This window comes from Gemmiger formicilis (assembly GCF_016900095.1).
GTDB lineage: Bacteria > Bacillota > Clostridia > Oscillospirales > Ruminococcaceae > Gemmiger > Gemmiger formicilis_A.
In genome coordinates, this window is the sequence record NZ_JACJJP010000010.1 from 1 (window position 1) to 57,671 (window position 57,671).

A 57,671-nucleotide genomic window follows, 5' to 3' on the forward strand; every position below is an offset into this window, starting at 1 on the left:
GGCCGGGGTCCAGCTGGGCGATGGGTTCGTCCAGAATCAGGATGTCCGGGCCCAGGGCCACCGCCCCCGCCAGGGCCAGCAGATGGGTCTGCCCGCCGGAAAGCTGCCAGACGTATTCCTCCTCCCGCCCTTGCAGGCCGCACCGGGCCAGCGCCTGCCGGCCCTGGGCCTCGTAGTCGGTCATGCCATAGTTCAGGCAGGCGTAGGAGGCGTCGTCCAGCACCGTGGGGCGGACGATCTGGTTTTCAAAATCCTGGTAGACGTACCCCACCTTGCGGGCCAGACTGCCCACATCGCTTTGCCGGGTCTCCTGGCCGGCCACTTTGACCGAACCGGAAAAAGTTCCCGTGATGAAATGAGGGATCAGCCCGTTGAGCACCTTGCACAGGGTGGATTTGCCGCAGCCGTTGTTGCCCACGATGGCCAGAAAGTCTCCCTGTTCCACCGTCAGGTTCAGATGACGGAGGGTGGGCTGCGCCGCGCCGGGATAGGTATAACAAAGGTCTTTGATCTCGATGATGGACATACCGCTTTACTTCGCCTCAGCCTTTTTCTTCATGACAACCAGCACCGCCAGAACCATTATGGCGGCCACGATCATGCCCACCGCAAAGGCGGTGCCGCTTTCCGCCCAGGAAGCCTCCCAGTCGATGAGCTCCAGGCCGCTGGTGGCCAGCATTTCGGCCGCGATGGCACAGACAAAGGCTACAGCACAGCCCGCCAGCGTCTTGCCGCTGAGAGCAGGGGCGGCGGTTTCCGGCGTGCGGGGGCTCATGCCCAGCAGGGGCTCGATCTTGCCGTAGAGTTTGGGAACCAGGTAGAGGGTGGGCAGCAGGCAGAAGAAGATGCCCGAGAACAGCAGATCGTTGAGGAAGGCAAAGCCCTCGGTGGCAAAGACGCTTTCCGGCAGACCGGCCACGGCCTCAAAATCTTCCACCGCAAACTGCACCTTGCAGATGTCCACAATGGTGCCCATGAGCAGCTGGGCGCCGGTGCCCAGGAAGGCCGCAATCCCCACCATGCGGGTGTTGCGGGGGTCACGCACCAGCCGCCCCGCCAGGTAGACGCCGATGGTGACGGTGATGAACTTTTCCAGCTCCCCCAGACCACCAAACTGGCCCAGCATGATCTCGCTGAAGACCAGCTCGCCGGTGGCTGCGCCCAGCGCCGCCGACAAGGGATCAAACAACATGGCCAGCACCAGCGGGATGAACAGGAAATACTCCACGGAAAATTCCACCAGGCCCACCTGGAATTTCGGAATCAGTTCGGTGAACAGCGTGGCCAGGCCATACAGCGACATGGTCAGCACGAAGACCATCAGTTTCTGGGACTGATTCATCGTCTTGGTTTGCGTTGCATTCATAGCGGATTGCCTCCCCAATGTTTTCATTTGCTCCGTTTTGTCCCCTTTGCGGGGTACGGTTTCATTGTAGGCCGATTATGAAAGTTTCTCCACCACAAAGTAGTAAAATGAAAGTTAATTTTCAGTAAAGTAGGTTCCTGTCTGTCCGGGGCCCCTACCTCTGTGGCAGACCCCGCTTTTTACAACAGCCCGGCCGCCATACAATGGCGGCCGGGCTGTTAAGAAGAGACCATTTAAATATTGGCGATTTCCAGCGCCCCCTGGTAGTCAGGCTGCCGGTTCAGAATCTCCGCTGTAAGCTGCCGGGCTTCTTTGCGCCTGCCCAGACCGGTGCAGCCCAGTGCCCGCAGATAGTTGCAGTACTGGCGGTTGCGCAGGGCAATGTCGTCGGCAAAGACTTCAATTTCGGGCAAAGACACGGCAAAGAAGTCGTACCCCACCTGGTCGAAGAGGTGTTTTTCACCGTAGGCAATCAATTTGTGGAACGCCTTGCAGGCGGCGGCTTCATCGCCCAGGGCGCGATGGGCCAACCCCTGATAGAAGATGAAGTCGGAAGGCTGGTCATTGTAGTACAGGACACTTCCCGGCTCCTGGGCGCCTTGGGCAGCGCGCCGGAAAGCCGCCCGGGCGGCTTCCTCATTGCCGGCCCGGCGCAGGGCAACGCCCTGCCAATAATCCGCCTCATTGTCCGGAACATTGGGCAGTTTGCCTTCGCCCAGATTGTGGGGATACACTTTGCTCTGTTCCAGCAAGCGGACCGCCTCGGCACAATTGCCTTCAGACAGGGCGGCCTGTGCCAGATGGATCAGCGCAAACCGGTACTGGGCACTTACCTTGCCTTCTCCGCCCTCCCAGGGGTGGAACTTCCGGCTCATGATGGCATCATAGGCTTCCCGGTACCGCCCCACGCAGTTCAGCAGGGTGATGTAGCGCAGGTACAGGTCGTCCCGCTCCCGCACCACAGGCAGCGCAGCTTCCAGCATTTGCAGGCGCTCCCTGTTGGAGCGTCCCAGCCGGGCAGCCAGCTGGTCATATTCCAGCAGCAGACGAGGGTAGGTGGGGTCCAGTGCCCGGGCCTTTTCCATCTCTTTCATGGCAGCGTTGGCGTCGTTCCGCTTGTTGTAGTAGGCGATGGCCAGGTTCCGGTGCGCCATGGAAAGCGACGGATCCTGCCGGGCAGCCTGTTCCCAGTGAGAAACTGCCGCCTCATATTGCTTTTTGTCGTACAGCAGGCAGCCCAGATAGGCGTGGGCCTTGGGAGCACGCTCCAGCAAGTGAATGGCATTTTCCAGAATGGCGATTTCCTCCACACGGTTGGGGAAACAACCGCCGTCGGCCAGGCCTTCCCCCCGCAGGCAGCAGGCACGGGCGGTCTCCTCCTCACCGGACAGCATCTGCAGGTATCCTTCATAATAGGCGGGCATGGCGGTCTGCTCGGGGCAGGCATGCAGAATGGCGATGCCCTCCTGCAACAGCCCGGCTTTGGCATAGGTCAGTGCCAGTTCCAGATAGTTGTGGGCTTCGCCGCGCATGGTGCGGCGCCAGCCGTCCAGGCTTCCCTCTCCCAGGGCTTTCTCGTACAGGCAGCCCATGTGCAGCGGGTCGATGGCCACGCTCTCGGCCAGCAGGGCGGTGTTGTCCCGCCCCAGCCGGCGCAGCAGGGCAGCTTTCAGGCAGCGCCCGTTCATGTTGTGCCAGTTGCGCACCAGCGAGTGATCCACAAAGGTCAGTGCCTGCTCCCAGTTGCCTTTGCGGGCTTCCAGGCAGGCCAGCCAGTAAAAGCCGGCGCTCTGGGTTTCGGCACTCCAGGTAGATTTGAAGAAAGCATCGTAGGCTTTTTCATGCTGGCCGTCAGCTTCCAGGGCCAGGCCCAGGTTGAAGTAGCAGTCGCCGTTGTAAGGGTTGGGGTTCTTCCAGGTCTGCTTTTCCACTGCCCGTTGGAAATACGGGATGCTTTCCTTCACCCGGCCCCGGCGGAAAAGCAGCAGGCCGTAGCCGTTGTTCAGCCGGATGTCGCTGGGGTCCCGACGCAGCCCTTCCCGGTAGTAGTCGGCCGGCTCAAAGGTGGCATGCCGGTACTGTTCCAGATGGGTGGCCGCCAGGTGCAGCTCTTCGGTGGAACGCAGTTCTTCCGGCGCTTTCAGGGGCTCCGCCGGGGAAGGAACGGGCTGCAGTTCCGGCTCATAGAAGCGATAGCGTACCAGCGTTTTCCCCTTCGCTTCCACAATGGCTTCGCAACCGCGCAGATCGCCCCCGGTAGGGAAGGTGTCCCGGAAACAGGCTTTGGGGGAAAGATCGGTGCGCTTTTCGTACAGGCAGGCACCGTCCCGCAGCACCCGGATGGTGGCGCCGTCATAATCCCCCGAGGCATACACATGGACGGCGGCGGTGCCGTCGGGCAGATTTTCAAAGCTGACGGCCGCGTCCCGGGAGGCGTTGCCCACCCGGCCCACGCCCTTATAAGGCATGAAATACTGGACAAAGGTCTTTTCTTCCTGCGGTTTGAGCCAGGTGAAGTCGGGTTGGTTATCGGTAAAGACGCCGGTCATCAATTCGATGTAGGGACCGTCCTCATCGGTCAGGTTGCGGTCCCAGGCGCGGCCGAAGTCGCCGTTGCCCCAGGTCCACTGCTTTTTGCCCGGGGAGACGTGGTGGTCCGCCACATGGAGCAGCCCGGCCTGGCGGGATTCGTCGTAGTTGCCCACAAAATCGAAGTCGGAATGCGCCGCCATGTAGGAGGTGGGCACCGGCACGTTTTTATAGCGGGAGATGTCCACACCGGCGGAGTAGTCACATTTGTAATATTCCCCGGTGGCGATGGGAAAGGTGGAAACCGCACGCTTTCCGTGATCCATGACGGCATTCACGTCGGGCGGAAATACCGAGTAGGTATGGTCGTTTACCGGCACGGCGGGGTTGGCCCACCACAGAAAGGTCTGAGGCAGATCGGTGGGATTGTACAGCCGGCCTTGGATCTCGATGTAGGCTTTGCCGGGGTACAGGCTGATGGCGGCCATCCCCTTGGTGCCGTACATCTTGTCCGTTTCCCCCACATAGACAGTGACCGAGCCGTCCTGATGCTCTGCCAGGGAATAATCCACCGCAGAGAAGGTGGAGGGGCGATGGTGCTGCGGCCAGTTGAACTCAATGCCGCCGGAAATCCATGGCCCGGTCAGCCCTACCAGGGCAGGCTTGATGACATGGTTGTAGTAGACAAAATCGTATCCGTTGGTCTTGTCGTAAGCGCGCTGAATGCGCCCGCCCAGTTCGGGCAAAACCATGACCTTCAGGTATTCGTTTTCCAGCCACACAGCACGGTAAGGACGGTCCTCTTTCCGGTCATAGACCTTCTCCGTCACCGGCAACGGGTACACCTTTCCGGTGCTGCCCTGGTAGGCGCGTTTTTCGATAAAAAGGGGATTTTTTTCCGGTTCGGCCGCCGGATAGGTGGGCAGGAGGATGGTTTCCTCCCAGATTCTTGCAGAAGCATTCATGGTCAACGATCTCTTTCTTTTCGTTTTGTGTATCGGCCAACATTTCAGAAAGCCTGCCTTGTTGCAACACCATTGTAACGCACCGCGCGGATGGGAAAAATGGCTTATCCTCAAAAATAATGGACAATCTTCCGGCATCATGCTATAGTGTAATCATGGAAATTCAAATTGAAAGAAAAAAGGATGGCTTCGCGGGAGAAATTTACATCGTGCTGCCCACGGAAGCCTTTTCCGAATATGCAGAACACCCCCTGGTACGCCGTCTTTATCTGACAGATGCCGGCTTCTTCCCACATGCCGCGCACCATTATCGGGAACGCAGCGAAGGCCTTGAGGAATATATTTTCCTGTGCTGTACCAGCGGCCGGGGTATGGTGGAGATAGATGGACAAACTTATCCCCTGGCAGAAAACGAGGTTTTCTGTATTCCGCGTCTGTGCAAGCATCGCTATTGGGCAGACGAGGAGGACCCATGGAGTCTGCTCTGGGTTCATTTTAAGGGAGAGGACTGCCGCTATTACCCGCTGGACTCGCTGCGTGTATACCGTTTTGCTGCCGCCGAAACGGTACAGCGGATGGAATTTCTCTTTAATCTGCTCTTCCATACGCTGGAGCAGGACTACACCTTGGGCAACTTTATTTATCTTTCCCAACTGCTGGCCCTGATTTTGGGCGAGACCTATGCCCATCGGCAGGAAACCGGCACCACGGCCTTACAGAACCGGCAGGTCACCCGGGCAGTCCGGTTCATGTACCGGCATATCGGCCAGGATCTGACGCTGGCAGAGTTGTCCCAAGCTGTGGGGCTCTCCCAAAGCTCGCTCAGCGCTGTGTTCAAGCAATGTACCGGTCACGCACCCATGGATTTTTTCACCCGCCTTAAAATGAAAGAAGCCTGCAATCTGTTGCGCTCCGGCAGGGAATATATCTATGAGGTAGCCCAGCATCTGGGGTACAGGGATCCCTATTACTTTTCGCGTGCTTTCAAGAAAGTGGTCGGGGTCTCCCCCCGGGATTACCAGAAGGGTTCACAGGAGTTTCCCGATTCCCAGAAGCTGAACGTTGCTTCCTGGAATGGTACGTTCGTTCAAAACTGAACATGCACAAAAAGGCCGGCGGTTTTCGGGACTGCCCCGGTTAGAAAAGACAACACCCCAAAGGGGCCTCTGCACAGGAATATTCAACCTGAGCGGGAGTGGTGCGGCGTCAGCGGTGCCACTCCTGTTTTGCTTTTCAGGCGCCCGTGGCTGTCAAGGAGGAAGAACGGCTTTGTGCACGGTGGAATTTTGTCCATCTTTTTTCAATATTTGCCATTTGCAGGGATGGGCCGAAACAGTAGAATAAAGTTGAAAATCTTTCTGCTGCCGTTCAGCAGCTTCCGCTAAAAATATCCCCTTGGAAAGGGAAACGTCCCTTCCCCAGACGGAGAAATCACAATTGCCGAAAAGAGGATAACCAATGGGAATCACAATCGACCTAACTGGCTTGTGGAAAGTACAGGTACCCAATTTCCCCATAACGGAAGTTCATTTGCCCGGGACCCTCGATGAAAATCAGGTCGGGCTTCCGGATGCTCCCAACCTCGAGACCCGGCTGACACGCCGCTATACATGGACCGGAGCAGCGATTTTTACCAGAACGCTCACTCTGCCCGCCGTATCGGACAAGCGGCTCATCCTTGAAGCGGAGAGATCCCGCCATTTAGAGCTGCGCATCAATGGGGAACCTGTTCCGCCCCTTCAGCCGGCCACGCTGAGCACCCCCTGTTTCTTTGAACTGACCCGCTGGGCCGGGCAAGAGGTCCAGATAAGCCTTTGTGTCGACAATTCCTATGCCGGTTGGCCAAGGGAGGATATTTTGCACGCATCGGCAGCCACCGACGAGACGCAGACCAATTGGAACGGGATCCTGGGGCGTTTTTGCATCCACACCTGTCCCGCCTTCTGGGTCAAGGATGTTCGGGTCTATCCGCGCGGCGAACGGCTTGACATCGCACTGGATGTTGCGGTGGGCGCAGATGTTCTGAAAAAAGCCGCCGGCCAAGCGGCTGTGCTGCTGGCAGGACCTGCCCTGAAAGAGCCGCTGCGCTTGGAAAGCACAAGGTGGACATTGGAGCCTTTGACCGGCAGTGTCACCGCGGTATGGCTGCGGGACATTGCCCCGGACCCGCAGATTCCCCGGTGGGAAGAGGGGCAAGGCGCCTTGACCGAGCTTACCGCCACGCTCCTGATCAACGGCACAAAAGTTTCCGACGGGCGGGCGCGCTTCGGCGTACGTACCTTTTCGGTACGGCAGGGTCACCTGACCCTGAACGGTCACAGGTTTTTTCTTCGGGGCGAGGCAAACTGCTGCGTCTTTCCACGGACCGGGTATCCGCCCATGGAAAAATCGGCCTGGTTGGATATTCTGCAACGCTATCAGGCTTACGGTGTCAACTGTATGCGGTTTCATTCCTGGTGCCCGCCGGAAGCTGCTTTTTCGGCCGCGGATGAACTTGGAATGCTGATGCAGCCGGAACTGTCTGACTGGAACTTCAAAAATGCGTTGGAAACGCCTCACAGTTTGGAATACTATGAAGCAGAATTGCGCCAGATCCTGCTCTGTTATGCCAATCATCCGTCCTTTGTGATGCTGACCCTGGGCAACGAACTGTGTACCGGCGATCTGGGACACAGCCACATGGCGGATTTGGTAAACCTGGCCCGAAAACTGGATTCCACCAGACTGTATGCCGCTTCCTCCAATGGACAATACGGGGAGCAGGGCTATGACGGGGTAAGCGACTTTTATACATCCGCTGCCTACGGAAAGCAGATGCTTCGGGCCACCAGTTCCCCCATGATCGGTCACCTGAACCAATGCCGTCCGGGAACGCGCCAAAACTATCGCAAGGCCGCCGCAATGGCAGGCGACATACCGGTATTTGGTTTTGAAGTGGGACAGTATGAAAGCTGGCCCGATTTTGACCAGATTGAAAAATTTGACGGAATCACCATCCCGGAAAATCTTAGCGCCATCCAACGCCGGGCCAAAGAGACCGGAGCCTGTGCTTACTGGCAGCAGGGCGTGCAGGCCAGCGGTGAACTGGCCTTGCTGTGCTACCGCGAGGAAGTGGAAGCTGTTCTGAGAACACCCGAGATGAGCGGTCTTTCGCTGTTGGGGCTGCAGGATTTTCCCGGGCAGGGCACGGCATTGGTGGGAATGATGGATGCCCACCTGAACCGGAAGCCGCAGGACTTTGCGGATCCCAAACGCTTTCGCCGCTTTTTCTCCCCCGTGCTTCCTTTGGCTTGCTTCGATACCTATACCTATGAGGCCGGCCAGTGTTTTCGTGCCGATCTCCACCTGGCCAACTATGGCACCGAAACCATCCATGGACCGCTGTGCTGGCAGCTCAGGGAAGGCAACACCCTGCTTTCCTGCGGGGAATTTCACGCCGAAAACGGCTGGCCCGCGGGTGGGCTGTGTTCTGCGGGAACCATCTGTCAGAAGCTGCCCACGGATAACCGTGCCCATTCGTTGACATTGGCTTTGTCTGTGGAGCAATTTCGCAACGAATATCCCATTTGGAGCTATCCTGCCGCCGAGAAGAATCTTCCACCGCAGGTGCTAGTGCTGAACGCCGTGACGGCCAACGCCCTGCAACAAGTTCAGGACGGGGCCTGCGCCCTGATTGATTTACCCGCTGACCAAGAACATTATCCCACATCATTGGCGTGCCAGTTCAGCACCGATTTTTGGTCGGTGGGTACCTTTCCGGAGCAGGGCGGAACCATGGGATTGCTGATTGACTCCGGTCATCCGGCGCTGTCCCGTTATCCCACAAGCTTTTGCAGCAGCTGGCAATGGTGGGCGCAGTCCCATGGCCGGGCCATGGTGCTGCCCGCTTCCTTTCCCCCCATTGTACGCGTTCTGGACAGCGTAACCCGGCTCAACAACCTGGGCCTTTTATGGGAAGCCCGGCTGGGAAAAGGCCGAATCCTCATAAGCGGCATGGGCCTTTTATCGCATCGGGATTTTCCCGAGTGCCGGTATCTTCTGGAATGTCTTGTACACTATCTGAACGGCCCCCTGACCCACTCCGTTCCCGAAGTCACCCCTTCCGATCTGCAGCGGTGGGTGCTTTTCCAAGACTCCTGACAGGACCGGGAAAATCCATGCGGACGCGCCAAAAATGCAAGGAGAAGAAAGTGTTCTTGCTCCGGCCGCACACGGCGGCTGCCTTGCGATCTGAAATTTCTGCGGGAAAGAATCTGTTGCAGACCGGAGCGGAATCCCATTGCCATTGATTGTTCCGAATAAATCGCCAAGGAGGCTTCCTCATGCGCTATACATTTGAAAAATACCACCCCTCCCCCATCCGCCAGGGGCATCTGCATCTTGGCGGATGCAACCCCCAGGGAGAGCACATCGATGTCACCAGTCTGTACCTGACACGGGGCGGCAAGCCCTGGCTGCCCGTTATGGGGGAATTTCATTTTTCCCGTTGCGATCCGAAAGACTGGGAAACGGAACTGTGCAAGATGAAGGCCGGCGGTATCACGATCGTGTCCAGCTACCTGTTCTGGATTCACCACGAGGAGCGGGAGGGCCAGTGTACTTTTTCCGGTGCCTGCAACGTGCGGCGCTTTGTACTTTGCTGCCAGAAGGCAGGGCTGGACGTACTGCTGCGCATCGGACCCTGGGCCCACGGGGAATGCCGCAACGGAGGTTTTCCTGACTGGCTGGTCCGGAAGGGCATTCCGCTGCGCTGCAACAACGCCGCCTATCTGGCTGTGGTGCGCAAATGGTATCAAGCCATTTTTGACCAGATCCATGGTCTTCTGTACAAGGACGGCGGTCCTATCGTGGGAATCCAGCTGGAAAACGAACTGGTGGATGACAGTGAACATCTGGCCACTCTAAAAGAAATGGCCGTGGAGATCGGGTACGATGTTCCCCTCTACACGGTCACGGGATGGAACTCGGTCAGTGGCGCGCGCATCCCCGTGCAGGAGGTGTTGCCGGTTTTTGCAGCCTACCCGGATGCCCCGTGGACACAGCACTGCAATCCGCTGCCCCTTTCCCCTCATTATGTCTTCGACACCAACCGCAATGATGCGGCTGTGGGCGCCGATGTACTTCAGACGGTGGCACCGGACGGCTGGCAGCTGCCATACGACCAGTACCCCTACGCCACCTGCGAAATCGGGGCCGGCCAGCAGTCCACCTACCACCGCCGGGTGCGCATTTCCGGCATGGATGCCTATGCCCTTTCCTTGGTCAAACTGGGATGCGGCAACAATCTGGTAGGGTATTATATGTACCATGGGGGCACCAATCCGCTGGGACAGGAGTCCACCTTCCAGGAGTCCCGGGCCACCGGCTATCCCAACGACTATCCCATTCTGAATTATGACTTTGACACCGCGCTGACCCAATATGGTGAAACCCAGCCCCAGTACCGCTGGCTCAACCTGCTTCATCTTTTTATTGCCGATTTCGGTCCGGAGCTGGCCGGCATGGAAAACGTCTGCGCATGCAAAGGCAACCGGCCTGCACCCCAGGACCGAAAAGCCCTGCGTTATTGTATGCGTACAAATGGCAAGGCGGGTTTTGTGTTTGTCAATCATTACCAACGCCACGCCACACTGGACCCCGTTGAGAATGCAGTGCTGGACACCGGCACCATGACTTTTCCGCCCATCACGGTGGCGGGAGATACGGCTTTCTTCTTCCCCTTCGGACTTTCGCTGGGAACACAGACCCTCGCATGGGCCACAGCGCAGCCCCTGTGCCGGACAGGCAACACCTGTTTCTTTGCCTCTATCCCCGGTATTCCGGCACAGTATCAGGTAAAAGGCGGTCCCCTTCTGCGTGCGGGGGATGGTATTTCGGTACAGACAGCGGGCGATCTGCGGTTGGTGACCCTGCCCTTGGAAAAAGCGCTCTGGCTTCGCAAGCTGCATGGTCAGGTATTCCTGGGTGACGGATGCGACCTCTATTGGCAGGAAGATTCACTCCAGGCAGTTCAGCCCGGAGATTTTTCCTACGCCCTGTGGAAGGAAGACCACTTTGTTCCCCGGAGCGAAAGGCGCGCTTTTTCCCCCGCACAGATCACGGTAACGCCCTGTGCAGAACCCTTCACACCTGCCTATGCGGAAGAACTGGTGCTGGGCGGACCCGCACCGCGGAACTGGTACACCCTGACGGTGACTGGCCCGGAGGGCTTTGTCTCCCTTGAGATGCCCTGCGATGTGGCTCAGATTTATGCGGACGGCCACCTTGTGGCGGATACCTTCTATTGTGGTAAGCCGTGGCGGATCCCCGCTTCTCTGTTATACAACAAGCATTGCTATCTGGTAACCACTCCGCCTTCACAACAGATTTACATGGAACCCCAAGACGTGTGATTCCTAGATTTTCCTTCCTGAATCGCAGGGATCGCTGTGGGAAGGATCGGCCAGCCGTTTGGAAGGGGAATTTCCGGGCCGCGCAGGATGCGGTGGTCAGGATACGGTCCCGGCTGATTGCCTCCGCGCTCTGCTGCGAACGGAGCAAAAAACAAACGCCCACCGCCGTCTCGGGGACCGGCAATGAGCGGATGAACTGCCGGGTGTTTGGGCTGAAAAAGACGGTTGCAAAACATCTCCGGACATCGTGGGTATTTGGTTCTTGCCGTGATTTTTATTCTCAGATACGCATTGCAATCTGCCGCACTTCTATGGTATGCTTATAAAAGCGTCATGCCGGCGTATATCTCACTTTTGTGAAGCATCGAAGGAGCGCTTACCCATGAATGTAATGTTCAGTTCCATGGAATATGATTTTCACACCCTGGTCAAGGTAGCTGAGATGGCAGGCCTTGCCGGTGTCATTAGTTTTCACCAGGCAGGAGACGACTACCTCGTCACCTTTCCCGACTGCAAGGATGCCGCAAAGATGGTTGCGGATTTTCGCATGCGGCTGCGCGGGCTGGAAAACAACATCTGGAATTACTGAACGTTTGTTTGCCCGGGACCGCCGTTGCTTATTCCGGCAGCCCGGGAATTGCTGCAGCGTATCCCCTGCAATGAACCGGTGGAGCCGGCAAAGTGAGGATGGTCCCCCTTTCCCTGCCGGAGCCATCATAACCGCCCGATATTTTCCGCTGTGCCTGCCGCCATCGGCAGGCATTTTGTTTGTCACATTCCTTCTGGGTCACAGGATCCGCTGATTTCCCCGTCTGATGCCGGGTCATATGGAAACTTTTTTTGCCATGCAGGAAGCTTCCTCAGCACGCCATATTTCCCGTCAGGGCCAGGATCGGCCGCAGGCATCCCCTTGCAAACGGCGGATTTTTTTTGTAAGATGGAACCGGAAACCTGATCACAAAGAGAGGATGGGAAAAATGACAGAAGGAACAATGCAGGAAGCCCGCCGGGACTTCCTGGTGGATACGCTGCGGAAACTGCTCGGGCAGGACAGCCCCACCGGCTTTACCGAAAAGGTGGTAACGGTGGCGCAGAGCATTGCCCGGGAGCTGGGTTTTGCCACCCGGCGCACCAACAAGGGTAACCTGGTGATCACGGTGCCCGGCCGGGAAACCGGCCGCCAGGTGGGGCTGTGCGCCCATGTGGACACCCTGGGGCTGATGGTTCGCTCGGTCACCGCCGACGGTATGCTGATGGTCACCAAGGTGGGCGGTCCGCTGCTGCCCACCCTGGACGGTGAATATTGCCGCATCTACACCCGGGAAGGCAAGGTATACACCGGCACGGTGCTCAGTCTGTCGCCCTCGGTCCATGTGCAGGACGACGCGGCCACCCGTGCCCGGGACGAGAAAAACATGGCCGTGCGCATCGACGAGAAGGTGCACACCAAGGAGGACGTGCTGGCCCTGGGCATCGCCCCCGGCGACTATATCTGCTACGATCCCAAGACCACCGTCACCGACAGCGGTTTTGTCAAGTCCCGTTTTCTGGACGACAAGGCCAGCGCTGCCTGTCTGCTGACCCTGCTGTGGCAGATGCGCGAAACCGGTACCCGTCCCCGGTATGAGACCTACTTCACCCTCACCGTCCATGAGGAGGTGGGCCACGGCGGCGCCACCCTGCCCACGGTGGACGAACTGCTGGCGGTGGATATGGGCTGCATCGGTGAGGATCTGAGCTGCACCGAATACCAGGTCTCCATCTGCGCCAAGGACAACGGCGGCCCTTACGACTACGGCATGGTCAGCCGCCTGGTGGAGCTGGCCAAAGAGCACGGCGTGGACTACGCGGTAGACATTTACCCGCACTACGGTTCGGATGTGGGTGCTGCCTGGCGTTCCGGCATGGATTGCCGGGCCGCCCTCATCGGGCCGGGGGTCCATGCTTCCCACGGCATGGAGCGCACCCATCTGGACGCCCTGCATGCCACCATGCAGCTGGCGGCACTCTACCTGGAACTGGCCTGAGATTTTCACAAACAAGGAGCGGGAACGCTGGGCGTTGCCGCTCCTTCTTTCTGCGGCAACCGGATGGAGCTTTGGCAGTTTGCACTATGCCGGGTGCTTTATTTTGGGCACAAAGTGGTATATAGTGTAGGGGTATGTTGTCCATAAAGAGAGGGGTTTGTGCATGCTGTTCCTTGTCCTGGTGCTGCTGTCCAGTTCTGTACTGTCCATCGTTCTGAAATACCTGAACACCAGCAGCCCGTACAGTGTCTATTTTGTCAACTACATTACCTGTGCCCTGCTGGCCTTTGTTTCCATGGAGCCCAAAACGCTCTACCAAGGGGACTTTACCCCTTGCTGGCTGGGGGCCCTCACCGAGCTGCCTGCCTTCCTGGTTTATCCCTTCTACAGCGTGGGGGTGATCCTGATCATCAGCGTGGTCAGTTTCTTCCTGTTCCATGAACGGCTCAACCGCCGCCAGATGGGCGCCGCCGGGATGATTCTGGGGGCGTTGGTACTGCTCAACCTGTAAGAAAGACCCACTTTGGGGAAAACGACGGCCCCGACCATTTGGTCGGGGCCGTCGCTTTTCTTTATCGGGATTGCCGAAAAATCACTGCAGGAAGAATCGCAGCATCTTGTCCTTCTGGTTGGTGTAGGGCTGGTAGCGCACCGGCATGTCCAGCCAGGTCTTCTTGTCCACAATGCTGCGCAGATGGCTGAAGGCCTCGAATCCGGCTTTGCCGTGGTAGCCGCCCATGCCGCTCTCCCCCACGCCGCCAAAAGGCATTTCGCTGGTGGCCAGGTGGATGATGACATCGTTCAGGCAGCCGCCGCCGAAGTGGCAGCGATCCAGCACCTTGCGCTGCACGGCTTTGTCCTCGCTGAAGAGGTAGAGAGCCAGCGGATGGGGCTGGGCTTCGATGTCTGCCAGCGCGGCATCCAGATCGGTGTAGGTCAGCACCGGCAGGATGGGTCCGAAGATTTCTTCGCCCATGACGGCATCCTCCCGGGTCACATCCTTCATGACCGTGGGCGCAATGCGCTGGGCGGCCTCATCGCCGGTGCCGCCGCAAACCACCTTGGCGGGGTCGATCAGCCCCATCAGACGGCGGTAGTGCTTTTCATTGATGATCTTGCCGTAATCCTCGTTGGCCATGGGATCAGCACCGAACTGAGCGGTGATCTCCTTTTGAATGGCGGCGATGAGCTCATCCCGGATGGAGGCGTCGCAGAGGATATAGTCCGGCGCCACACAGGTCTGCCCGCAGTTCAGATACTTGCCAAAAACAATGCGCTTGGCGGCCAGACCGATCTTGGCGGATTTTTCTACAATGCAGGGGCTCTTGCCGCCCAGTTCCAGTACGGCGGGGGTCAGATATTCCGCGGCACAGCGCAGCACCTCCTTGCCCACAGCCTTGCTGCCGGTAAAGAAGATCATATCAAATTTCTGGTGCAGCAGCGCCTGGTTTTCGGCACGGCCGCCGGTGATCACGCAGACATGTTCCGGCGGGAAACATTCTGCCACAATCTGCTGCAGCACGGCGGCGGTGGCCGGGGCGTAGGCGCTGGGTTTGACGATGGCGGTGTTGCCGGCGGCAATGGCGTCGATCAGCGGGTCCAGGGTCAGCAGCACGGGATAGTTCCACGGACTCATGATGAGCACGTTTCCGTAGGGGCTGGGAGAGCGGAAGCTCCGCGCCGCAAACTGGGACAGCGGGGTGGGCACCCGCCGTTCCCGCATCAGGCGGCGGACATGGCGGATCATCCAGGTTGCTTCGGACAGGGTCAGCCCTGTCTCACACATATAGCTTTCGGTGGCGGACTTGCCAAGGTCGGTTTTCAGGGCATGGGCGAGATCCTGCTCATGGTTCTGCAGCGAGGCCTTGAGCTTTTTCAGGGCCGCGATGCGGGCTTCGGCGGGCAGGGTGTGGCCGGCAGCGAAATACTCACGCTGCCGTTTGAGAATGGATTGAATCTCCATTTCCGTCATGGGTGGAAACCTCCTGAACTTGTTTGTACATGTTTTCCAGCTGGTCGGGCCCCCACAGAACCGGTACCGGATACAGGGGGTTGGCCTCATGGTCGGCGTAGCGCGCCAGCTGGGGAATGTCCTCGGTAAGGATACCGGGGAGCGTCTCGGGAATGTCCATCGCGGCGTTCATGGCTTCGATGTAGGCGATGAACTCCTTGGCGGCAACCTCATCGCTGGCATCCTGGCAGACGCCGGATGCCCGGGCCAGTTCGGCCAGTTTTTTCCAGGCAGCACTGCCGTAGGCCTTGAGCACGATGGGCAGCAGAACGCTGTTGGCCAGGCCGTGGGCGATGCCGTAGCGCCCGCCCAGGCTGTGGGCCACGGCATGCACATAGCCCACGTAGCTCTTGGTAAAGGCGGTGCCGGCCAGGTAGGCAGCCCGCAGCATGTTGGCCCGGGCTTCCCGGTTGTGACCGTTGTAGTAGGCTTCCGGCAGATTGTTGAAGATCAGCTGCACAGCCTCGATGGCGGCGGCACGGGTGCCCTTGGTGGTGGAACGGCCGATATAGGCTTCCACCGCGTGGGTCAGCGCATCCATGCCGGTGGTGGCGGTCAGCTGCCGGGGCAGGTTGAGGGTCACATCGGGGTCCAGCACAGCGTAATGGGGAATCAGCGAGAAATCGTTGATGGGATACTTGTGATGGATTTTTTCGTCGGTGATGACGGCGGCCAGGGTCGTCTCACTGCCGGTGCCGGCGGTGGTGGGCACCGCGATGAGCAGCGGCAGGCGGTGCATCACATGCAGAAGGCCTTCCATCTTGTCCAGCGACTTTTTGGGCCGCACGATGCGGGCGCCCACCGCTTTGGCGCAGTCCATGGAAGAGCCGCCGCCGAAGGCGATCAGGCCCCGGCAGCCGTTTTCCAGATAGAGGGACCGGGCTTCCTCCACATTGGCCACCGTGGGATTGGCCACTGTGCGGTCATACACGACGCAGCGGATGTGGGCAGCCTTGAGATTTTCCTCCAGGCGGGCGGTCAGACCCAGACCGTGTACCCCGGCGTCGGTGACCAGCATGACGCAATCGATTCCGTGCTCACGCAGAACAGCGGGAACGCCGCCAACGCCTTCGATCAGCTTAGGCTCCCGGTAGGGCAAAAAAGGCAGGGCCATGCGCATACCTGTCTGAAAAACACGGCAATAAATCTTCTTGACAACGTTCATTTATCTCATCCTTTCCCACTATGGACGCTACGATAAAGGATAAGACAAAACGGCAGACACTGTCAAGTAAAACTTTAGATAAATATTTTTAGAAAACTGTCAAAAATGACGAGTCACCGCACAACCATGCCGGTACCGGGCTCACGCAGCGTCGGCAGCGTTCTTCTCGCATTGGCGGCAGATATTTTTCCAGCGGCGGGTGCGGTAGAACGGAAGCATGGCCACCATTCCGGCCACGAAGCTCAGGGAGATGCCGGCCATGGCGTAGCCGCCCAGCCCCACCGCCGCCAGCAGCCAGGCGGAAGGAATCCGGATGGCCCAGAGGATCAGCACATTGACGATGGTGGGATAGCGGATTTCGCCCACACCGTTCAGGTAGCTCATGATGCCGTTGAACACCGCATAGCACCAGGTAAAAGGCAGCACAACCAGCACATACCGCTGGGCCACCGCCAGTACGGCGGCATCCCGGGTGAACAAGGCGAGCACCGGTCGGCCGAACAGCGTCAGCAGCAGCCCGCAGGCCAGGGTAAAGCCGCCGCAGGCCAGCGGAATGCGCAGGGCGCCTTTGCGCAGGCGGTCGGTCAGGCCGGCGCCGTAATTCTGGCCGGAGAAGACCGACGCCGCGTTGGAAAAGGACGTAATGGCGATGTTGGCAAGGGCGCTGAGTTTGCCGGCCACCGAACACCCGGCCACAAAGATGGATCCCTGGGTGTTGTACAGGGTCTGCAGCAGAATGTGTCCCACCGAATACAGAGCGCTGTTCAATCCCAGCGGCACACCCACGCGCAGAATTTCCCGCAGGGTTTCAGGGTCGTGGCCGGCGGGCAGCAGCGGGAAGCGGATTTCCGGCATATGACGGCACAGATAGAAAAGGCTGAACCCCCAGGAGAGCATCATGGCGGCGGTGGTGGCCAGCGCCGCACCGCCGACCCCCATCCCGAAGCCCCCCACGAAGGCCAGGTCTCCCACGATGTTGACAATGCAGCTGACCACCAGCATCCACAGCGAAGCGCGGCTGTTGCCCAGCCCGCGCAGGATCCCGGCATTGAGATTATACCCCATATTGCCCAGGCATCCCAGCGTGGTGATGCGCAGATAGAGCACGGCGTTGTCCCAGGCATCGGCGGGCACCTGCATCAGGCGCAGAAGCAGCGGTCCCAGCACCAGTCCCGCCACAGTCAGAGGCAGGGCAGCGGCATAAAGCAGCCAAACGGCCGTGCGGGTCAGTTCCTGCTGGCGGTCGGCATCGCCCCGGCCCGCTGCCTGGGATACCAGGATGGAAACCCCCGACCCGATGCCCAGAAATACGCAGAGCAGGATTTCCAGGGGCTGGGAGCTGGTGGCCACCGCCGCCAGGGCCGAGGCATCACAGAAATTGCCGACAACCAGCGTGTCCACGGTGCTGTAGAGCTGCTGCAGCACATTGCCGGCACAGATCGGCAGGGCAAACCAGATGGCGGTGGGCAAAATGGCGCCCTGCGTCATATCGACACGGGTCGCGGTACCTGACATGGGGATACGCCTCCTTTGAGGAAGGAAAAATTTGCTTTAAGACTGATTTTTTCCATTATAGCACCATCGCCCATACCGGCCTATATGCAATTTCAGCCGGAAATTGCCCAGATTCGCCTGCCTATAAAAAACGGGCGGCCCGTATGGACAGGTCGCCCGCTGTAGTGTATAAAGAATAGATTTTACGCCTGGGGCAGAGGGAAGGTACTGCCGCCGTGGGGCATCAGGGTGGTTTCGACCCCGTCCAGGCTGCCGCCGTTGGCCCGGGCAGCCAGGGCCAACGCCTCCTCCAGCGTCCGGGCCACCTGAATCCTGGTGTGCACAAAACGCTCGGCGGGGATGTCGGTAACCAGAATCATGCGGTAGTTCTCCGCCGTTTCGGCAAAGAGGAAGCCCACGAACCCGCCGATGGAGAAGTTGGCGCGAAGCGCCTTTTCCCGCGCTTCCATGGTATCGTAACCGCAGATCTGGTTTTCGCAGTCCGGGTCGCCGAAGCCTTCCCGGCACTGGGACAGCAGAATCATGGTACCGCCGGGCGCCACCGCCGCCAATGCGTTGGAGAGGGTCTTGGATGTCTGATAGAGGTTGATGTCCTTGGGATAGCCCCCCGCGCTGGCAATCACCAGCGGTGTGCGGCGGGGAATGGGCACCCCGTCCAGCTGTTCCACCGCCTTGGCGGCCGCCGCATGGGCCTGGCGCCAGTCACCGGCAAAGGCCCCCACAATCTGGTAGTTGTCATCCACAATCACGTTGAGAAGATACGCGGGCCTGGCAAAGGCGGCGCACTCCATCAGGTCGCTGTGGAAGGGGTTGTCTGCCTGCATGTTGCCGTTGCACACTCGGGGATTGGAACCGCTGCCCAGGCCTTTGTTCAGGGCATTGTTGTGGTTGGTGTTGATGGTTTCCCGCCCCGCAATGCCCGGGACGATGGACTTGCGGCCGCCGCCGAAACCGGCCAGGAAATGGTAGACCACACCGCCGGTGAGGATGATCTTGTCGCAGGCCATGGCGTAACTGTTCAGCCAGACCGGCGTGCCCCGGCTGGTGGTTCCCACATAGGTGAGATGTTCCTTGTCGTCGCACTGATGGTCCAGGAAGCGGATCCGGCGGTAAAGGTCCTCCCCCACCAGCGAGATGTGCTCTTCCTCCGTCTGCTTGCGGTGGGTTCCGGTGGCACAGAGGATGAGAATGTCCTGATCGGGAATACCGGCTTTGTTGAGCCGTTCCACCAGAACCGGCAGGTAGGCGCTGGGCTGCTGCCAGCGGCGGGTGGTATCGGAAATAATGATGCACACCTTGTCCCCCGGGGTGACGGCCTCCTCAATGGGCCCGGCGCCGATGGGATGGTCCAGGGCGTACTCGATGTGTTCCCGCACCGTCCGTTTGGGGAAATCCACCGCGTTGGCATGGACTTCCGCCACAATCTGCTTCGGGTCCAGGGGCACGGCAAAGGTGGTATCGCTGTATTTCATGCTTTCCATATCGTTTCGCCTTCTGTATTCTGTATGGTCTGGGTATGTGTCGAAGGGTTCTGTTCTGTTTTTGATGGTAGCACTTTGCCGGGTAAAAATCAAGGAAAGGCCCCGGCAGACAAACAGGGTATGCCTGCGTTCCCGGGCATCGCACAACAAAAAGCCCCGCCGGTTGCGGCGGGGCGGGGCTGTTATCGGTCGGCAGAAGGCATATCGCCCCCGGCTTCCAGATCCTCAATCATGGAAGCCAAAGTGATCGTTTTCATGGTGGCGGCCACGGCTTCCTCGATCTGCCGGTAGGGGCGCTGCAGCACCCGGCGAATGTTCCGTGCCACGGGACAGGCCCGGCCGTCACAGGAATGGATGCCGATGAGGGAGGTGATCCCCTTAGGTTCCAGGGCGGTATAGATTTCGTACAAGGTGATCTGTTCCGGTTCCCGGCAGAGCTCCGCCCCGCCCTGTCCTCTGGCCACCGTGATCAGCCCGGCCTTTTTCAGGGCGCTGAGGATGTTGCGGATGACCACCGGGTTGCAGCCGGTGCTCTGGGCCAGCAACGTGCTGGTAACCCGGACCTTGTTCCGGGCTTCCCAGATAAAAAGCAGGCAATGCACCGCCACCGAACATTTCATACTGATCTGCATGATGAAATCCTTTCCCAATGCGTGAGCCGGAGAGCTGTAATCATTGACTTTACATCGCCCTCATGGTATACTGGCGAAAGATGTAAAGATTATTTTTACACCATTATTGTATCTGTTCCCTGCGCAAATTGCAAGGGCACCGCCCCGACAAGATACCGCAGGCATCCAGTATGGGAGGCATGGTTACCATGAAACTGTATGAAATCTGTTTCAGCCCCACCGGCGGAACCAAAAAAGCGGCGGACATTCTGTGCGACGCCTTGGACAAGGAGAGTCGCTTTGTGGATCTGACCGACAGCGGGCAGGATTTTTCCGCGCTGGTTCCGGAAGAGGACGCCCTGGCGGTGATCGCGGTTCCGTCCTACGGCGGCCGGGTGCCCGCCGTGGCGGTGCAGCGGTTGTCCCGCATCCGGGCGAAGGGCGCCAAGGGGATTCTGATGTGCGTGTACGGCAACCGCGCCTATGAGGATACTCTGGTGGAGTTGCAGGACGCGGCGGAGCAGGCCGGGTTCCGGGTTGTGGGGGCAGTTGCCGCCGTGGCGGAGCATTCCATCGCCCGCCAGTTTGCTGCCGGACGGCCGGACGAGCAGGACCGGGAGCAGCTCTGCCGCTTTGCCGAAGAAATCCGGGCCAAGCTGGACCGGGGGGATATGTCGGTGCCGCAGATTCCGGGCAACCGCCCTTACAAAAAGAGCGGCAGCGCCGGCATGGTGCCCAAACCCACCAAGGACTGTGTGGACTGCGGCGTGTGTGCCGAGAAATGCCCGGTGCAGGCCATTGATGCCCGGGACCCCAAAAAGGTGGACGCCAAGGCCTGCATTTCCTGCATGCGCTGCGTGCAGGTATGCCCCCACGACGCACGGAAGGTCAATCCGGTGATGATGGCCGCCGTCAATGCCATGCTGAAAAAGGTCTGTTCCCAGCGCAAAAAGTGTGAGCTTTATCTGTGACCGGGTAGTCCCGGGATTATCAGCCCCAAGGGTCATGGTGCGGAGAAGAAATTTCTGCTATACTGTAAGAATCAGTATTTTCCTGTGCGGAAAGCGAGGTGCCCGCCATGTCTGTCCTGCTGGGCCGGGATCTGCGGGAGCAGATTTCCCATGAATCGAATGTTTTTCCCATCACCTACTTTGAAGGGGAGCTGGCGGACCTGCCCGGCCGGGCGGGTCCGCTGCACTGGCATCCGGATTTCGAGATTGCCCGGGCGGACAGCGGCACCCTGGATTACCAGGTGGGGCAGAAACACCTTTTTCTGTACCCGGGGGACATCCTCTTTGTCAACGGCAACTTGCTGCACGGGGTGCGGCAGGTGGCCGGCACCGAGGCCGACCCTTTGCCCATCATTGTCTTTTCGGGCACACTGATTGCCCCGGAAACCGGCGCCATCTACCACAAATATATCGCCCCCATTGCTGATTGCCCCTCCCTGCCCTTTGTGGTGTTCCGCAGGCAGGATGACCGGTACGAGGAGGTGCGGCGTCTGGTGGACGAAATATTTGCCTGCCTGAAAGGGCAGACCGGCTGTTATGAAATGGTGGTGCAGCGCAATCTGAACCGCCTGTTCGAATTTCTGTTCTGCCACCTGGACACCCTGCCCCGGTTTCCTGCCACCAGGGTCCAGCTGCGTACCCAGGTGCGGGTTCAGAAGATGCTGGACTACATCTACCGCCACTACGCCGACCCCATCACCCTGGATGAAATTGCCGGTGCCGCCAGCATCAGCCGCAGCGAGGCTTCCCGCTGCTTTCAGGAATATCTGGGCTGTTCCCCCACCGGCGCGCTGATCCGGTACCGGCTTCAGACCGCCCACCGGCTTCTTCGCACTTCTTCCCTGACCGTGCAGGAAATCGGGTTTGCCTGCGGATTCCGGTCCGCCAATTATTTCACCCGCCAGTTCCGCAAAACTTACGGATACGCTCCCGGCCACGTCCGCACTTTGGGAAAATAGTGCTATCTTTTGGCGGCTTTATCCCTTTTTTATCCCTAAAAATGTTGTTATAATGCCATACGTCGTTACGGCACAACAAGTCATTTTCTCCGATGGATACAACACAGAAAGGGATTGCCATGACCATACAACCGAACTATCAGAAAACCTTGCATGCCTGTTATCTGGGCTATGTGACACAGGCCATCTGCGCCAACTATGCACCGCTGCTTTTTCTGACCTTTCAAAAGACCTATGCGATCTCACTGGAACAGATTGCCCTGATCCCCACCGTCTTTTACCTGACCCAGCTTTTCATCGATCTGGCCGCAGCCAACTTTGTGGACCGGGTGGGATACCGGCGCTGTGCGGTGCTGGCCCACATCCTGTCCGCCGTCGGGCTGGTCATGCTGGCCTTTCTGCCGGATCTGATGCCTTCTCCCTTTGCGGGAATCCTGGTGGCGGTGGTGGTCTATGCGGTCAGCAGCGGCCTGATTGAAGTGCTCATCAGCCCCATTGTGGAGGCCTGTCCTTTCGAAAACAAGGAAGGGCGGATGAGCCTGCTCCATTCCTTTTACTGCTGGGGTGCTGCCGCGGTCATCCTGGGGTCCACCCTGTTCTTTGCTCTGTTCGGGGTGGACAACTGGCGGATTCTGACCATGCTGTGGGCCCTTGTCCCCTTTGTGAACTTCTTCGGCTTTCTCACCTGTCCCCTGGGGCAGCTGGTGGCGGACGGACAGAGCATGAAGATCCGCAGCCTGCTGCGTCTGCCGGTGTTCTGGCTGCTGGTCATTCTGATGATGTGCTCCGGGGCGGCGGAAGCCTCCATGGCCCAGTGGGCCTCTGCCTTCACCGAATCGGCCATGGGGGTGTCCAAGACCGTGGGCGACCTGGCGGGCCCGTGCCTGTTTGCCGTGTTCATGGGTCTTGCCCGGCTGCTGTACGCCCGCATGGGCCGCAGCGGCGAACTGCACAAGATCATGCTGGGATGCGGCGCCCTGTGTGTCGCCTGCTATTTGCTGGCCGCCCTGTCCACTTCTCCCGTTCTGGGGCTGGCGGGCTGCGCTCTGTGCGGGTTTTCGGTGGGCATCCTCTGGCCCGGCACCCTCAGCCTTTCTTCCCGCGCCTGCCCCACGGGCGGCACCGCCATGTTTGCTTTTCTGGCCCTGGCCGGCGACTTGGGCGGCACTGCCGGTCCCCTGTCGGTGGGGGTGTTTTCCGGCATGGCGGGGGGAAGCCTGAAAAACGGCCTGCTGGCCGCCGTCGTCTTTCCCATTGCCCTGACCCTCGGCTTGTGGGTACTGAAAACCGGGAAAAAAACGGCGCCTGCCTCCCACCTCTGATTGTTGCCTGTTGAAACCCGTTTTCGGGTTTGCCCGGTCCTTGGCCGGGTTTTTCTTTTTTTCCGGTGGCGATTGCCCCCGTCCGCCGGGTGTGGTACACTGATGGTATGGTGTATTTCCGCCCGGTTGTGCGGGGCGGCCGAAGTCAGGAACAAGAAAGGGATTCGAAATGAAGATCGGGTTTGACAACAACAAATATCTTTCCATGCAGTCCGAACACATCCGGGAACGAATCGCCCAGTTTGACAACAAGCTCTATCTGGAGTTCGGCGGCAAGCTGTTCGACGACTACCACGCTTCCCGGGTATTGCCGGGCTTTCAGCCGGACTCCAAGCTGCAGATGCTGCTGCAGCTGAAAGACCAGGCCGAGATCGTTGTTGTCATCAGCGCCGAAGACATCATCAGCAACAAGATGCGCGGGGATTACGGCATCACCTACGACATGGACGTGCTGCGTCTGATCGACGCCTTCCAGGGCGTGGGGCTGTTTGTGGGCAGCGTCTGCGTGACCATGTACACCGCCAACCCCGAGGTGGAAGCCTTTGAGCGCCGTCTGAACGGTCTGGGCATCCGCACCTTCCGCCATTACAAGATTGCCGGCTACCCCAACGAGGTGGCCCGCATCGTCAGCGATGAAGGGTACGGCAAGAACGAGTACATCGAGACCGAGCGCCCCCTGGTGGTGATCACCGCCCCCGGACCGGGCAGCGGCAAGATGGCGGTGTGCCTGTCCCAGCTGTACCATGAATACAAGCGCGGAATCAAGGCCGGCTATGCCAAGTTCGAGACCTTCCCGGTCTGGAACCTGCCGCTGAAACACCCCGTGAACCTGGCCTACGAGGCCGCCACCGCCGATCTGAACGATGTGAACATGATCGACCCCTTCCACCTGGAAGCCTACGGCGAAACGGCGGTGAACTACAACCGGGATATCGAGATCTTTCCGGTGGTACACGCCATCTTTGAGCTCATTGCCGGCAAGAGCCCCTACCAGTCCCCCACCGATATGGGGGTGAACATGGCGGGCAACTGCATTGTGGATGACGAGGTCTGCCGCCAGGCTTCCCTCAAGGAGATCCAGCGCCGGTACCTCAAGTGCCTGTGCCAGCAGAAAACCGGGGCCAACGTCAAGGAGGATGAGCGGTTCAAGCTGGAACTGCTGCTGAACCAGGCGGGCATCACCCCGGGTACCCGGGCGGTGGAACAGGCAGCCCGGGCCCGGTCCGAAAGCACCGGCGGTCTGCCCGCCGCCGCCATCGAACTGACGGACGGCACCATCGTCACCGGCAAGACCGGCCCGCTGCTGGGGGCGGCGTCCTCGGCCCTGATCAACGCCCTGAAACATCTGGCGGGCATCGGCCAGGAGATCGACCTGGTGTCTGCCCGGGCCATCGAACCCATCCAGATGCTCAAGACCACCTACCTGGGCAACAAGAATCCCCGCCTGCACACCGACGAAATCCTCATTGCCCTGTCCAGCTCCATCGCGGAGAATGCGTATGCGGCGGCGGCTCTCAGACAGCTGCCCCAGCTCAAAGGCTGTGACATGCATTCCACCGTCATCTTGTCCAGCGTGGACTCGGACACTCTGAACAAGCTGGGCATGTACCTGACCTGCGCCCCGCTGTACGAGGAGGAAGACCGGAAATACCACAAAAAGTAAGGCAGACTGTGACATACAAAAGCAGCCGATCCTGTCGGATCGGCTGCTTTTTCTTTTTATTATGTACAGGGGCAGAGTGCCTTTGCGGTCACAGGTCGGCGTCGGGTGCCTGGCCGTCGTGGGCTTTCCACTGACATTCGGTCAGATCCATCCGGGTGAAGGTAGCGGTGAAGGAGGAATCCTCCGGGCTGCAGGCATACACGCCAAAACGGATGGTCCCGCCGCCTTCCAGCAGATGGCAGATGCGCATCTGGCGGAAGGTCACCCCATCTTCGGAGCATTCCAGGCAGAAATCATCCTCCCGCCGGCTGAGCCGGTACCACATGGAGCGGATGCCGGCATCGATCTCGGTGGTGGCCCAGTCCGACCAGCCGTGGTTGGTCACCACGCTGCCCAGATGCTGGAACCGTTCGTTCTCGTACTCGATGGAAGCTTTCAGCCAGTTTTCGCTGTCCAGATACACCACCACGCCGCACTGGTCAAACCGATGGTGGCTGTCAAAGTCGGTCTTCACCACAAAGGAAAAGAATTTTTCCTCCGTTTCCATCTGCAGCACCGGGGCGGTGTCGTTGCGGAAATGGTAGTAGGTGCGCTGCCACAGATCGGTGTGGGGCTGGGTGGTGATGGTGATTTTCTGCGGGTCGATGGTGCAGCGGGCCGGTTCCCGGGTCCAGCGGAGCAGGGATGGTTCAAACATAGGGCAAATACCTCCTGGGCTTTTTTGTGATGGGCGGATATCCGTTTCAGTATTCCAGCGTTGTATCCCGGATGGCAGCGAACTGTTCCGGGCAATGGCCGTACCAGATTTCGCCGGGGAATTCCTCGGCCAGGTCCCGCAGCAGGTCGATGCCCCGCAGGTAGCCCGCCGGGTCGGTGACCAGGGTGGGCGGACGCTTGGTCATGGCATCGGGGGTGTAGGCCAGGTCGGAGGCAAGAATCAGGTTTCCCGGTTTGCCGCTGATCACCACCGCCAGAAATCCGTAGGCATGGCCCCGGGGGAACCGCACCAGGGTGATGCCGGGCAGCAGCTGGGTCCGGGGCGCTTCCACCGGGCGGAAATGCAGGCTGTCGTCCCAGCGGGTCAGATGCTGCAAAGGCGCGCCGGGGCGCTGCCCTGCCAGATAGGCCGCCTTGTCCTGCAAGGCCCCCGCATATTCGGCGGCATCGATGTAGATACCGGCCTTTTTGAACAGGAAGGTGTTGCCCGCATGATCCACATGGGAATGGGTCAGGACCAGATGGGTCACATCCTCCGGCGTATGGCCGAAGCGGGCCAGCTGGGCTGTGAGCAGCTCCTCCGGCCGGAAGGAATAGATGTGTTCCGCCGCCGGGTCCACCTGGGGCTGCTGCTGACAGCCGCAGTCCACCAGCACCAGGGCGTTTTCCGTCTCGATGAGCACCGCCCAAGTGGGGGCGTCGATCACCTTGTCCGGTGAACCGCCCTGTCCGTAGAGCATTTCTTCGGTCATGTGCAGGGTACCCAGCGCAAGGGGATGGATTTTCATGGAAAAGCCTCCTTTGTTCCTTGCTTTCTATGATATACCCCCACCCGCGAAAACGCAACGGCCTGCGGCGCCCTTACCGCCTACTGACAAAGCGTTGTGCGCATACGCCTTTCCCCCAAAAATTGCGGGAGGAGGCGTCTTCCGCCGGAGTCGGAATCGGGAGGATTGGCTGCCCTGGTGGCGGGCCCGTCTTTCCTCTTCCGGCGAGCAGAAAGGTGGCGCACAAAAAGGGACGGTATGGCTTTCGTCATACCGCCCTTTTTGATTGGTTTAATGCGCTCCCTGACCCGCCTTGTGCAGATGCAGGCCGGTAGCAAAGGTGAAGTGCTTGTCCATCCAGCTGCCGATGATGCCGATGGTCTTGCCCATGGTCAGGGCCGCCAGCACGGTGCCGATGCCCAGGCCCATCACGTGGCCCAGGAAGAAGAAGGTCATGCCCGCGGTGACCACCAGGCAGATGGCATCGAAGGAAATCTTGATCTTGGGATAGCCGATGCCGGTGATCTGGGACAGTTCCCGGGGGAAGAGGTCGGTGGGGATGATGGGCAGACCGCAGCGGTTGGACAGGGCGATGCCGATGCAGATGAGCAGATAGCTCACCACAAAGTAGAGTACCTGGCAGGGCAGGTTCTCGGGCAGAACGTCGATCCACAGTTCATGTACATCCAGCAGCTCGCCGAAGAAGAACCCCACCACAAAGCTGAACAGGTAGGACACCACAAACTTGCGGCGCAGCACCATCAGGCTGAAGACCAGCGCCGCCTGGAACAGGTAGGTCCAGGTGCCCAGGCTCAGGAAGGGCAGCACCTCCGAGAAGGCGTAGGGTACGCTGGAAATGGCGGAAATGCCTGCCCCGGAATAGAGCATGAGCACCACGCCGAAGGAATTGATGATGACCGCAATGCCCAATGCCAGTTCGCCGCGGATCAGCGGCAGATGGTTTGAATAACTGTTGTTATCCACAAAACAAGCCCCCAAATTTTGTTGATGATGTCCATCTATTTGCAGATGGAACCGTTTTTTATTGTTACACCCTTTTTTATGGGAAGTCAATGGGGAAGTCAATGCCCCGGCCCTTGGTCTGCCCGGCAGCGGCTTGGGTTTTCTCCGCATAATCCGTATAAAGATACAGGTGCCACCGGGCGTCTGCCGGCCGGAAAGCAAAAGCATTGTCCTTATACGAAATACATATTTTTGAAAAGGTCAGATTTTTTCGGCTTTTATGTATTTACATGGAATACACATTTTGATCAATCTGTGGAAAAACTGGCGAATTTCGACCGTGTATTTTTAACCATTTTTGTACAATCCACAGAAAAAAGGCAAAAGAGGCCCCAAATGCGGTAAAAGGTCTTTTCTTTTGGCGGCGAGGGGGCTATAATAACTGGCGTAGTACAAAGGTGTACGGGATATTTCCTGTACACCTTTGTACTTTTTTAATTTATTCTCATTTTTGCCGCGCCTGGGTTGGCCGACGGGATGGGAATGTGAGAGGAATGGTAAGACAGATGAAAAACGCAAAATCCGTGCTGGCTTTTGCCATGGCGGCCGCGATGGCGGTCACCGCCACCGGCTGCGGCGCTTCCGGCAGCAGCAGTGCGGCCGGCTCCACCGGCACCGCTGAGGCCGCTTCCACCGAGGCAAGCACAACCGCTTCGTCCTCGGCTCTGAACGTCATGCTGGAGACCCCCGTGCAGTCTCTGGACCCGCAGGTTGCCACCGACGGCACCTCCTTTGAGGTCATTGCCGATTTCACCGACGGCCTGATGCAGATGGATGCCGACGGCGCCGCCGTGCCCGCCTGCGCCGAGAGCTATGAGGTCAGCGAGGACGGCAAGACCTACACCTTCCATATCCGGGACGATGCCACCTGGTCCAACGGCGACCCCGTCACCGCCAACGACTTTGTCTTTGGCTGGCAGCGCGCCGTTGACCCGGCCACCGCTTCCGAATACTCCTACATGCTCAGCGACATCGGCCAGGTGGTCAACGCCGCCGACATCATCGCCGGTACCAAGGACGTTTCCGAACTGGGCGTCACCGCCGTGGACGACAAGACCCTGCAGGTCCAGCTGAACGTGCCTGTCAGCTACTTCCTGAGCCTGATGTACTTCCCCACCTTCTATCCGGTGAACCAGGAATTCTATGAGAGCTGCGCCGACACCTTCGGCACCAGCCCCGAGACCGTCCTGTCCAACGGCGCCTTCACCCTGACCAGCTATGAACCCGCCGCCACCGCTTTTACCCTGGAAAAGAACGAAAGCTACTATGACGCCGACAAGGTCCAGCTGTCCGGCCTGAACTACCAGGTCATCCAGGACAGCCAGCAGGCCCTGATGAGCTACCAGACCGGCGCGCTGGACATCACCTTGGTCAACGGCGAACAGGTCGACCAGGTCAAGGATGACCCCTCCTTCGACAGCCGCGGCGCCGGTTACCTGTGGTACATCAGCCCCAACATGGGCAGCGTGCCCGAACTGGCCAACGAAAACCTGCGTCTGGCCATGACCTTCGCTCTGGATCGTGAATCCATCTGCAGCGACGTTCTGAAGGACGGCAGCACCGCCACCTTCACCGCCGTGCCGCCCCAGTTTGCCACCGGCCCGGACGGCAGCGACTTCAGCGCCGACCAGACCAAGTATTCCGACGTCTGCGCCTATGACCCCGACAAGGCCCTGAGCTACTACGAGGCCGCCAAGCAGGAACTGGGCGTGGATACCTTTGAGTTCGACATGGTGGTTGACTCCGACGATGCGCCCCAGAAGGTTGCCCAGGTCGTGAAGGAACAGCTGGAAACCACCCTGCCCGGCATGACCATCAATCTGGTGATCGAACCCAAGAAGCAGCGCGTGGAAGACATGCAGAACGGCAACTTTGAGCTGGGTCTGACCCGCTGGGGCCCCGACTACGCCGATCCCATGACCTACCTGAGCATGTGGACCACCGGTAACTCCAACAACTACGGTCTGTGGTCCAACGCCGACTACGACGCCATCATCGAATCCTGCAGCACCGGTGATCTGTGCACCGATCCCGAAGGCCGCTGGAGCGCCATGTACGACGCCGAAAAGATCGTTCTGGATGAGGCCGTCATCTTCCCGCTGTACACACAGTGCAACGCCGAGATGATCAACCCCAACGTCACCGGCATTGAGTTCCACCCCGTGGCCCTCAACCGTGTGTACAAGAACGCCGTGAAAGCCGGCTGATAACCCGCAAACTGACCGCGCAGTGGCCTTGCCGCACGCTGCGCGGCTTTTTTGATTGACAGGGAACCGCGCTGTTGTGCGCAGCGCCCCTCTTCCCTGGTTGCAGAAGGAGGAATCTCCCGCCGTGAAGAAATACATCCTCAAGCGCATCCTGACTTCGCTGTTTACCCTGCTGGCCATCCTGCTGGTGCTCTTCATCCTGATGAAACTGATGCCCGGCTCGCCCTTCAACGACGAAAAACTCACCGACGACATGCGCGCCGCCCTGTATGCCAAGTACGGGCTGGACCAGCCGGTCATCGTGCAGTTCTTCAAGTATGTGGGCGGTATGCTGCGGGGTGACCTGGGTGTGAGCTACAACATCTCCAAGAATACCCCCATCAGCCAGCTGATCCAGACCCGCCTGCCCATCTCCATCCAGATCGGCGGCATGGCTGTGCTGCTGGGCGCCGTGGTGGGCCTGGTCCTGGGCATCATCGCCGCCCTCAAGCGGGATACCATCTGGGATACCCTGGCCACCATCATTTCGGTCATCGGTGTTTCGGTGCCGTCCTACGTCTTTGCCCTGGGGCTGTCCTACGCCTTCGGGTTCCGGCTGCAGTGGTTTCCCATGCTGTTCACGGTGAACGACATCACCGGGTCCAGCGTGCTGCCCAGCATCTCCCTTTCCATGTTCACCATGGCATCCATCGCCCGGTTCACCCGCAGCGAGATGCTGGAAGTGCTGGACAGCGATTACATGCTGCTGGCCGAAAGCAAGGGCATTTCCGGCCCGGCACTGATCTTTCGCCACGCTTTGCGCAACGCCCTGATCCCCATCATCACCGTGCTGGCCCCCCTGATCGTGGACCTGATGACCGGTTCCCTGGTGGTGGAAAAGATCTTTGCCATTCCCGGCGTAGGCAGCCTGCTGGTCAACGCCATCCAGTCCAATGACTACAACGTGGTCATCAGCCTGAGCTTTATCTACAGCGCCATGTATATCGGCATCATGCTGGTCGTGGACATCCTGTACGGTGTCATCGATCCGCGCATTCGTCTTTCGAAGGAGGGGAACTGATATGGCACAAGCAGCCGCCGCCCGTGTGAAAATCGACACACTCCACGACGTCGCCGCCGTGAACGCCGCCTTTCCGGACCATACCTTCACCGAGAAGGATTTCCAGCTGAAAGCGAACGCCGACGACATCCAGATCGACACCAACTTTGCCTCCCAGAGTTTCTGGAAGGATGTGCGCATCCGCTTTTTCCGCAAGAAGAGCGCGGTGTTCGGGCTCATTATGATCGTGGTCATCACCCTGATGGCCATTCTGGGCCCCAGCATGAACGAATACACCTACTCCGGCCAGGAACTGAGCCAGAAGAACCTGGCCCCCCGTATCCCCGTCATCGAGGACCTGGGCATCTTTGACGGCAGCGAGACCATCGCCACCACCACCGGTACCCGGACCACCAACCAATATGAGGAAAAGGGCCTGGACGATGTGTATTACTGGTTTGGCTCGGACAATTTCGGCCGCGATATCTGGACCCGCACCTGGGAAGGCGCGCGGGTCAGCCTGATCATCGCCGTGGCCGCCGCCGTCATCGACATGGTCATCGGCATGTCTTACGGGCTGATCTCCGGCTATTTCGGGGGCAAGGTGGATATGCTCATGCAGCGGTTTCTGGAGATTGCCAACGGCATTCCCCGTCTGGTCATCTGCACCCTGCTGCTGTTGGTTTTGCAGCCTGGCATCCTGACCATTGTCTTTGCCCTGATGCTCACCGAATGGGTGGGCATGAGCCGCATCGCCCGCGCCGAGATGCTCAAGCTCAAGGCGCAGGAGTTCGTACTGGCCTCCCGCACCCTGGGTGCGGGCAGCTTCTTCATCATCTTCCGGGAAGTGCTGCCCAACATCATCGGCCCCATCATCACCCAGGTCATGTTCAGCATTCCCACCGCCATCTTCACCGAGGCGTTCCTGAGCTTTGTGGGCCTGGGCATCCCGGTGCCCCAGTGCTCCCTGGGTTCGCTGATCAACGAACTGTACAACAGCTTCACCACCCATCCCTACCAGATCATCCCGCCCATTGCGGTGATGGTGCTGCTGATGCTCAGCTTCAACCTGGTGGCGGACGGCCTGCGGGAAGCCCTGGACCCCAAGATGAAGAGCATGTAAGGAGGCACGCACAATGGCAGAACAACAAAAAGAACGGGTGCTGGCAGTGCGCGACCTGGACATCACCTTCAAGACAACCGCCGGTCCGGTCCACGCCATCCGCGGCGTAAACATCGACCTGTACCGCGGCGAGACCGTCGCCCTGGTGGGGGAATCCGGTTCCGGTAAGTCGGTGACCATGAAGGCGGCCATGGGCATTCTGGCCCACAACGCCACCATCAACGCCGGCTCCATCGAGTTTTCCTACCACCACGCCGACGGCTCCCCCGAAACGGTGGACATCCTGAAAAAGGACAAGAAGTGGATCCGCCGCCACATCAACGGCAAGCGCATTGCCATGGTGTTCCAGGACCCCATGACCAGCCTGGACCCCACCATGCCCATCGGCAAGCAGATCATGGAAGGGATGCTGTGGCACTTCAAGATGAACAAGAAGGAAGCCTGGCAGCGGGCCATCACCCTGCTGGAGGAGGTGGGCATCACCGACGCCGAAAAGCGGATGAAGAACTATCCCCACCAGCTGTCCGGCGGCATGCGCCAGCGGGTGGTCATTGCCATCGCCCTGGCCTGCGACCCCGACCTTCTGATCTGCGACGAACCCACCACCGCCCTGGACGTAACCATCCAGGCCAAGATCCTGGAACTGATCCGCCGCATCCAGAAGGAGCGGGGCATCTCGGTCATCTACATCACCCATGACCTGGGCGTGGTGGCCAAGGTGGCCGACTATGTGGACGTGATGTACGCCGGCAAGATCGTGGAGACCGGCACCATCGACGAGATCTTCTACGACCCCCGCCACCCCTACACCTGGGGCCTGCTTTCGGCCATGCCCGACCTGGACACGGCGGACGAACGGCTGTACACCATCCCCGGTTCCCCGCCCAACCTGCTGCATGAGAAGCCCGGCGACGCCTTTGCAGCCCGCAACCGGTTTGCTTTGAACATTGACGAGGAGATTGACCCGCCCATGTTCAAGGTCACCGACACCCACTATGCGGCCACCTGGCTGCTGGACCCCCGGGCCCCCAAGGTGGATATGCCCCCCGAGCTGCGCGCCCGGGTGGAGCGGATGAAAGAAGAAGCCCGCAAGGTTGCGGCCAAGGAGGTGGTGTGAGATGGCAACCAAGGAACAATCTCCCCTGCTGGAAGTGAAGGGCCTCAAGCAATATTTCCGCATCAACCGCAGCTTCACCGTCAAGGCGGTGGACGATGTGAGCTTTACCATCCGCCCCGGCGAGACCTACGGTCTGGTGGGTGAATCCGGCTCCGGCAAATCCACCATCGGGCGCAGCGTCATCCGGCTGTACGACCCCACCGCCGGGCAGATCACCTTCGACGGTCAGGACATCAGCGGTCGGCTGGACAAAGCCACCAACAGCCGTCTGCGCACCCAGATGCAGATGATCTTCCAGGACCCCATGGCCAGCCTGAACCCCCGCAAGAAGGTGGAGGACATCATTGCCGAAGGGCTTGATATCCACCACATGTACCATTCCCGGGAGGAACGCCGGGACAAGGTGGAAAAGATCCTGGCCAAGGTGGGTCTGGCCCCGGAACACGCCGAGCGCTATCCCCACCAGTTTTCCGGCGGCCAGCGCCAGCGCGTAGGCATCGCCCGGGCACTGATCATGGACCCCAAGCTGATCATTGCCGACGAGTGCATCTCCGCCCTGGATGTGTCCATCCAGGCCCAGGTGGTCAACCTGATGAAGGATATCCAGGCCGAGACCGGCACGGCGTATCTCTTCATCGCCCATGACCTTTCCATGGTCAAGTACATCAGCGACCGCATCGGTGTGCTGCACCTGGGGCATCTGCTGGAGACCGGCACCACCGAGGAGATTTTTGAAAATCCCATTCACCCCTATACCCGCAGCCTGCTTTCGGCCATTCCCCTGCCCAACCCGGTGGTGGAAAAGCGCCGTACCGCCGAAACCTACGACTACGCCAGTTCCGGCATCGACTACACCAAGGGCACTGACCATCTGGTGTCCGGCACCCACTACGTCAAGTGCACCGACGAGGAATTTGCCCGCTGGTGCCGCTGACAGGCTGCCCGTCTCGCCATTCTCCCATTTTTCGGGTTTTACTATCCTCAGAAAAGGCGCCCCGGCCATTCGGCCGGAGCGCCTTTTCCTTTGGGATGGATTTTTTGGGGGAAGGGGTCATTCCTCAAACAGGGGCAGCAGATAGCCGTAGCCTTCCGCCTCCATCTTTGCGTAGGGAACAAACCGCAGGGAAGCGCTGTTGATGCAGTAGCGCACCCTGTTGGGGGATTCGGGATCGTCGGTGAACACGTGGCCCAGGTGGGAATCCCCCGCCCGGCTGCGCACCTCGGTGCGGTGCATGCCGTAGCTGTCGTCCGAAAGTTCCACCACCGCCGGGGCCTCGATGGGCTTGGTGAAGGCGGGCCAGCCGCAGCCACTCTCGAACTTGTCGGTGGAGGAGAACAACGGTTCCCCGGTGACCACATCCACATAGATGCCTTTTTCGAACTTGTCCCAGAACTCGTTGAAGAAGGGACGTTCGGTGCCGCTTTGCTGGGTCACCCGGTACTGTTCGTCGGTGAGCTTGTCCCGGATGGTCTCCGCCGCCGGTTTTTGGTAGTCGCCAGGGTCGATGCGCAGCTGGGAGAAAAGGGCGATCTCGTCCCGGGGAATGTGGCAGTAGCCACCGGGGTTCTTTTCCAGATAATCCTGGTGGTATTCCTCCGCCGGGTAGAAGTTGACCAGCGGACCGATCTCCACCGCAAAGTTTTCGCTGCGGCCTCGCTCGATGGCGGCGATGCGCTCCACCGTCTCTTTGGCCTTGTCGTTGGTGCAGTAGACGCCGGTCTGGTACTGGGTACCCCGGTCGTTGCCCTGGCGGTTTTCCACCGTGGGGTCGATGACGTAAAAATACGCCAGCAACAGCGCATCCAGGCTGACTTTGTCCGGGTCATATTCCACCCGCACCGTCTCCCGGAAACCGGTTTGACCGGTACACACCGTGCGGTAGTCGGCGTCCTGGGGGCCGGTGCCATTGGCATACCCGCTTTGGGCGTCGATCACCCCGGGAATGGACTGCATCAGGTATTCGATGCCCCAGAAACAGCCGCCGGCCAGATAGATCACATTTTCGGTGGTTTCCATATCCGTCATTACCTCCTGAGGCAGGGCTTCGGTCTGCCCGGTTTGCCGGGCAGGCTCGGCGGGGCTGCCTGCGGCAGCCGGGGCGCATCCGCTGAGCAGCAGCGCGCAGGCGAGCAGACCCGATAGAATTTTGGAGTGCATGATGTACCTCCTGCCCCTGCCGGGAATCACCCTGCGCCGGGTACGCGTGGGTGGAATCCGGCGCAGGGTGGTTGCTATGTTCCGGCAATCACAGCGGGGCGCGTAAGACTGTGGTCACCGCGGGAAGGTTATCCCTTCTTGTAGCCGCACTTGGGGCAGACGCCGTTCTCGTTCAGGGCGATGCCGCACAGCGGGCAGCGTTCGATCTTGTTGTGGGTCTCGAACTCGGCGGAAGCGGCGTTCACACCGCTGGTGAAGGTGATCTTGGCAATGTTCAGCTTGTCTTTGAGCAGGTCATAGACAATCTTGATCATGCCTTCCACCGTCAGGGTCTCCTTGGTGACCACCAGACGGCAGTCGGGATAGGCGGTGGCCAGCTCGGTCTTGAAGGCAGGTCCTTTCATCTTGTTCTGGGGGGCACCGTTGCGGATGCCCTGCTCTTCGTACACCTTCAGGATGGCGGGCAGAAGAGGATCGTCTTCCCGCAGGATCAGGGCATGGTCAAAGTTCTGCAGCAAGGACCAGGCGGTTTTCTGGATTTCGTTGCAGGGGAACACCATGTTCACTCCCGGTTCGACGGTGTCCTCCACCTCGATGGTCAGAACGCCGGTATGCCCGTGGAGATACTGGGCTTCGCCCTTGAAGCCGTAAAAACGGTGGGCGTATTGCAGGTCCAATTTCGTGATGCTTCTCATGGTAAAAACCTCCCGTTATGAATATTTACAAGTCCTGAGACTCGTATGCTTCATCAGCCGCCTGCTCCTTGGCGCGGCACTGGGGACACAGACACCGGATTTTCAGGTCATACCCTTCGATGGCAAAACCGGTCTGGCGCTCCAGCTCCCTTGTCAGGTCAGACAGGTGAATATCCAGCAGCGCCCCGCACCGCCGACAGACCAGATGGTCGTGCCGTGTGTTTTTGTCGTAGCGGTCGGGGTAGCCTGCCACACTGATCTTGCGGATTTTCTCCTGGGCGTACAGGGTGTTCAGATTGTTGTACACCGTGGCCAGCACAACGGAGGGGCAGCTCTGCTTGAGTGCGAAGAAGATCTGTTCCGCCGTCATGTGGCTGTGGGAAGAAGAGATGATTTCCAGAATTTTGTCGGCATATCTCATACTGTATCACCAAATTTAGAATCATTCTAATTCCAATATACAGAGGGAAAACCGTTTTGTCAAGGCAGAGGCACGCAGTGGGCAAAAAAGGTCTTCTTTTTCGTTTCAGCGAGTTTTTCTCACTTATTTTTCCCTGTATGCCCGGCGTTTTACCAACAGAGACGCCCTCCTGAAAAAACACAGGCGGCCCGCGGTTCATGCGGGACTTCTGCCCGTATCCCCCGCCATGATACGCCCCGTTGCCGGGTAAAGTTCCCTCCGCCGGGTGCGACCCTTTTGTCGCGGTGAAAAAAGTCGTACTTATTTTGTCCTTGTCCGACCGGAAGCGCAAAAAAACAGGCAGCGAAAACTTCCGCTGCCTGTCGGGGAGATATTCACTTACCGTTCGGCCCCGGTCACCATCTGCCGGGCAAAATCACAGATGCGCCCTGCGGCGCCGCCGTCAAACCGCTCGCGCTGGCGGCGCACCATCTCCGCACACTGTTCCGGGTCGGCCAGCAGGGCCGCCGCCCGGGCCGCCGCTTCCTGGGGATCCTGGCAGGCCACACTCATGCCATGGGCGGAAAAATAGTCCGCGTTGTAGGTTTCGCAGCCGGGAATGCCCGCCGTGTGCAGGATGGGAATGCCGCAGACGGCGGCTTCGGTGGAGGAAAGGCCGCCGGGCTTGGTGACAAAGAGGTCCGATGCCCGCAGATACCCGGCCATATCGTCGGTGTGGCCCACCACCAGGATGTTGTCCCGTGCGTGGGGAGCGAGCTCCTCGTACAAGTTCCGGTTGTTGCCGCACACCAGGATCAGGACCGTGTCGGGGCTGCCCGAAAGGGTTTCCATCAGCGCGCGGATGGTCTGCCGGATGGTACCGCCGCCCATACTGCCCCCGGCCACCAGCGCATACCGCTTGTCCTGGTCCAGGTGCAGACGGCGGCGGGCCTCCGCCTTGGTCTCCCCGCCGGCAAAGGCGGCTTTGGTGGGGATGCCCAAGGGGTACAGTTTTTCCGCCGGGATGCCCCGCCGCACATAGTCCGGCGCCAGGTCCTTGGCCGGAATCACGTAGGCATCGCACTCGGTTTCCTCGGTGAAGGGGATGCAAACGTAGTCGGTGGAGACAAAAATGGTTTTGGGAACGGCCGCTCCCCGGTCCTGCAGGTTGGTCATGATCTCCGCCGGGTACAGATGGGTGGTGATGACGATATCAAAATGGTTCTGCCGCAGGTACTCTTCCATGATGGGCACCATCCAGCGGTTCACATGGTACACCGGCGAGCGCACCGGCAGGCTGCGGTAAAGCTGTCCCGCCCGGTACATGGCGCCGAACAGCCGGGGCCGCTTCTGCACCATGGAAATGTAGGACGTATCGATGGTCTGGGCCAGCTTGATGCTGTACAGGGTGTAAGGGTTGAGCAGCACCGCCTTGTCACCCCGGCGCTGCACCTCTTCCAGGATGGCGCGGGCGGCGGAATTGTGGCCTCCGCCGGTGCCGCAGGACAGAATCAGTGTTTCCATAGGGGCTTTACCTCCATCTGTTCTTTTTTCTCCTTGCTGGTCAGCATCCGCCACAGCACCGCAATGGACATGAAACAGAATCCGCTGCGGATTTCGGGGCGGTCCACCACAAAGATCATGCCCACCAGCGAGGCGATATACGCCGCCAGGGTGCGGTAATAATGGGGGGAGATGCGAAGCACCACCGAAAACAGCAGAAAGAAGGCGGCCAGCACGGCAAAGGGCTGCCACAGGGGCAGAAGCCCCAGCAGGCACCCGAAGGTGACCGCAATGCCCTTGCCCCCGTGGAAGTGGGAAAACACCGAAAAGGTGTGCCCGATCACCGGGGCGGCCAGGACCAGGGCGCAGATGTAGGGGTCCCGCGGGGGGCCTTCCATAAACAGATGGACGGGCACGAACCCCTTGAGCAGTTCACACACCAGGGTGAGCACCCCGCAGAGGAATCCGCCGTACTGGAAGGCGTTGGCGGTGCCGGGGTTGTGGTCGTCGCTGATCTGTGTCAGGTTCTGCCCCGTAAACAGCCGCACAAACAGCTGGGCATACAGCACACTGCCCGACAGGTATCCCACCAGGGGAAAGAGCAGCATATCCAAATCATGTTTCATAAGCAGGTCACTTCTCTTTTTTTCTTCCGGGTACAAAAACAGAACAGCCAAAGACTCGGGCTCAGCCTTTGGCTTGGGTTGTGCAAAGATCACTCGGTGCGCAGCGCCGTCACGGGGTCGCTCTTGGCTGCCTTTTTGGCAGGAATCAGGCCGCCCAGCAGGGTCAGCAGCACGCTCAGGGCAATCAGGATCACCGCACCGCCCACCGGCAGAACGGCGTTCACATCGTTGGAGTTGGCCAGGTGGTGGATCAGGGCGTTGCCCGGCACCAGGATGATCAGGGTCAGGCCGATGCCGATGAGCCCCGCCGCCAGGCCGATGATGAAGGTTTCGGCGTTGAACACCTGGGAGATGTTCTGCTTGGATGCACCGATGGCGCGCAGGATGCCGATTTCCTTCTTGCGTTCCAACACGCTGATATAGGTGATGACACCGATCATGATGGAGGAGACCACCAGGGAGATGGCCACGAAGGCGATGAGCACATAGCTGATGATGTCGATGATATCGGTCACCGAGGACATGAGGGTGCCCACCGTGTCAGTGTAGGTGATGACCTGTTCGTCTTTGCCTTCGGCCTCCATGCGGCTGTTGTAGTCGCTGAGCAGGGCAGTCACCTGCTCCTTGCTTTCAAAGTCCAGGGGGTAGATGCTGATGGTGCTGGGGTCGGCAAAGTCCACGAAATCCAGGGAACTGAGGTTGCTTTCGTAGGTGGCCCCCTGGGTGAAGCTCATGGACTGGAACAGTTCCGAAAGATCCTCCGCATCCATATTCATGGAGAAGGCGGCGGCGAAATCCTCCGGGTCAAACTGGAAGGCGTTGGCCAGGTTTTCGCCCAGCTTTTCCACCACCCCTTCCATGGCGGATTGCATGTTGTCGGCAATCTGCTGCATCACCTGTTCCATCACCGAGGCCATGGCGGTCTGGATGGAACTGCTCAGGGAATCGGCCACCGAGCCCATCAGGGTCTGCATATAGCCGGTCATGGTGGAGGCCAGCTGCTGCTGCAGGCCGGAGGCATCCACCATGGAGGCGATGCTGCCGGTGAGCAGGGTCTGGGCCTGGTCGGTGGACATGTAGTCGGCGAAATAGGCGCCCATCTTGGACGGGTCGGGCAGGCCCTGGGCCACGGTGTAGGCCTGGTACCCCTCGGCCAGGTCGTTGGCCAGCTTTTCCAGCTGTTCCTGGGTGATGGTCCATTCCGACGCCGTGGGGAAGGTGGCGTTCAACCACTGGGTGATGATGGCCTGGGCGTCGGGGGTGGCCAGGTATTCGGCCAGGTAGGATTGCAGCAGGGCCAGCATCTCCTCCTGGGACAGGGTGGAATCAAAGATTTCGGGGTGGTTCTGTTCGCAGTAGGTCAAGAATCCGGCCAGCACCTGGTTGAGCAGGTCCTTGACCTGGTCCTGGGTGGGGGCGGTGATGCCGTTGGCATCCAGAATTGCCTGCAGGTTCTGCTGCAGGATGCCGCAGCCCTCCTCGCTCTTCAGGAAGGTGAGGAAGCTGTCTCCCAGCCCGGTATAATCCGCTTCGGGATGGGCGGCCATGTAGTCATTCCAGCCGCTCACCAGCCCGGTGACCAGGTTGGTGACGGATTCCTGGGAAACGTTGAACTTGACCCCCTTGAGCAGATCGGCCATGTTCATCTGGGGGAATTCCGGAAGGTTCATCTGCAGGCTGCCCGGGTCGATCATGCCGGACAGGTCCACCGATCCCATATCGATGCCGCTCATGTCCATACTGCCCATGTCCATGCTGCCCATATCAAAGGCGCCGGACAGACCGTCGGTGAGGTCGCTCTCATCAAAGGAGAACATCTCTTTCAAGGCGTCCTCGTCCACGCTGACAAGGGACTCCATATCAAAGCCGCTCTCCCCTTTTTCCTCCCCGAAGGGTTCGCCCGTAAAGACGTTGGTGTGGGGGTCGGCCAGCTGGTCCTGCACGATCTGGCTCTGGGCGGCCTCCTCGGCCACGTGGCGAGTCAGGGAGGGCAGGTAGGCAATGCCCGACTGCATGAGCAGGCCGCCGTCCTCGGTGGGCTGGACAATGCCCACCACGGTCAGGTCCTCGCCGTTGGCCACCAGTTTCTGCATGTAGGCATCGTCGTCCCGCTTGTCACGCCAGATGCCGTATTCGCTGTCATATTCGTAATAGTCCGGGCTGCTGACCAGCTTGAAGGTGACACCCAGAATGTCGTCGTAGGTGTAGGTGCCCATATTCTGGGGCGTGACCACGTCTTCCTCATTGACGAACTCCTGCACCATGTCGTCCAGTTCCTTTGAATCCCGCAGACCCAGGGTGTACAACATAAAGTCGCTCATGCTGCCGCTGGAGGTCAGCACCAGCACGCACTCGTTGTAATTTTCCGGCCAGCGGCCCGCCTTCACCTCGTACTGGGTGCGGTACAGGGCCTGGTCGTCGGGCATCTCGTAAAAGACATCGGTGCCCATCATGGAGGACATCATGCTGCTGGAACTCACCGAAGAGCCCAGCCCCATAGCCGCAAAGGAGCTGTCCGGGTTGACCTGCCGCACCCCGTCCGGCTTTTGCAGATACACCTGGGGCATGATGTCGTAGGAATACTCCACCGCGCTGGTGTATTGCTCGATGCCGCTGGTACCGCTGTCCAGCCAGGTCTTCAGGGATTTCAGGTCGTTGGAATTCATAGTGGAGAACATGCTGGTCACCATGTCCAGGATGCCCACCTCTCCTTCCCCGTGGTCGGAACTGCCGGTGGGTTCGCTGAGCAGCGAGGAAAGGTCAAACCCGGCGCTCTGAATCTGCAGGGGATATTCGGACAGGGTTTCCCGTTCCACGTCCTGGATATACTGGTTCACGCCGGTGGAGAGGGACAGGATCAGCGCAATGCCGATGATGCCGATGGACCCGGCAAAGGAGGTGAGGATGGTGCGGGCCTTTTTGGTTTTCAGGTTGTTGAAGCTCAGGGAAAGGGCCGTCAGCAGCGACATGGACGACTTGCCCATGTTCTTGTGCACCGCTTCGGGCAGTTCCTCCTCCGGCTCATAGGGGTCGGAGTCGGAGCGGATCTGGCCGTCCCGCAGGTTGACGATGCGGGTGGCGTACTGCTTGGCCAGTTCCGGGTTGTGGGACACCATGACCACCAGACGGTCCTTGGCCACCTCTTTCAGCAGATCCATGACCTGCACGCTGGTGGCGCTGTCCAGCGCGCCGGTGGGTTCGTCGGCCAGCAGGATGTCGGGGTTGTTCACCAGGGCGCGGGCGATGGCCACCCGCTGCATCTGCCCGCCGGACATCTGGTTGGGCTTTTTGTGCAGCTGTTCGCCAAGGCCCACCTCCTGCAACGCCTTGATGGCCCGCTGGCGGCGTTCCGCCTTGCCCACGCCGGAGATGGTCAGGGCCAGCTCCACGTTGGCCAACACCGTCTGGTGGGGAATGAGGTTGTAGCTCTGGAACACAAACCCGATGGTGTGGTTGCGATAGGAATCCCAGTCCCGGTCCTTGTACTTTTTGGTGGAGATGCCGTTGATGATCAGGTCGCCGGAGTCATAGCGGTCCAGTCCGCCGATGATGTTCAATAAGGTGGTCTTGCCCGAACCGCTGGGGCCCAGGATGGCCACAAATTCGTTGGAACGCAGATTGAGGGATACATGGTCCAGGGCCTTCTGCACGAAGTTGCCTGTCTTGTATTCCTTGCAAATGTCTTTGATCTGAAGCATTGATTTTGTCTCCGTGTACCTGTCTATGCGGGCGGAAACCGGCACGGTTTCCGCATAAGAATAATCGAAACATCGTTGTAATTGAAATAATTACATTATGGATAGAATACCATCGGCAAGCCCCCTTGTCAACACGGGAAAAGGCGAAGGCTCCCGGGGTTTTTGCTCCCATTACCCGGCGGTAAGCCGCTTACCTGCGGGATAGTATCGCACCGGAATGTGCGTACTTGTTTTTCCTTGTGCCTTTGCTATGATGGTGGTATGGATTTTGAAAAATCATCCGGCAAAACGAGAGGAGTGTACCGACTATGACCAAAGATTTCGGGGCCAAGCCCTATCTGTTCCCCATGCCCACCTATATGATCGGCACCTACAACGAGGACGATACGGTGGATGTGATGATGATGGCGTGGGGCGGCATCTGCGCCGAAGACATGGTGGCGCTGAACCTGGAAGCCGAACACAAGACGGTGGCCAACCTGAAAGCCCGCAAGGCCTTCACCCTGGCGGTGCCCGGCACTGAAACCCTGGCGGCGTCGGATTTTCTTGGCATTGCCAGCGCCAACAAGATGGCGGACAAGTTTGCCCGCACCGGCCTGCACGCCGTCAGAAGCCAGAGGGTGGATGCGCCCGTGATCACCGAGTATCCCCTGACCCTGGAATGTGAGGTGGTGGAGATGCAGGACCAGCCCTACGGTCTGCGGGTGCTGGGCCGGATCCTCAACGTGATGGCTGACGAGAAGGTGCTGGACGAGACCGGAAAGATCGATGCCGGCAAGCTGCAGGCCTTCGCCTTTGACCAGATGCGCAACGGCTACTACGCCGTAGGGGACAAGATCGGGCAGGCCTGGCACAGCGGTGCCGGTCTGATGAAACCGTAAGAAAGAGTTTGCGCAGGGGGTTGCGACCTTGCACAACCAAAAACCGCCGCGGCGGGGGCTTTGGCCCTGTCACGGCGGTTTTTGGTTTTTCTTCTCTCACAGGCGGTTTTTGTCGCCCCATTCGCACATACCGTCCAGAATGGGAATCAGGGACTTACCCCGTTCGGTCAGGCTGTATTCCACTTTTGGGGGAATCTGGGGGTATTCCTCCCGGTGGACCAGCTGATCGGCTTCCAGTTCTTTCAGGGTGGCGCTGAGGGTTTTGTAGGAGATGCTGCCGATATACTTTTTCATCTCGTTGAACCGCACCACCCCGAATTCCATCAGGGTGTACAGTACGGTCATCTTGTATTTTCCGTTGATCAGGGAAAGGGTGTAGCTGAATCCCGTTGTCCCCAGACATTCGTCGGCAATACAGCGTTTGCTCATTCCTGCCCTCCCCTTCCGGCCTGCACAAGACTTCCGCACAAGCACTCTCTGCTACTGATTATAGTCGTCCCGGCGGCCAAAGTCAATTTTGTTTCCCGAGCGCGCCGGGCCCGCCGCCCTGCTTTGTGCGCAGATGCGGCGGGCCCGACACTGTATGGGATGGAAGGAAACACAAGGACAAAAATCAGTGGATCAGCCCAGGTGATGCTGGATCACATCCAGGCAGGCGGGCCCACCGTCCGCGGCAAAGGAGATCCTGCCTGCCGGCAGAGGTGTATCCAGAATGGCGGACAGGGCCCTTTCGCCATCGTTGACGAAGAGTTCGGCGCAGTCCTTGTCCAGCACCAGGCGCAGGGTCAGCTTGCCGTCTTTGGGGGCGGCTTTGATGTGCCGGGTATGGGGCACGTCCCGCCGGCTGCCCCCGTGGCTGCGGTCAAAGGCCAGCTCGCCCCGGTCCACATCGCAGCGGATCTCGTTGTACAGAACATTGTCCGCTGCAAAGCGCAGGGTGAAACGACGGCAGTCGGGGCTTGCAGCCACATCCAGCACCACGGTCAGGTCCAGGCTGCGGCCTTCGATGCCGGGCAGCGCCACAGGCTCTTTCACCTTCACATTCCGCAGAATGGCGGTGTCGCGCCACAGGCTTTGCAGCTCCCGCACCGGCTGCTGGTACAGCCGCCCATCCTTTACCGACAGTTCCCGGGGCAGGGTCATGCGGCCGAACCAGGACCGGTGGGACGGATCATGGTTGGCGGTGGCCCAGCTCTGCATCCAGGCCACCATGATGCGGCGGCCGTCGGGGGAAAGGGTGGTCTGGGGGGCGTAGAAATCCAGGCCGTAGTCAATGGCCTGCACCTTGTGGCGGGCAAAGGCATGGGTGGCGGGGTCATAATACCCCAGCAGGGCCACGGTGCCTTCACCGGCATGGAACTCGCTGTCCTCGGTGGCGCGCATCTCCTGGGGGCTGACCAGCAGCACCTGCACCCCGTCCAGAGCGAAGAAGTCCGGGCATTCCCACATTTTGCCGTACTCGTCATGGTTGCAATCGATCACGCTCACGAACTGCCAGCTGTGGGCATCGGCGCTGCGGAACAGCAGGATGGTTCCCTGCTCCGTTTGATGGCGGTTGGAAACCACGCAGTAGTACACGCCGTCCTCGTACCAGATCTTGGGGTCCCGGAAATCCACCTCGCTGTACCCTTCCGGCAGCATATCCGCCGTGATCACCGGGTTGGCTTCGTCCTTGACAAAGTCCCGGCCGTCGCCCACGGCCACACACTGGGCCTGACGCTCCTTGTGGTCGGTGGTGGCGGGCTGCACACCGGTATACAGCAGCAGCAGACGACCGTCCGGCAGGGGCACCGCACTGCCGGAAAAACACCCGGCAGCGTCGGCGGCCATGTCCGGCGCCAGGGCACAGGGCTGGTATTCCCAGTGCAAAAGATCGTCGGTCACGGCATGGCCCCAGTGCATGGGGCCCCAGACGGTATTATACGGATGATACTGGTAAAACAGATGATACTGGCCGTTATAGTAGCAGAATCCGTTGGGATCGTTCATCCAGCCCACAAGCGGCGTCAGGTGAAAGTTCAGGCGTTCGCTTGCCGGAATCTTGGCAGCTTCCTCCCGCTCGAATTTGCGGGCGGCTTCCAGTTTACTCATATTGCGCGGCATGGGGAAGTCCTCTCTTTAATGGTGTGATGGTGTTCTGCCGCCAAAGGCCGGCGCACCGTCCGGGGGTTCCGGCCTTCGGTGCGCCGGCTGTGCGGCAAGGTGTTGGTGGGAATTATTCGGCGGTTTCCGCAGTGGCGGTCTGGGAACCTGCGTTCTGCACGTAGCGGTCGTAGGCGGCCTGGTACACTTCCAGCAGTTTGTCCATGCCGTAGCTGTTCAGGTTTTCCTTGTAGGCGGCCCAGGTTTCATCGGTGATGCCGCCGTCCCGCAGCCAGGCAGCTTCCTGCTCGGAGACAAAGCCTTCAAAGTCCACACGGTAGCGGTCGATGGTGTCCAGCTCATCCTGGGTGAACACGCAGTCGATGGGGTAGCAGGTGGTGTCGGAGACAAAGGGCATCCAGTAGTCGTACAGGTCATTCAGACGTTCCTGGGCGCGGGGTTCCATCTCAAAGGTAGTGGCGTAGTAATCGGAAAGGATCAGTTTGGGACCGGCCACTTCGCATTCGCTCTTCAGTTCGCCGGCGCTCTTGCCGTACTGGGCCTGGGCTTCCTCGTCGGTGATGCTCTGCCACAGACCGTTTTCGTCCTGCCCGGTGAAGTAAACGCCGATGGGGCCGTACTGCAGCTGCATGACGTTTTCGGGTTCATACCACTGGTCGTAGAATTTCAGCAGGTTGATGGGGCTTTCACAGGCGGAGGTGATGCACAGGTTGCCGGAGTTGATGCCGCCGCCGTCGCGCACGGTGACGTTGTGGGTGCCGTCGGGGCCGTCCAGGATGGGCAGGAAGACGTAGTCGTCGGAGTGGTCGCCCATGAGCTCCTCAATGTACCACCAGGTTGCCACGCCCACGCGGCCCTGGGAGCACTTGGCCATGTACTGGGTGTCGTCCTGGCTGAACACTTCCTGGTCGATCAGGCCTTCGGCAAACCAGTCGTGGAAGTATTCCAGGGCGGCGCGGTAGTTGTCGTCATCGCTGACGAAGTTGACGGTGCCGTCCGGCTGGAGCACCATGTCCATGCAGACATCGTTGGTCCAGTTGGTGAAGCCGAAGCCGGCGTAGTAGATGTTCTGGCCCCAGCACCACTGGTCGATGCCGAAGGACATGGGGATGGTCTGGCCGGGGTCGTTGCCGTAGGTGGTGGCCATGTCGTTTTCCTTGAAGGCCACCAGCACGTCATGGAGTTCGTCCAGGGTGGTGGGCACTTCCAGGCCCAGCTCATCCAGCCAGGTCTTGTTGATCATGGAATACTGGGGAATGGTGTAGATGTTGTAGTCTTCCTCTTTGCCCACACCGGCGGTGCCCATCTGCTCCCCTGCCGGCAGGCCGTAGATGCAGCCGTCGTCCATGGTGATGGCCGCCCGGATGTCCGGGTGCTCCTCCAGAATCTTGGTCAGGTTGGGCATGTACTCTTCGGTGATGTAGGGGGTCAGATCAATGAAGGTTCCGTCCTCGCCGTAGTTGGTCATCTCGTAGTTGGAGAATCCCACCGCGTTGAAGGCGTCCGGCAGGTCGTTGCCCGCAATGCGGATGTTGACCTGCTCCGAGAGAGAGTCGCTCATGGTCTCCCAGGTGATGGAGATGCCGGCGTTCTCTGCCATGGCATTGAGAACTTCGTTGTCATCATAGCCGCCGGACAAAGCCGAGATACCGCTGATGATGTTGAACTCGGTCTGGTCCACGTTGGTGTTGACCACGCCGGGCTCGGTCTTGTTGGTGCTTCCGCCGCCGCAGCCGGCCAGGCTGGCGGTGACACCGGCCAGCGCAACCAACGCGCCGATCCGTTTGGCAAATGTTTTCATGGTTTTCCTCCTTTTATATAAGTAAGACGACATAACGGGTCAACCCTTGACGGCACCGGCCATAAAGCCCTGCTCGAAGTATTTCTGCACGAAGGGGTAGATGATGAGCATGGGAGCCGCCGCCACAATGATGGAGCCGAACTTGATGGATTCGGTCAGCTTGTTCAGTTCGGCATAACCGCCGGAGATCATGCTGGCCTGGGAAGCGGACGTTTCGCTGGCAATCAGGATATTGCGCAGCACCAGAGGCAGAGGCGCACGGCCTTCACCGGTCATGTAGATCAGGGCGGTGAACCAGTCGTTCCAGTAGGCCACCATGCTGAACACCACCATAACGGCCATGATGGGACGGGACAGGGGGATGATGATGTCCCAGAAGATGCGCAGCTTGGAGGCACCGTCGATTTCGGCCGCCTCTTTCAGTTCTTTGGGGATGCTGGTTTCAAAGTAGTTGCGGGCGATGATCATGTTGGACACCGCCACGCCGCCGGGCAGGAACATGGCGAAGATGGTGTTGATCAGGCCGGTGTCCCGGACAACGAGGTAGGTGGGGATCAGGCCGCCGCCGAAGTACATGGTGATGACAAAGAAGATGTTGAAGAACTTGCGGCCCGGCAGATCCGGGTTGGACAGCGGGTAGGCGGTGATGTAGATCATGACCACCGAGAAGATGGTGCCCACCACGGTGTATTTGATGCTGTTCCAGTAGCCCACCAGGATGCTGTCGTCGGAGAAGACGGCGGCGTATCCGTCCAGGGTGAACTGGCTGGGCAGCAAAAATGTTTTGCCGGCATACACGTCATACGGGTCGGAGAAGGAGGCCACCAGAATGTAATACAGCGGGTAGGCCACCAGAAGCATGATGACGACGCTGAGCACCACCAGGATCACGTCGCTGGCCTTGTCCGAAAGACCGCCGGGGCGTTTGCCCTCCGCCTTGGTTTTGGCTGACATGGCTGTTTCCTCCTTTACACGAACTGGACGTCGCCGGCCTTTTTGGCAATGCGGCTGACGATGATAAGCAGGACAATGTTCACCGCCGTGTTGAACAGACCGATGGCCGTGGAGTAACTGTACTCGGCGCCCAGAATACCTTGTTCGTACACATAGACGGCGATGATATCGCTGACGGACTTGTTCAGGTCGGTCTGCAGCAGGTAAACCTTTTCAAAGCCCACGTTCATCAGGTTGGAAGCGCTGAGGATCAGCTGCAGCACCGCCATGGGGATCAGGGCCGGCAGGTCGATGTGCAGGATGCGCTGGAACACCGAAGCGCCGTCCACCTTGGCCGCCTCGTACAGGGAGGTGTCCACGCTGGAAAGGGTGGCCAGGTAGATGATGGTGCCCCAGCCGGCTTCCTGCCAGATGCCGGAAGCGATGTAGATGGTGCGGAACATGGAGCTCTGGTTGATGAAGTCGATGCTGGTGCCCAGCAGCAGGTTGATCAGACCGCCGGAGGGGCTGAGGAAGATGCGCAGCATGCCGCAGATGATCATGGTGGAGATGAAGTGCGGGGCGTACAGGACGGTCTGCACAACCCGCTTGAGTTTGTGGAACCGCAGCTGGTTGAGGGCCAGGGCCAGAATGATGGGCACCGGGAAGCTCCACAGCAGGCTGTACAGGCTGAGCAGCACCGTGTTGATGATCATACGGCCGCAGTTGGGAGAGGTAAAGAACCGCTCGAACCATTCAAACCCTACCCATTCACTGCCCCAGATGCCCCGGCTGGCTTTGAAGTCGCGGAAGGCAATCTGGATACCGTACATGGGACCGTACTTGTACACAATGGTGATGATGACCGGGATCAGAAGCAGCAGATACAGCTGCCAGTTTTCCGCCAGGCGCATCTTGAGCGGTTTGCGGTGGACCGGCGGGGCCGGGTCCCTCTTTTTGCCGAAAGAGAACCGCTTTTGGGCTTTGGCGGCCGCAGATGGGTTGCTCATGGGATTTCCTCCTTTTCTTGTGTTTGCGGGCGGGACGGCGGAGAAGGCTTCCGCCGTTTTCGTGAATCGTTTCACGCTTTTCGTGAAATCAAAATAACACGTTTTCGGGACAACGTCAATAGAAATCCGGAAAAAATCAGAGGGCCATTCAACATTTTGGCGTGTTCAACAAAGGAGTGTCGATGTTTTTTGTACATTTCACCAGAGCGGGCCGGGGTCGCCCCACCGCATTCCTTTCATGAAAAATATGATAATTTTCATGAAATATATTTACTTTTCATATTCTTCATGCTACAATAAACACAACAAGACCGGCGGATGCCCAGCGGTTTGCCTTTACAGTCCCCTATTCTTTTTATAACAGGAACCGTTGTCCGCATGCCGTCCGCCATTTTTTTCCAAAAGGAGGGTTTTCATGCGCAGCAAACAAGCCACCACCATGAGCGACGTTGCCAGAGAAGCCGGGGTCGCCCTGGGCACCGTTTCCAAAGTACTGAACGGCCGGCCGGTGGGGGAAGAATACCGCCTGAAGGTCGAGGCCGCCGTCAAGAAGCTGGATTACCAGATCAACCCCAGTGCCAAGGCGCTGAAAAGCAACCGCAGCGGGTTCATTGCCTTCATTGTGCCGGACACCACCACCCCCTTTTTCGCCCTGCTGACCCAATATGTGAATCTTTCGCTGGAAAAGCGGGGGTATAAGATGATGCTCTGCTTCACCGGGCGGGATTCGGTCCGGGAACAGGAATTCATCCGCATGGTACACCGGCACCAGGCCGACGGCATCATCGCCCTGACCTACACCCCCGACCTGCAGATTCCGGCCGGCATCCCCTTTGTGACCATCGACCGCTTTTTCAGCGTGGACGTGCCCTGCATCGCTTCCGACAATTTCGGCGGCGGGCGGCTGGCCGCCCAGAAACTGGCGGAGCTGGGCTGCAAGCGGCTGGCCTGCCTGCGCATCGGCTCCGCCCTGGTCAACGAGCCCAGCAAGCGCAAGGACGGATTTGTCAGCGGCTGCATGGAGCTGGGCATTCCTTTTGAAGTGTGCAACCTGCCCGACGGCTCTCCCCTGTCCGCCTTTGAGGTCTTTTTGAAAAAGAGCATCCTGCACGCCGACCCGCCCCTGGACGGCGTCTTCTGCGGCAACGATCTGCAGGCCTGGCAGGTGGTCAACATCCTGCGCCGGATGGGCTGCCGTGTGCCGGAGGACGTGCAGGTCATCGGCTTTGACGGCACCCGCATGTTCGGCAACCAGGATTACATCTGCTCCACCATCGTGCAGCCGGTGCCTGATCTGGCAGAAACCGCGGTGAGCATGGTGCTTTCCAACGATTTCAAGGGCCTGCCCCCTCTGATCTGTCTGCCGGTGCGCTACCAGCCCGGCGGCACCACCCGGGACAGCAAAACGGAGGCATGACAAGGATGGCGTTCAATCTGTTTCGTCCTTTCGGCAACGAGGAACCCCGGCGGGATGCCCGGGGGCGTCTGGTGGGCATCGACCGCTACCAGGACGTGCTGGGCCGCAACTGGAAAAGGTTTCTGCTTTCCGGCCTGTGCACCCTGGCGGGTTTTCTGCCCTTTGCGGCAGGGGTGACCTATGCCATCCTCAGCAGCAGCGTGCTGGTGCTGCTGCCGGCGGGGATTCTGGGCGGCGCCGTGGCCGGGCCCTTTCTGGCCGGCCTGTACGACACCGTCCTGCGCGCTTTGCGGGACGCCCCCGGCAGCTGGGGAGAGAATTACCGCAAAGCGCTGCGCCAGAACTGGCGCGGCGCCCTGCTGCCCGGCGCCCTTACCGGGCTGTTCCTGGCCACCGGCGCCTTTGCGGGCATGATGCTGTTTGCCTGGTCGGCGGTATGGCCTTCGGTGGGCACCATCTGCATCTACCTGTTCAGCTGGCTGCTGTTCTTTGCCATCTCCACCCTGTACTGGCCCCAGTTTGTCCTGTTTGAGCAGAGCAACCTGGTCCGGCTGCGCAACCTTCTGCTGCTGGCCCTCACCTACTTCTGGCGGGTGCTGGGCACCGCCGCCCTGCAGCTGGCGTTTTGGCTGCTGATGGTGCTGTTTGCCCCCTGGACGCTGCTTTTGCTGCCGGTGGCGGCCATCTGGTTCATTGTGTTCGAAACCCTGTTTCTGCTGTACGACGATCTGGAGAAGGCCTTCCATTTGGAAGAACAGATTGCCGAACAGTTTCCCGACCAACCCGTGCGGCGGGACTGACCGCCCACGCGTTCCCATCACAGAAAAAGGAGATTTTGACTATGTATGATGTTGTTGCTCTGGGCGAACTGCTCATCGATTTTGCCCCCGTATCCACCGACGAATCCGGCTATCCCACCATCAAGGCCCAGCCCGGCGGCGCACCGGGCAACTTTCTGGCGGCTCTGCAGAAGTACGGCTGCTCCACGGCCCTGATCGGCAAGGTGGGGGCGGACAGTTTCGGCAAGCTGCTCCTGGGCACCATGACCGAAAAGGGCATTTCCACCCAAGGGATCATCACCGACCCCACTGTGTTCACCACCCTGGCCTTTGTCACCCTGGACGCCACCGGCAACCGGGAATTCAGCTTTGCCCGCAAGCCCGGCGCCGACACCTGCCTGACCGCCGAGGAGGTTCCTTATGATCTGCTGGACGGATGCTCGGTCTTCCACTTCGGCACCCTGAGCCTGACCAGCGAACCGGCCCGCACCGCCACCCGCAAAGCCGTGGCCTACGCCAAGGAACATGGCAAGCTCATCAGCTTTGACCCCAACCTGCGCAAGCCCCTGTGGCCCAACGACGAAGCCGCCAAGGAACAGATGGAGTGGGGGCTGCATCAGTCCGATATTGTGAAGATCAGCGACGAGGAGATCGAGTTTCTGTGGGGGCTGTCCCCCGAGGAAGGGGCCCAGAAACTGCTGAATGAGTACGGTGTGCGCCTGGTCTACGCCACCCTGGGCCCCAAGGGCTGCCATTTTGCCAACCGCAACGGCTGCGGCGAGGTGGCCAGCCCCGCCGGGATCCACGTGGTGGACACCACCGGCGCCGGGGATATTTTCGGCGGCAGCGCCATGAGCCGGTTCCTGCGCCTTGCCAAGGCACCGGAAGAGCTGACCGTGGAGGAGATGCGGGCCGTTACCCGGTTTGCCTGCTGCGCGGCATCCCTGTCCACCCAGACCCACGGCGGCATCAACAGTGTGCCGGAGGAAGCGGCCGTAGAAGCCATTGTGTAAGTTCCGGGCAACATTTGCCTCATTTTTTGAGGAATTCCCCTCAGTATGACGGTTTTCGACCTCGGACAAGCCCTTCCTGCCATTGAAATTCCAACGAGAATATGCTAATATTTGTCATAGCATCCAAAATTTGCGGAAAAGCTTCCGTTTTTTCCGTATGGGATGCCCGCATTCCCCGTGTAAGAATGCCCCGAAAAAGCCGTGCATGGCACGGCTGGCGCGGGATATCGTTGAAGGAAGAATCGAAAGGACACGATGTTATGGCACAGAAGAAAGCGCATCCGAAAAAGCCGGTGAGCAAGGCGAAAGCCGCCCCGGCTGTTGCGGCCAAGCCTGTGGCTGAGGAGAAAACCGAACCCGCCCCCAAGAAGGCGGAACCCGCTGCCGAAAAGGCGGCGCCTGCCCCCAAGAAGGCAGAGCCTGTGACCGAAAAGGCGGCGCCCGCCCCCAAGAAGGCAGAGCCTGTTGCCGAAAAGGCAGCTCCCGCCCCCAAGAAGGCAGAACCCGCTGCCGAAAAGGCGGTACCCATCCCCAAGAAAGCAAAGCCTGCCCCCAAGAAGGCAGAACCCGCTGCCGAAAAGGCGGTACCCGCCCCCAAGAAAGCAAAGCCCGCTGCCAAGAAAAAGCCTGCCGCCAAGAAAGCGACTCCGGCCCCTGCCACCGAAGAGCCGAAGCCTGTTGTGGAAGAACCGGCGCCCGTTGTGGCGGAACCGGTGCAGCCGAAGGAGGAAGCACCTATGGAACAGCAGTATGACACGCCCCGCAGAAGCGTGGCGTTTATCGGTTCGGAATGTCATCCCTTTGTGAAGACCGGCGGTCTGGGCGACGTGATGTATGCCCTGCCCCGGGAACTGGTCAAGCAGAATTGCGATGTGCGGGTGATTCTGCCCCGGTACGCCTGCATCCCGCAGAAGTACCAGGACCAGATGGTCTACCGCGGCGAATTTTACATGGACCTGGGCGAGACCGGCCGCAACTACTACGTGGGCATCATGGAATACGTCCATGACGGCGTGGTGTACGACTTCATCGACAACCAGGAATTCTTCTCCGCCGGCAACCCCTATATCGGCCTGGTGGATGACATCCCCAAATACTGCTTCTTCAGCAAGGCAGCGCTGGCGGCCCTGAACTGGATGAACTGGATTCCCGATGTGATCCACTGCCATGACTGGCAGGCGGCGCTGGTGCCGGTGTATCTGCGCACCATGTTCCAGGATACCCCTGTGGGCCACGCCCAGACGGTGCTGACCATCCACAACCTGCGCTTCCAGGGCATCTACAACATCCCCACCCTGAAATACTGGACCGGCCTGCCGGACGAAGTGTTCAACATGGGCGCCATGAAGCAGGGCTACGAGGATGCCAATATGCTGAAGGCCGGTCTGGCTTACGCCGACCGCATCACCACCGTCAGCGGCACCTACGCCTGGGAGATCCAGACCCCCGAGTACGGCGAAAAGCTGGAAGATCACCTGCGCTACCACAGCTACAAGCTGCGGGGCATTGTCAACGGCATCGACTATGAGATGTGGAACCCCGCCACCGACCCGGCCCTGGCCGTGAACTACGACATCACCAACGTGCTGGACCACAAGTGGCAAAACAAGCTGGCCCTGCAGGAGGAACTGGGCCTGGTGCAGGATCAGGGCAAGTTCGTCATCGGCCTGATCTCCCGCCTGACCAACCAGAAGGGTCTGGACCTGGTCAATGCCATTGTGCCCGAGCTGATGGACGGCAACACCCAGGTGGTGGTGCTGGGCACCGGCGACAAGGAGTACGAAGACACCTTCCGCTATTACGAAAACGCCTACCGCGGCATGTTCTGTGCCTGCATCCAGTATGACGAAGCCCGCGCCCACCGCATCTATGCGGGCGCCGACGCCCTGCTGGTGCCTTCCCGCTTTGAGCCCTGCGGCCTGACCCAGCTCAACGCCATGCACTACGGCACCCTGCCCATCGTGCGGGAGACCGGCGGCCTGAAGGACACTGTGGAGCCCTACAACGTCTTCAACGGTGACGGCAACGGCTTCACCTTCGACCGCTATGACGCCGGCCTGCTGCTGGACGCCATCAACCGCGCCAAGACCGAATACTTTGTCAACCGGTATCACTGGGACGAAGTGGTCCAGCGGGATATGGCCAAGGATGTTTCCTGGGAGAATTCCGCCCGCCAGTACAAGGACCTGTACCTGGAACTGACGCCGTGGTAATGGGCTGTTCCCCTACTCTTTGACTTGGACGCAAAAGAGCGTTAAAGCCTTGCCGGGCTTTAACGCTCTTTTTGTATCTGGCCAACAGTCCGAATCCTGCCTTGGAAGCATTCGTCCTCAATTGCGAACAAAAATCCAGTAATCCGAACATCCGTCACTATCCGCGCCGGGTCCGGCGGCGGTATGATAAAAGCAGATTGGACACTCATTCCGGCACCGTGAACTGCCGGCGGTACGCCTGGGGCGTCAGGCCGGTCTGGGCGCGGAACACCCGGAAAAAGTAGTTGTAATCCGCAATGCCGATCCGCTGGCAGATTTCGCTGTTGGTCAGCTTGGTGGTGGTCAAAAGCTGCATGGCCCGCTGGATCCGAAGCCGCCGCACATATGTATTGATCCCGCAGCCGTAGGCCTCCTTGGAAAGCTTGTACAGGGCGGTTCGTCCCATGCCCAGGGCCGTGCAGATGCGGCGGCTGGAAAGATCCTCGGCCAGGTGGTCCGACAGGAATCGGTTGAGGGTTTCCTGAGGGCTGCCGGGCACCAGGCGGGCCATCTGTTCCCGCCACAACGCCCGGGCGGACAGCGAAAGCAGGTCGCAGGCCGCCCGCAGCAGGGTATACGGGGTGCGGGGCAGCTGCCGGTAGGCTTCATACAAGGTCTTTTCCGGGATTCCGTATCCCGCACAGAGCTCCTTGGCCCGCTGCCATTCGGCCTCCTCGTCCGCCCCCTGCACAATATGGCTCAGCAGCAGATACCCCACCACCACCCCGTCTACCTGGATGGGGGTAATGGCCTCGATGAGCCCCGCATGGCAGGGATAAATCAGGGTTTTGCCCTCCTGCCCCGCACGGCGGCAGGCCTTGCGGTCACACAGGCGGCAGCCGGTCTCCCCTTCCGGGCTGGTGCGGATCAGCCGGCAGTAGGCGGGCAGTTCTGCCGGGTAGGAAAGGATGTCCATGCCCCATTCGTCAAACACCACGGTGCGCAGGCCGGTCAGCTCATAAAAGTCCCGCAGCAGCACCAGCAGTTCTTCCTTGTCAAAGACGGCACGCAATGCCTTTTCCCCCTTCCCTTTTTCTGTATTGTAAGATGGTGCTCCGGCGCTGTCAATCGCAAACTTCCACAAATTCCACAGGCGGTGATACCATGAACAGAACCGAACAAAAATCCACTGCGCTGGGCCTGGAACTGGGTTCCACCCGCATCAAGGCGGTGCTGATTGCCCCGGACGGCACCGTGCTGGCCAGCGGCGCCCACGACTGGGAAAACCGGTACGAGGACGGCTACTGGACCTACCACATGGACGAAGTGTGGGCGGGTATACAGGATGCCTACCGAAACCTGGCCGGGGACTACGCCAAAATCTACGGCGAACCCCTGACCACGGTGGGTGCCATGGGTGTTTCGGCCATGATGCACGGCTATCTGCCCTTTGACAAAAACGGCAACCAGCTGGCAGCCTTCCGCACCTGGCGCAACACCACCACCGGCCCCGCGGCCGAAGTCCTGACCGAGCGTTTCCACTTCAACATTCCTCAGCGCTGGAGCGTGGCCCATCTCTACCAGGCCATCCTTAACGGGGAAGACCATGTGAAAGATATTGCCTTTCTGACCACCCTGGCCGGGTATGTACACTGGAAGCTTACCGGCAAAAAAGTGCTGGGCATCGGGGATGCTTCCGGCATCTTTCCCATCGACAGCAATACCTGCGACTATGACGCCGCCATGATGGATTCCTTTGACCAACTGCCGGAGAGCGCCCGCCTGCCTTACCGGCTGCGGGATATTCTGCCCCGGGTACTCTGCGCCGGCGAGGACGCGGGCGTTCTGACCGAAGAAGGAGCCCATCTGCTGGACCCCACCGGCACTTTGTCCCCGGGGGTGTCCCTCTGCCCGCCGGAGGGCGACGCCGGCACCGGCATGGCCGCCACCAACACGGTGGCCATGCGCACCGGCAACGTGAGCGCCGGCACCTCCATCTTTGCCATGGTGGTGCTGGAAAAGCCCCTGCAAAAGGTCTACCCCGAAATCGACCTGGTCACCACCCCCGACGGCGCCCCGGTGGCCATGGTCCACTGCAACAACTGCACCAGCGACCTGAACGCCTGGGTGAATCTGTTCGGGCAGGTAGCAGCACTGTGCGGGGCAGAAATTCCGACCTCCGAGCTGTTTCCCCGGCTGTTCGCCGCCTCGCTGGAAGGGGCGCCGGACTGCGGCGGACTGGTGCCGGTGAACTACTATTCCGGCGAAGGCGTGACCCACTTTGACGCGGGCCATCCGATGCTACTGCGCAGCGCCCAGAGCGCCTTCACCCTGCCCAACCTCATGCGGGCCCACATCTACTCCGCCATGGCCACCCTCAAGATCGGGCTGGACATCCTGCAGGGCGAGAAGGTGGCGGTGGACCGTCTGCTGGGTCACGGCGGCCTGTTCAAGACCCCCGGGGTGGCCCAGCGGTATCTGGCCGCGGCGGCCCGGGCACCGGTCACCGTGATGCAGACCGCCGGAGAGGGCGGCCCCTACGGCATGGCCCTGCTGGCCGGGTACCGCCTGGCGGTGCTGGAAGGCTGCCCGCTGCATCTGGCCGACTATCTGCAGCAAAGGATTTTTGCCGATGCCCCCGGTTCCACCCTGGCGCCGGACGATGCCGATGTAGCCGGGTTTGCCGCTTTTCTGGAACGATACAAGGCTGCCCTGCACGCAGAGCGGGCCGCCGTGGAACATCTGTAAAGGAGGAAATTTCATGCAGTACGAATTTTGGTTTGTGGTGGGCAGTCAGTTTCTGTATGGCCCCGAAGTGCTGGAGACGGTGGCACACCGCGCCGCCGAGATGGCCGAGGTGCTGAACGCCTCCGGCAATCTGCCCTGCAAACTGGTGTACAAGGTCACGGCCAAGACCAACAAGGAGATTGCCGACGTGGTGCGGGAAGCCAACTACGACCCCCACTGCGCGGGCATCGTGACCTGGTGCCACACCTTCAGCCCCAGCAAGATGTGGATCAACGGCTTTGTGAACCTGCAGAAGCCCTACTGCCATTTTGCCACCCAGTACAACCGGGAGATTCCCAACGAAGAGATCGACATGGATTTCATGAACCTGAACCAGGCCGCCCACGGGGACCGGGAACACGGGTTCATCGCCGCCCGGCTGCGCATGCCCCGCAAGATCATTGCCGGGTACTGGCAGGATGAGGAGGTCCAGAAGCGTCTGGGCCGCTGGATGCGCACCGCCGTGGGCGTGGCGGTCTCCCGGGATCTCAAGGTCATGCGCTTCGGTGACAACATGCGGGAAGTGGCTGTCACCGAGGGCGACAAGGTAGAAGTGCAGGCCAAGCTGGGCTGGCAGGTGAACACCTGGGCAGTGGGCGACCTGGTGAAGGTGATGCATGAAGTCACCGACGCCGAGATCGACGCCCTGATGGAGGTCTACCGCGC

At 59.8% G+C, this 57,671-nt stretch carries 46 protein-coding genes (1 of these 46 running past the window's edge); 23 read left to right on the forward strand and 23 right to left on the reverse strand.

What is annotated here, in order from left to right:
• From H6B15_RS06365 to H6B15_RS06375, 3 genes are all read right to left on the reverse strand, one after another.
• The coding region (locus H6B15_RS06365; protein WP_204647159.1) for an ABC transporter ATP-binding protein at window positions 1-526 on the reverse strand (526 nt) is incomplete at its 3' end.
• A gap of 6 nt (window positions 527-532) precedes the next feature.
• Window positions 533-1,366, reverse strand: a complete 834-nt coding sequence (locus tag H6B15_RS06370) for a cell division protein FtsQ (protein WP_204647160.1) — start codon at window positions 1,364-1,366, stop codon at window positions 533-535.
• 233 nt (window positions 1,367-1,599) lie between these two features.
• Window positions 1,600-4,860, reverse strand: a complete 3,261-nt coding sequence (locus H6B15_RS06375; RefSeq protein ID WP_204647161.1) for a tetratricopeptide repeat protein — start codon at window positions 4,858-4,860, stop codon at window positions 1,600-1,602.
• A gap of 155 nt (window positions 4,861-5,015) precedes the next feature.
• On the opposite strand from H6B15_RS06375, the gene H6B15_RS06380 reads away from it, so the two are divergent.
• The 6 genes from H6B15_RS06380 to H6B15_RS06405 all read left to right on the forward strand — a co-directional run bounded on the left by H6B15_RS06380 (window position 5,016) and on the right by H6B15_RS06405 (window position 13,790).
• The gene (locus H6B15_RS06380) at window positions 5,016-5,957 is read left to right on the forward strand and encodes an AraC family transcriptional regulator (protein ID WP_204647162.1); all 942 of its coding nucleotides are present in this window, start codon (window positions 5,016-5,018) and stop codon (window positions 5,955-5,957) included.
• A 361-nt stretch (window positions 5,958-6,318) separates the two neighbouring features.
• Window positions 6,319-9,000 carry a glycoside hydrolase family 2 TIM barrel-domain containing protein gene (locus H6B15_RS06385; protein WP_204647163.1) on the forward strand — a complete coding sequence of 894 codons (2,682 nt, stop codon included), beginning with the start codon at window positions 6,319-6,321 and terminating at the stop codon, window positions 8,998-9,000.
• 182 nt (window positions 9,001-9,182) lie between these two features.
• On the forward strand, window positions 9,183-11,252 hold the full coding sequence (locus H6B15_RS06390) for a beta-galactosidase (RefSeq protein WP_204647164.1): 2,070 nt from the start codon (window positions 9,183-9,185) through the stop codon (window positions 11,250-11,252).
• A 382-nt stretch (window positions 11,253-11,634) separates the two neighbouring features.
• Entirely contained in the window at window positions 11,635-11,841 is a 207-nt protein-coding gene (locus tag H6B15_RS06395; RefSeq protein ID WP_204647165.1) for a hypothetical protein, read from the forward strand.
• A 403-nt stretch (window positions 11,842-12,244) separates the two neighbouring features.
• A complete protein-coding gene (locus tag H6B15_RS06400; RefSeq protein WP_430661832.1) occupies window positions 12,245-13,279 on the forward strand; it encodes a M42 family metallopeptidase in 1,035 nt (344 codons plus the stop codon).
• A gap of 163 nt (window positions 13,280-13,442) precedes the next feature.
• Window positions 13,443-13,790 carry a hypothetical protein gene (locus H6B15_RS06405; RefSeq protein ID WP_204647167.1) on the forward strand — a complete coding sequence of 116 codons (348 nt, stop codon included), beginning with the start codon at window positions 13,443-13,445 and terminating at the stop codon, window positions 13,788-13,790.
• An 81-nt stretch (window positions 13,791-13,871) separates the two neighbouring features.
• Here the strand turns inward: H6B15_RS06405 and H6B15_RS06410 are convergent, their stop codons facing one another.
• From H6B15_RS06410 to H6B15_RS06430, 5 genes are all read right to left on the reverse strand, one after another.
• Window positions 13,872-15,242 carry an aldehyde dehydrogenase gene (locus tag H6B15_RS06410; protein WP_345941951.1) on the reverse strand — a complete coding sequence of 457 codons (1,371 nt, stop codon included), beginning with the start codon at window positions 15,240-15,242 and terminating at the stop codon, window positions 13,872-13,874.
• Window positions 15,208-16,455, reverse strand: coding sequence for an iron-containing alcohol dehydrogenase (locus tag H6B15_RS06415; protein ID WP_204647169.1), 1,248 nt, complete (start codon window positions 16,453-16,455; stop codon window positions 15,208-15,210). Before H6B15_RS06415 ends, H6B15_RS06410 begins: the two co-directional genes overlap by 35 nt.
• Window positions 16,456-16,596: 141 nt before the next feature.
• Window positions 16,597-17,970: an MATE family efflux transporter gene (locus H6B15_RS06420; RefSeq protein ID WP_204647170.1), complete on the reverse strand. Its 1,374-nt coding sequence runs from the start codon at window positions 17,968-17,970 to the stop codon at window positions 16,597-16,599.
• Between the two features lie 182 nt (window positions 17,971-18,152).
• Complete coding sequence (gene larA / locus H6B15_RS06425) at window positions 18,153-19,451, reverse strand: nickel-dependent lactate racemase (RefSeq protein WP_204647171.1); 1,299 nt, start codon at window positions 19,449-19,451, stop codon at window positions 18,153-18,155.
• Between the two features lie 182 nt (window positions 19,452-19,633).
• A complete protein-coding gene (locus H6B15_RS06430; protein WP_204647172.1) occupies window positions 19,634-20,083 on the reverse strand; it encodes an Rrf2 family transcriptional regulator in 450 nt (149 codons plus the stop codon).
• A 188-nt stretch (window positions 20,084-20,271) separates the two neighbouring features.
• Here H6B15_RS06430 and H6B15_RS06435 point away from each other — a divergent pair, with 188 nt between their 5' ends.
• The 4 genes from H6B15_RS06435 to H6B15_RS06450 all read left to right on the forward strand — a co-directional run bounded on the left by H6B15_RS06435 (window position 20,272) and on the right by H6B15_RS06450 (window position 25,016).
• A complete protein-coding gene (locus H6B15_RS06435) occupies window positions 20,272-21,033 on the forward strand; it encodes a 4Fe-4S binding protein (protein WP_204647173.1) in 762 nt (253 codons plus the stop codon).
• Between the two features lie 107 nt (window positions 21,034-21,140).
• Window positions 21,141-22,031: a helix-turn-helix transcriptional regulator gene (locus tag H6B15_RS06440; RefSeq protein WP_204647174.1), complete on the forward strand. Its 891-nt coding sequence runs from the start codon at window positions 21,141-21,143 to the stop codon at window positions 22,029-22,031.
• Between the two features lie 119 nt (window positions 22,032-22,150).
• On the forward strand, window positions 22,151-23,353 hold the full coding sequence (locus H6B15_RS06445) for an MFS transporter (protein ID WP_204647175.1): 1,203 nt from the start codon (window positions 22,151-22,153) through the stop codon (window positions 23,351-23,353).
• A 169-nt stretch (window positions 23,354-23,522) separates the two neighbouring features.
• The gene (locus H6B15_RS06450) at window positions 23,523-25,016 is read left to right on the forward strand and encodes a DUF1846 domain-containing protein (RefSeq protein WP_204647176.1); all 1,494 of its coding nucleotides are present in this window, start codon (window positions 23,523-23,525) and stop codon (window positions 25,014-25,016) included.
• Window positions 25,017-25,104: 88 nt separating this feature from the next.
• Here H6B15_RS06450 and H6B15_RS06455 read toward each other — a convergent pair whose 3' ends face one another.
• The 3 genes from H6B15_RS06455 to H6B15_RS06465 all read right to left on the reverse strand — a co-directional run bounded on the left by H6B15_RS06455 (window position 25,105) and on the right by H6B15_RS06465 (window position 27,484).
• Window positions 25,105-25,713 carry a DUF1349 domain-containing protein gene (locus H6B15_RS06455; RefSeq protein ID WP_204647177.1) on the reverse strand — a complete coding sequence of 203 codons (609 nt, stop codon included), beginning with the start codon at window positions 25,711-25,713 and terminating at the stop codon, window positions 25,105-25,107.
• Between the two features lie 46 nt (window positions 25,714-25,759).
• Window positions 25,760-26,521 carry an N-acyl homoserine lactonase family protein gene (locus H6B15_RS06460; protein ID WP_204647178.1) on the reverse strand — a complete coding sequence of 254 codons (762 nt, stop codon included), beginning with the start codon at window positions 26,519-26,521 and terminating at the stop codon, window positions 25,760-25,762.
• 270 nt (window positions 26,522-26,791) lie between these two features.
• Window positions 26,792-27,484 carry a DUF6198 family protein gene (locus tag H6B15_RS06465; RefSeq protein WP_204647179.1) on the reverse strand — a complete coding sequence of 231 codons (693 nt, stop codon included), beginning with the start codon at window positions 27,482-27,484 and terminating at the stop codon, window positions 26,792-26,794.
• A gap of 27 nt (window positions 27,485-27,511) precedes the next feature.
• On the opposite strand from H6B15_RS06465, the gene H6B15_RS06470 reads away from it, so the two are divergent.
• The 6 genes from H6B15_RS06470 (at window position 27,512) to H6B15_RS06495 (ending at window position 33,943) form a co-directional block, all read left to right on the forward strand.
• The gene (locus H6B15_RS06470) at window positions 27,512-27,868 is read left to right on the forward strand and encodes a hypothetical protein (RefSeq protein WP_204647180.1); all 357 of its coding nucleotides are present in this window, start codon (window positions 27,512-27,514) and stop codon (window positions 27,866-27,868) included.
• Window positions 27,869-28,029: 161 nt separating this feature from the next.
• The gene (locus H6B15_RS06475) at window positions 28,030-29,730 is read left to right on the forward strand and encodes a peptide ABC transporter substrate-binding protein (RefSeq protein ID WP_204647181.1); all 1,701 of its coding nucleotides are present in this window, start codon (window positions 28,030-28,032) and stop codon (window positions 29,728-29,730) included.
• 124 nt (window positions 29,731-29,854) lie between these two features.
• On the forward strand, window positions 29,855-30,790 hold the full coding sequence (locus tag H6B15_RS06480; protein WP_204647182.1) for an ABC transporter permease subunit: 936 nt from the start codon (window positions 29,855-29,857) through the stop codon (window positions 30,788-30,790).
• A 1-nt stretch (window position 30,791) separates the two neighbouring features.
• Window positions 30,792-31,892, forward strand: coding sequence for an ABC transporter permease (locus tag H6B15_RS06485; RefSeq protein ID WP_204647183.1), 1,101 nt, complete (start codon window positions 30,792-30,794; stop codon window positions 31,890-31,892).
• Between the two features lie 13 nt (window positions 31,893-31,905).
• The gene (locus H6B15_RS06490; protein ID WP_204647184.1) at window positions 31,906-33,009 is read left to right on the forward strand and encodes an ABC transporter ATP-binding protein; all 1,104 of its coding nucleotides are present in this window, start codon (window positions 31,906-31,908) and stop codon (window positions 33,007-33,009) included.
• A 1-nt stretch (window position 33,010) separates the two neighbouring features.
• The gene (locus H6B15_RS06495) at window positions 33,011-33,943 is read left to right on the forward strand and encodes an ABC transporter ATP-binding protein (protein WP_204647185.1); all 933 of its coding nucleotides are present in this window, start codon (window positions 33,011-33,013) and stop codon (window positions 33,941-33,943) included.
• Between the two features lie 117 nt (window positions 33,944-34,060).
• On the opposite strand, the gene msrB is transcribed toward H6B15_RS06495, so the two are convergent.
• The 6 genes from msrB to H6B15_RS06525 form a co-directional block, all read right to left on the reverse strand.
• Window positions 34,061-35,035, reverse strand: coding sequence for a peptide-methionine (R)-S-oxide reductase MsrB (gene msrB, locus H6B15_RS06500; RefSeq protein WP_430661833.1), 975 nt, complete (start codon window positions 35,033-35,035; stop codon window positions 34,061-34,063).
• A gap of 260 nt (window positions 35,036-35,295) precedes the next feature.
• Window positions 35,296-35,862, reverse strand: a complete 567-nt coding sequence (locus H6B15_RS06505; protein WP_204647187.1) for a 6-pyruvoyl trahydropterin synthase family protein — start codon at window positions 35,860-35,862, stop codon at window positions 35,296-35,298.
• 25 nt (window positions 35,863-35,887) lie between these two features.
• On the reverse strand, window positions 35,888-36,283 hold the full coding sequence (locus H6B15_RS06510) for a Fur family transcriptional regulator (protein ID WP_204647188.1): 396 nt from the start codon (window positions 36,281-36,283) through the stop codon (window positions 35,888-35,890).
• A 378-nt stretch (window positions 36,284-36,661) separates the two neighbouring features.
• A complete protein-coding gene (locus H6B15_RS06515; RefSeq protein WP_204647189.1) occupies window positions 36,662-37,786 on the reverse strand; it encodes an MGDG synthase family glycosyltransferase in 1,125 nt (374 codons plus the stop codon).
• Window positions 37,774-38,391, reverse strand: a complete 618-nt coding sequence (locus H6B15_RS06520; RefSeq protein ID WP_204647190.1) for a glycerol-3-phosphate acyltransferase — start codon at window positions 38,389-38,391, stop codon at window positions 37,774-37,776. Before H6B15_RS06520 ends, H6B15_RS06515 begins: the two co-directional genes overlap by 13 nt.
• A gap of 89 nt (window positions 38,392-38,480) precedes the next feature.
• Entirely contained in the window at window positions 38,481-42,089 is a 3,609-nt protein-coding gene (locus H6B15_RS06525) for an ABC transporter ATP-binding protein/permease (RefSeq protein ID WP_204647191.1), read from the reverse strand.
• 308 nt (window positions 42,090-42,397) lie between these two features.
• Here H6B15_RS06525 and H6B15_RS06530 point away from each other — a divergent pair, with 308 nt between their 5' ends.
• Window positions 42,398-42,970: a flavin reductase family protein gene (locus H6B15_RS06530; protein WP_204647192.1), complete on the forward strand. Its 573-nt coding sequence runs from the start codon at window positions 42,398-42,400 to the stop codon at window positions 42,968-42,970.
• Between the two features lie 96 nt (window positions 42,971-43,066).
• On the opposite strand, the gene H6B15_RS06535 is transcribed toward H6B15_RS06530, so the two are convergent.
• The 5 genes from H6B15_RS06535 to H6B15_RS06555 form a co-directional block, all read right to left on the reverse strand.
• Window positions 43,067-43,399 carry a winged helix-turn-helix transcriptional regulator gene (locus H6B15_RS06535; RefSeq protein WP_204647193.1) on the reverse strand — a complete coding sequence of 111 codons (333 nt, stop codon included), beginning with the start codon at window positions 43,397-43,399 and terminating at the stop codon, window positions 43,067-43,069.
• Window positions 43,400-43,591: 192 nt separating this feature from the next.
• On the reverse strand, window positions 43,592-45,061 hold the full coding sequence (locus tag H6B15_RS06540) for a glycoside hydrolase family 32 protein (RefSeq protein WP_204647194.1): 1,470 nt from the start codon (window positions 45,059-45,061) through the stop codon (window positions 43,592-43,594).
• Between the two features lie 124 nt (window positions 45,062-45,185).
• Window positions 45,186-46,874 (reverse strand): extracellular solute-binding protein, encoded by a 1,689-nt coding sequence (locus H6B15_RS06545; protein ID WP_204647195.1) that lies wholly within the window; start codon window positions 46,872-46,874, stop codon window positions 45,186-45,188.
• A 39-nt stretch (window positions 46,875-46,913) separates the two neighbouring features.
• Complete coding sequence (locus H6B15_RS06550; RefSeq protein WP_204647196.1) at window positions 46,914-47,828, reverse strand: carbohydrate ABC transporter permease; 915 nt, start codon at window positions 47,826-47,828, stop codon at window positions 46,914-46,916.
• Between the two features lie 14 nt (window positions 47,829-47,842).
• Complete coding sequence (locus H6B15_RS06555; protein WP_204647197.1) at window positions 47,843-48,817, reverse strand: ABC transporter permease; 975 nt, start codon at window positions 48,815-48,817, stop codon at window positions 47,843-47,845.
• Window positions 48,818-49,232: 415 nt separating this feature from the next.
• Between H6B15_RS06555 and H6B15_RS06560 the strand changes: the two genes are divergently transcribed.
• From H6B15_RS06560 to H6B15_RS06575, 4 genes are all read left to right on the forward strand, one after another.
• Window positions 49,233-50,234: a LacI family DNA-binding transcriptional regulator gene (locus H6B15_RS06560; protein WP_243424315.1), complete on the forward strand. Its 1,002-nt coding sequence runs from the start codon at window positions 49,233-49,235 to the stop codon at window positions 50,232-50,234.
• A gap of 5 nt (window positions 50,235-50,239) precedes the next feature.
• Window positions 50,240-51,034, forward strand: a complete 795-nt coding sequence (locus H6B15_RS06565; RefSeq protein WP_204647198.1) for a hypothetical protein — start codon at window positions 50,240-50,242, stop codon at window positions 51,032-51,034.
• Between the two features lie 41 nt (window positions 51,035-51,075).
• The gene (locus tag H6B15_RS06570; RefSeq protein ID WP_204647199.1) at window positions 51,076-52,026 is read left to right on the forward strand and encodes a carbohydrate kinase family protein; all 951 of its coding nucleotides are present in this window, start codon (window positions 51,076-51,078) and stop codon (window positions 52,024-52,026) included.
• 260 nt (window positions 52,027-52,286) lie between these two features.
• The gene (locus H6B15_RS06575; protein WP_204647200.1) at window positions 52,287-54,239 is read left to right on the forward strand and encodes a glycogen synthase; all 1,953 of its coding nucleotides are present in this window, start codon (window positions 52,287-52,289) and stop codon (window positions 54,237-54,239) included.
• Between the two features lie 205 nt (window positions 54,240-54,444).
• Here the strand turns inward: H6B15_RS06575 and H6B15_RS06580 are convergent, their stop codons facing one another.
• The gene (locus tag H6B15_RS06580; protein WP_204647201.1) at window positions 54,445-55,290 is read right to left on the reverse strand and encodes a PocR ligand-binding domain-containing protein; all 846 of its coding nucleotides are present in this window, start codon (window positions 55,288-55,290) and stop codon (window positions 54,445-54,447) included.
• 92 nt (window positions 55,291-55,382) lie between these two features.
• On the opposite strand from H6B15_RS06580, the gene H6B15_RS06585 reads away from it, so the two are divergent.
• Entirely contained in the window at window positions 55,383-56,966 is a 1,584-nt protein-coding gene (locus H6B15_RS06585) for a xylulokinase (protein ID WP_204647202.1), read from the forward strand.
• Between the two features lie 13 nt (window positions 56,967-56,979).
• Window positions 56,980-57,671 carry the 5' end (the start) of an L-arabinose isomerase gene (gene araA, locus H6B15_RS06590; RefSeq protein ID WP_204647203.1) on the forward strand. It continues 778 nt past the right edge of the window, so only the first 692 of its 1,470 coding nucleotides appear in the window; its start codon is at window positions 56,980-56,982; its stop codon lies beyond the right edge, outside the window.

What these genes read in the sequence shown, in the direction of transcription:
- H6B15_RS06370 (WP_204647160.1), bottom strand. Translation starts at nt 1,366, where the DNA reads ATGAATGCAACGCAAACCAAGACGATGAATCAGTCCCAGAAACTGATG.
- H6B15_RS06375 (WP_204647161.1), bottom strand. Translation starts at nt 4,860, where the DNA reads ATGAATGCTTCTGCAAGAATCTGGGAGGAAACCATCCTCCTGCCCACC.
- H6B15_RS06380 (WP_204647162.1), top strand. Translation starts at nt 5,016, where the DNA reads ATGGAAATTCAAATTGAAAGAAAAAAGGATGGCTTCGCGGGAGAAATT.
- H6B15_RS06385 (WP_204647163.1), top strand. Translation starts at nt 6,319, where the DNA reads ATGGGAATCACAATCGACCTAACTGGCTTGTGGAAAGTACAGGTACCC.
- H6B15_RS06390 (WP_204647164.1), top strand. Translation starts at nt 9,183, where the DNA reads ATGCGCTATACATTTGAAAAATACCACCCCTCCCCCATCCGCCAGGGG.
- H6B15_RS06395 (WP_204647165.1), top strand. Translation starts at nt 11,635, where the DNA reads ATGAATGTAATGTTCAGTTCCATGGAATATGATTTTCACACCCTGGTC.
- H6B15_RS06400 (WP_430661832.1), top strand. Translation starts at nt 12,245, where the DNA reads ATGCAGGAAGCCCGCCGGGACTTCCTGGTGGATACGCTGCGGAAACTG.
- H6B15_RS06405 (WP_204647167.1), top strand. Translation starts at nt 13,443, where the DNA reads ATGCTGTTCCTTGTCCTGGTGCTGCTGTCCAGTTCTGTACTGTCCATC.
- H6B15_RS06410 (WP_345941951.1), bottom strand. Translation starts at nt 15,242, where the DNA reads ATGGAGATTCAATCCATTCTCAAACGGCAGCGTGAGTATTTCGCTGCC.
- H6B15_RS06415 (WP_204647169.1), bottom strand. Translation starts at nt 16,455, where the DNA reads ATGAACGTTGTCAAGAAGATTTATTGCCGTGTTTTTCAGACAGGTATG.
- H6B15_RS06420 (WP_204647170.1), bottom strand. Translation starts at nt 17,970, where the DNA reads ATGTCAGGTACCGCGACCCGTGTCGATATGACGCAGGGCGCCATTTTG.
- larA (WP_204647171.1), bottom strand. Translation starts at nt 19,451, where the DNA reads ATGGAAAGCATGAAATACAGCGATACCACCTTTGCCGTGCCCCTGGAC.
- H6B15_RS06430 (WP_204647172.1), bottom strand. Translation starts at nt 20,083, where the DNA reads ATGCAGATCAGTATGAAATGTTCGGTGGCGGTGCATTGCCTGCTTTTT.
- H6B15_RS06435 (WP_204647173.1), top strand. Translation starts at nt 20,272, where the DNA reads ATGAAACTGTATGAAATCTGTTTCAGCCCCACCGGCGGAACCAAAAAA.
- H6B15_RS06440 (WP_204647174.1), top strand. Translation starts at nt 21,141, where the DNA reads ATGTCTGTCCTGCTGGGCCGGGATCTGCGGGAGCAGATTTCCCATGAA.
- H6B15_RS06445 (WP_204647175.1), top strand. Translation starts at nt 22,151, where the DNA reads ATGACCATACAACCGAACTATCAGAAAACCTTGCATGCCTGTTATCTG.
- H6B15_RS06450 (WP_204647176.1), top strand. Translation starts at nt 23,523, where the DNA reads ATGAAGATCGGGTTTGACAACAACAAATATCTTTCCATGCAGTCCGAA.
- H6B15_RS06455 (WP_204647177.1), bottom strand. Translation starts at nt 25,713, where the DNA reads ATGTTTGAACCATCCCTGCTCCGCTGGACCCGGGAACCGGCCCGCTGC.
- H6B15_RS06460 (WP_204647178.1), bottom strand. Translation starts at nt 26,521, where the DNA reads ATGAAAATCCATCCCCTTGCGCTGGGTACCCTGCACATGACCGAAGAA.
- H6B15_RS06470 (WP_204647180.1), top strand. Translation starts at nt 27,512, where the DNA reads ATGTCCATCTATTTGCAGATGGAACCGTTTTTTATTGTTACACCCTTT.
- H6B15_RS06475 (WP_204647181.1), top strand. Translation starts at nt 28,030, where the DNA reads ATGAAAAACGCAAAATCCGTGCTGGCTTTTGCCATGGCGGCCGCGATG.
- H6B15_RS06485 (WP_204647183.1), top strand. Translation starts at nt 30,792, where the DNA reads ATGGCACAAGCAGCCGCCGCCCGTGTGAAAATCGACACACTCCACGAC.
- H6B15_RS06490 (WP_204647184.1), top strand. Translation starts at nt 31,906, where the DNA reads ATGGCAGAACAACAAAAAGAACGGGTGCTGGCAGTGCGCGACCTGGAC.
- H6B15_RS06495 (WP_204647185.1), top strand. Translation starts at nt 33,011, where the DNA reads ATGGCAACCAAGGAACAATCTCCCCTGCTGGAAGTGAAGGGCCTCAAG.
- msrB (WP_430661833.1), bottom strand. Translation starts at nt 35,035, where the DNA reads ATGACGGATATGGAAACCACCGAAAATGTGATCTATCTGGCCGGCGGC.
- H6B15_RS06505 (WP_204647187.1), bottom strand. Translation starts at nt 35,862, where the DNA reads ATGAGAAGCATCACGAAATTGGACCTGCAATACGCCCACCGTTTTTAC.
- H6B15_RS06510 (WP_204647188.1), bottom strand. Translation starts at nt 36,283, where the DNA reads ATGAGATATGCCGACAAAATTCTGGAAATCATCTCTTCTTCCCACAGC.
- H6B15_RS06515 (WP_204647189.1), bottom strand. Translation starts at nt 37,786, where the DNA reads ATGGAAACACTGATTCTGTCCTGCGGCACCGGCGGAGGCCACAATTCC.
- H6B15_RS06520 (WP_204647190.1), bottom strand. Translation starts at nt 38,391, where the DNA reads ATGAAACATGATTTGGATATGCTGCTCTTTCCCCTGGTGGGATACCTG.
- H6B15_RS06525 (WP_204647191.1), bottom strand. Translation starts at nt 42,089, where the DNA reads ATGCTTCAGATCAAAGACATTTGCAAGGAATACAAGACAGGCAACTTC.
- H6B15_RS06530 (WP_204647192.1), top strand. Translation starts at nt 42,398, where the DNA reads ATGACCAAAGATTTCGGGGCCAAGCCCTATCTGTTCCCCATGCCCACC.
- H6B15_RS06535 (WP_204647193.1), bottom strand. Translation starts at nt 43,399, where the DNA reads ATGAGCAAACGCTGTATTGCCGACGAATGTCTGGGGACAACGGGATTC.
- H6B15_RS06540 (WP_204647194.1), bottom strand. Translation starts at nt 45,061, where the DNA reads ATGAGTAAACTGGAAGCCGCCCGCAAATTCGAGCGGGAGGAAGCTGCC.
- H6B15_RS06545 (WP_204647195.1), bottom strand. Translation starts at nt 46,874, where the DNA reads ATGAAAACATTTGCCAAACGGATCGGCGCGTTGGTTGCGCTGGCCGGT.
- H6B15_RS06550 (WP_204647196.1), bottom strand. Translation starts at nt 47,828, where the DNA reads ATGTCAGCCAAAACCAAGGCGGAGGGCAAACGCCCCGGCGGTCTTTCG.
- H6B15_RS06555 (WP_204647197.1), bottom strand. Translation starts at nt 48,817, where the DNA reads ATGAGCAACCCATCTGCGGCCGCCAAAGCCCAAAAGCGGTTCTCTTTC.
- H6B15_RS06560 (WP_243424315.1), top strand. Translation starts at nt 49,233, where the DNA reads ATGCGCAGCAAACAAGCCACCACCATGAGCGACGTTGCCAGAGAAGCC.
- H6B15_RS06565 (WP_204647198.1), top strand. Translation starts at nt 50,240, where the DNA reads ATGGCGTTCAATCTGTTTCGTCCTTTCGGCAACGAGGAACCCCGGCGG.
- H6B15_RS06570 (WP_204647199.1), top strand. Translation starts at nt 51,076, where the DNA reads ATGTATGATGTTGTTGCTCTGGGCGAACTGCTCATCGATTTTGCCCCC.
- H6B15_RS06575 (WP_204647200.1), top strand. Translation starts at nt 52,287, where the DNA reads ATGGCACAGAAGAAAGCGCATCCGAAAAAGCCGGTGAGCAAGGCGAAA.
- H6B15_RS06585 (WP_204647202.1), top strand. Translation starts at nt 55,383, where the DNA reads ATGAACAGAACCGAACAAAAATCCACTGCGCTGGGCCTGGAACTGGGT.